The organism is Aggregatibacter sp. (assembly GCF_057314075.1).
Map to the genome: position 1 here is coordinate 169,879 of NZ_DBHLAR010000005.1, position 57,671 is coordinate 227,549.

Annotated in this window: 52 protein-coding genes (2 of these 52 only partly in view); 28 read left to right on the forward strand and 24 right to left on the reverse strand. The window is 42.4% G+C overall.

Annotated elements, in window-relative coordinates; translation table 11 throughout:
• Positions 1-603: the 5' portion of a metalloprotease TldD gene (gene tldD / locus ACO5E4_RS04280; RefSeq protein ID WP_485862182.1), read on the reverse strand. Its footprint begins 846 nt before the window's first position; only the first 603 of its 1,449 coding nucleotides appear in the window; it begins with the start codon at positions 601-603; its stop codon lies beyond the left edge, outside the window.
• Positions 604-814: 211 nt separating this feature from the next.
• Between tldD and ACO5E4_RS04285 the strand changes: the two genes are divergently transcribed.
• The gene (locus ACO5E4_RS04285) at positions 815-1,150 is read left to right on the forward strand and encodes a hypothetical protein (protein ID WP_314953402.1); all 336 of its coding nucleotides are present in this window, start codon (positions 815-817) and stop codon (positions 1,148-1,150) included.
• A 66-nt stretch (positions 1,151-1,216) separates the two neighbouring features.
• On the opposite strand, the gene modD is transcribed toward ACO5E4_RS04285, so the two are convergent.
• From modD to ACO5E4_RS04315, 6 genes are all read right to left on the reverse strand, one after another.
• Positions 1,217-2,065 carry a ModD protein gene (modD, locus tag ACO5E4_RS04290; RefSeq protein WP_485862183.1) on the reverse strand — a complete coding sequence of 283 codons (849 nt, stop codon included), beginning with the start codon at positions 2,063-2,065 and terminating at the stop codon, positions 1,217-1,219.
• Positions 2,066-2,158: 93 nt separating this feature from the next.
• Positions 2,159-4,210, reverse strand: a complete 2,052-nt coding sequence (locus ACO5E4_RS04295; RefSeq protein ID WP_485862184.1) for an AAA family ATPase — start codon at positions 4,208-4,210, stop codon at positions 2,159-2,161.
• A 77-nt stretch (positions 4,211-4,287) separates the two neighbouring features.
• Positions 4,288-5,997, reverse strand: coding sequence for a DUF262 domain-containing protein (locus ACO5E4_RS04300; protein ID WP_485862185.1), 1,710 nt, complete (start codon positions 5,995-5,997; stop codon positions 4,288-4,290).
• Between the two features lie 66 nt (positions 5,998-6,063).
• Positions 6,064-6,828 (reverse strand): PP2C family protein-serine/threonine phosphatase, encoded by a 765-nt coding sequence (locus ACO5E4_RS04305; protein ID WP_485862186.1) that lies wholly within the window; start codon positions 6,826-6,828, stop codon positions 6,064-6,066.
• Positions 6,829-6,838: 10 nt separating this feature from the next.
• Positions 6,839-7,672, reverse strand: coding sequence for an SIR2 family NAD-dependent protein deacylase (locus ACO5E4_RS04310; protein WP_485862187.1), 834 nt, complete (start codon positions 7,670-7,672; stop codon positions 6,839-6,841).
• Positions 7,669-7,869, reverse strand: coding sequence for a DNA translocase FtsK (locus ACO5E4_RS04315; protein ID WP_485862254.1), 201 nt, complete (start codon positions 7,867-7,869; stop codon positions 7,669-7,671). Before ACO5E4_RS04315 ends, ACO5E4_RS04310 begins: the two co-directional genes overlap by 4 nt.
• A gap of 232 nt (positions 7,870-8,101) precedes the next feature.
• Between ACO5E4_RS04315 and ACO5E4_RS04320 the strand changes: the two genes are divergently transcribed.
• Positions 8,102-9,097, forward strand: a complete 996-nt coding sequence (locus tag ACO5E4_RS04320; protein WP_485862188.1) for a virulence RhuM family protein/type II toxin-antitoxin system death-on-curing family toxin — start codon at positions 8,102-8,104, stop codon at positions 9,095-9,097.
• Positions 9,098-9,154: 57 nt separating this feature from the next.
• Here ACO5E4_RS04320 and ACO5E4_RS04325 read toward each other — a convergent pair whose 3' ends face one another.
• The 5 genes from ACO5E4_RS04325 to rng all read right to left on the reverse strand — a co-directional run bounded on the left by ACO5E4_RS04325 (position 9,155) and on the right by rng (position 13,948).
• The gene (locus ACO5E4_RS04325) at positions 9,155-9,871 is read right to left on the reverse strand and encodes a hypothetical protein (RefSeq protein ID WP_485862255.1); all 717 of its coding nucleotides are present in this window, start codon (positions 9,869-9,871) and stop codon (positions 9,155-9,157) included.
• Positions 9,872-9,881: 10 nt separating this feature from the next.
• Entirely contained in the window at positions 9,882-10,379 is a 498-nt protein-coding gene (locus ACO5E4_RS04330) for an opioid growth factor receptor-related protein (protein WP_485862189.1), read from the reverse strand.
• Between the two features lie 86 nt (positions 10,380-10,465).
• Entirely contained in the window at positions 10,466-11,176 is a 711-nt protein-coding gene (locus tag ACO5E4_RS04335; protein WP_454906116.1) for an SIR2 family NAD-dependent protein deacylase, read from the reverse strand.
• Between the two features lie 160 nt (positions 11,177-11,336).
• Positions 11,337-12,290 (reverse strand): helix-turn-helix transcriptional regulator, encoded by a 954-nt coding sequence (locus ACO5E4_RS04340; protein ID WP_485862190.1) that lies wholly within the window; start codon positions 12,288-12,290, stop codon positions 11,337-11,339.
• Positions 12,291-12,472: 182 nt separating this feature from the next.
• Entirely contained in the window at positions 12,473-13,948 is a 1,476-nt protein-coding gene (gene rng / locus ACO5E4_RS04345) for a ribonuclease G (RefSeq protein ID WP_485862191.1), read from the reverse strand.
• A 137-nt stretch (positions 13,949-14,085) separates the two neighbouring features.
• Here rng and putP point away from each other — a divergent pair, with 137 nt between their 5' ends.
• From putP to yedE, 5 genes are all read left to right on the forward strand, one after another.
• Positions 14,086-15,606 carry a sodium/proline symporter PutP gene (gene putP, locus ACO5E4_RS04350; RefSeq protein WP_485862192.1) on the forward strand — a complete coding sequence of 507 codons (1,521 nt, stop codon included), beginning with the start codon at positions 14,086-14,088 and terminating at the stop codon, positions 15,604-15,606.
• A gap of 23 nt (positions 15,607-15,629) precedes the next feature.
• Positions 15,630-16,595, forward strand: coding sequence for a tRNA 5-methoxyuridine(34)/uridine 5-oxyacetic acid(34) synthase CmoB (gene cmoB / locus ACO5E4_RS04355; protein ID WP_485862193.1), 966 nt, complete (start codon positions 15,630-15,632; stop codon positions 16,593-16,595).
• Positions 16,596-16,681: 86 nt separating this feature from the next.
• Complete coding sequence (purA, locus tag ACO5E4_RS04360) at positions 16,682-17,980, forward strand: adenylosuccinate synthase (protein WP_485862194.1); 1,299 nt, start codon at positions 16,682-16,684, stop codon at positions 17,978-17,980.
• 65 nt (positions 17,981-18,045) lie between these two features.
• Entirely contained in the window at positions 18,046-18,717 is a 672-nt protein-coding gene (locus ACO5E4_RS04365) for a DUF484 domain-containing protein (RefSeq protein ID WP_485862195.1), read from the forward strand.
• Between the two features lie 179 nt (positions 18,718-18,896).
• Positions 18,897-19,958, forward strand: coding sequence for a YedE family putative selenium transporter (gene yedE, locus ACO5E4_RS04370; RefSeq protein ID WP_485862196.1), 1,062 nt, complete (start codon positions 18,897-18,899; stop codon positions 19,956-19,958).
• Between the two features lie 107 nt (positions 19,959-20,065).
• On the opposite strand, the gene suhB is transcribed toward yedE, so the two are convergent.
• On the reverse strand, positions 20,066-20,866 hold the full coding sequence (suhB, locus tag ACO5E4_RS04375; RefSeq protein WP_485862197.1) for an inositol-1-monophosphatase: 801 nt from the start codon (positions 20,864-20,866) through the stop codon (positions 20,066-20,068).
• 153 nt (positions 20,867-21,019) lie between these two features.
• Between suhB and trmJ the strand changes: the two genes are divergently transcribed.
• The 11 genes from trmJ to iscX all read left to right on the forward strand — a co-directional run bounded on the left by trmJ (position 21,020) and on the right by iscX (position 28,333).
• On the forward strand, positions 21,020-21,745 hold the full coding sequence (trmJ, locus tag ACO5E4_RS04380) for a tRNA (cytosine(32)/uridine(32)-2'-O)-methyltransferase TrmJ (protein WP_485862256.1): 726 nt from the start codon (positions 21,020-21,022) through the stop codon (positions 21,743-21,745).
• Positions 21,746-21,827: 82 nt separating this feature from the next.
• Complete coding sequence (gene iscR, locus ACO5E4_RS04385; protein WP_314953367.1) at positions 21,828-22,310, forward strand: Fe-S cluster assembly transcriptional regulator IscR; 483 nt, start codon at positions 21,828-21,830, stop codon at positions 22,308-22,310.
• Between the two features lie 37 nt (positions 22,311-22,347).
• A complete protein-coding gene (locus ACO5E4_RS04390; protein WP_454900737.1) occupies positions 22,348-23,562 on the forward strand; it encodes an IscS subfamily cysteine desulfurase in 1,215 nt (404 codons plus the stop codon).
• A gap of 56 nt (positions 23,563-23,618) precedes the next feature.
• Positions 23,619-24,002 (forward strand): Fe-S cluster assembly scaffold IscU, encoded by a 384-nt coding sequence (gene iscU / locus ACO5E4_RS04395; RefSeq protein ID WP_021616852.1) that lies wholly within the window; start codon positions 23,619-23,621, stop codon positions 24,000-24,002.
• A gap of 87 nt (positions 24,003-24,089) precedes the next feature.
• Complete coding sequence (locus tag ACO5E4_RS04400) at positions 24,090-24,545, forward strand: hypothetical protein (protein WP_485862198.1); 456 nt, start codon at positions 24,090-24,092, stop codon at positions 24,543-24,545.
• A gap of 13 nt (positions 24,546-24,558) precedes the next feature.
• Positions 24,559-25,005 (forward strand): hypothetical protein, encoded by a 447-nt coding sequence (locus ACO5E4_RS04405; protein WP_485862199.1) that lies wholly within the window; start codon positions 24,559-24,561, stop codon positions 25,003-25,005.
• A 42-nt stretch (positions 25,006-25,047) separates the two neighbouring features.
• Positions 25,048-25,371 carry an iron-sulfur cluster assembly protein IscA gene (gene iscA / locus ACO5E4_RS04410; protein WP_032997792.1) on the forward strand — a complete coding sequence of 108 codons (324 nt, stop codon included), beginning with the start codon at positions 25,048-25,050 and terminating at the stop codon, positions 25,369-25,371.
• Between the two features lie 11 nt (positions 25,372-25,382).
• Positions 25,383-25,904, forward strand: a complete 522-nt coding sequence (gene hscB, locus ACO5E4_RS04415; protein ID WP_314953478.1) for a Fe-S protein assembly co-chaperone HscB — start codon at positions 25,383-25,385, stop codon at positions 25,902-25,904.
• Between the two features lie 23 nt (positions 25,905-25,927).
• Positions 25,928-27,787, forward strand: a complete 1,860-nt coding sequence (gene hscA / locus ACO5E4_RS04420) for a Fe-S protein assembly chaperone HscA (protein ID WP_485862200.1) — start codon at positions 25,928-25,930, stop codon at positions 27,785-27,787.
• Between the two features lie 10 nt (positions 27,788-27,797).
• Complete coding sequence (fdx, locus tag ACO5E4_RS04425) at positions 27,798-28,139, forward strand: ISC system 2Fe-2S type ferredoxin (RefSeq protein WP_021616856.1); 342 nt, start codon at positions 27,798-27,800, stop codon at positions 28,137-28,139.
• Entirely contained in the window at positions 28,139-28,333 is a 195-nt protein-coding gene (iscX, locus tag ACO5E4_RS04430; protein ID WP_485862201.1) for a Fe-S cluster assembly protein IscX, read from the forward strand. The genes fdx and iscX overlap by 1 nt, the downstream gene beginning before the upstream one ends.
• A gap of 145 nt (positions 28,334-28,478) precedes the next feature.
• Here the strand turns inward: iscX and metG are convergent, their stop codons facing one another.
• Positions 28,479-30,539: a methionine--tRNA ligase gene (metG, locus tag ACO5E4_RS04435; protein ID WP_485862202.1), complete on the reverse strand. Its 2,061-nt coding sequence runs from the start codon at positions 30,537-30,539 to the stop codon at positions 28,479-28,481.
• Between the two features lie 172 nt (positions 30,540-30,711).
• Between metG and apbC the strand changes: the two genes are divergently transcribed.
• Positions 30,712-31,824, forward strand: a complete 1,113-nt coding sequence (apbC, locus tag ACO5E4_RS04440) for an iron-sulfur cluster carrier protein ApbC (RefSeq protein ID WP_485862203.1) — start codon at positions 30,712-30,714, stop codon at positions 31,822-31,824.
• Between the two features lie 154 nt (positions 31,825-31,978).
• Here the strand turns inward: apbC and ndk are convergent, their stop codons facing one another.
• Positions 31,979-32,404, reverse strand: coding sequence for a nucleoside-diphosphate kinase (ndk, locus tag ACO5E4_RS04445; protein WP_485862204.1), 426 nt, complete (start codon positions 32,402-32,404; stop codon positions 31,979-31,981).
• A gap of 11 nt (positions 32,405-32,415) precedes the next feature.
• The gene (gene pepB, locus ACO5E4_RS04450) at positions 32,416-33,717 is read right to left on the reverse strand and encodes an aminopeptidase PepB (protein ID WP_485862257.1); all 1,302 of its coding nucleotides are present in this window, start codon (positions 33,715-33,717) and stop codon (positions 32,416-32,418) included.
• A gap of 222 nt (positions 33,718-33,939) precedes the next feature.
• On the opposite strand from pepB, the gene infA reads away from it, so the two are divergent.
• Entirely contained in the window at positions 33,940-34,158 is a 219-nt protein-coding gene (gene infA / locus ACO5E4_RS04455) for a translation initiation factor IF-1 (RefSeq protein WP_006717435.1), read from the forward strand.
• A 59-nt stretch (positions 34,159-34,217) separates the two neighbouring features.
• On the opposite strand, the gene lnt is transcribed toward infA, so the two are convergent.
• The 5 genes from lnt to galT all read right to left on the reverse strand — a co-directional run bounded on the left by lnt (position 34,218) and on the right by galT (position 40,387).
• Positions 34,218-35,762 carry an apolipoprotein N-acyltransferase gene (lnt, locus tag ACO5E4_RS04460; protein ID WP_485862258.1) on the reverse strand — a complete coding sequence of 515 codons (1,545 nt, stop codon included), beginning with the start codon at positions 35,760-35,762 and terminating at the stop codon, positions 34,218-34,220.
• Between the two features lie 112 nt (positions 35,763-35,874).
• A complete protein-coding gene (gene corC, locus ACO5E4_RS04465) occupies positions 35,875-36,771 on the reverse strand; it encodes a CNNM family magnesium/cobalt transport protein CorC (protein WP_032998092.1) in 897 nt (298 codons plus the stop codon).
• 224 nt (positions 36,772-36,995) lie between these two features.
• A complete protein-coding gene (gene galM, locus ACO5E4_RS04470) occupies positions 36,996-38,033 on the reverse strand; it encodes a galactose-1-epimerase (RefSeq protein ID WP_485862205.1) in 1,038 nt (345 codons plus the stop codon).
• A complete protein-coding gene (galK, locus tag ACO5E4_RS04475; protein ID WP_485862206.1) occupies positions 38,027-39,181 on the reverse strand; it encodes a galactokinase in 1,155 nt (384 codons plus the stop codon). Before galK ends, galM begins: the two co-directional genes overlap by 7 nt.
• 162 nt (positions 39,182-39,343) lie before the next feature.
• The gene (gene galT, locus ACO5E4_RS04480; RefSeq protein ID WP_485862207.1) at positions 39,344-40,387 is read right to left on the reverse strand and encodes a galactose-1-phosphate uridylyltransferase; all 1,044 of its coding nucleotides are present in this window, start codon (positions 40,385-40,387) and stop codon (positions 39,344-39,346) included.
• Between the two features lie 255 nt (positions 40,388-40,642).
• Here galT and ACO5E4_RS04485 point away from each other — a divergent pair, with 255 nt between their 5' ends.
• The 4 genes from ACO5E4_RS04485 (at position 40,643) to mglC (ending at position 45,506) form a co-directional block, all read left to right on the forward strand.
• Entirely contained in the window at positions 40,643-41,656 is a 1,014-nt protein-coding gene (locus tag ACO5E4_RS04485) for a substrate-binding domain-containing protein (protein WP_314953340.1), read from the forward strand.
• 222 nt (positions 41,657-41,878) lie between these two features.
• Complete coding sequence (mglB, locus tag ACO5E4_RS04490; RefSeq protein WP_021616310.1) at positions 41,879-42,871, forward strand: galactose/glucose ABC transporter substrate-binding protein MglB; 993 nt, start codon at positions 41,879-41,881, stop codon at positions 42,869-42,871.
• Between the two features lie 73 nt (positions 42,872-42,944).
• Positions 42,945-44,477 (forward strand): galactose/methyl galactoside ABC transporter ATP-binding protein MglA, encoded by a 1,533-nt coding sequence (gene mglA, locus ACO5E4_RS04495; protein ID WP_454906563.1) that lies wholly within the window; start codon positions 42,945-42,947, stop codon positions 44,475-44,477.
• 18 nt (positions 44,478-44,495) lie between these two features.
• Positions 44,496-45,506: a galactose/methyl galactoside ABC transporter permease MglC gene (gene mglC / locus ACO5E4_RS04500; protein ID WP_454901289.1), complete on the forward strand. Its 1,011-nt coding sequence runs from the start codon at positions 44,496-44,498 to the stop codon at positions 45,504-45,506.
• Positions 45,507-45,589: 83 nt separating this feature from the next.
• Here mglC and ACO5E4_RS04505 read toward each other — a convergent pair whose 3' ends face one another.
• Complete coding sequence (locus ACO5E4_RS04505; RefSeq protein WP_485862208.1) at positions 45,590-47,446, reverse strand: ATP-binding protein; 1,857 nt, start codon at positions 47,444-47,446, stop codon at positions 45,590-45,592.
• Positions 47,447-47,587: 141 nt separating this feature from the next.
• On the reverse strand, positions 47,588-48,808 hold the full coding sequence (gene fabB / locus ACO5E4_RS04510) for a beta-ketoacyl-ACP synthase I (protein WP_485862209.1): 1,221 nt from the start codon (positions 48,806-48,808) through the stop codon (positions 47,588-47,590).
• Between the two features lie 166 nt (positions 48,809-48,974).
• Here fabB and mnmC point away from each other — a divergent pair, with 166 nt between their 5' ends.
• Both mnmC and ACO5E4_RS04520 read left to right on the forward strand, forming a co-directional pair.
• Positions 48,975-50,993, forward strand: a complete 2,019-nt coding sequence (gene mnmC / locus ACO5E4_RS04515; RefSeq protein WP_485862210.1) for a bifunctional tRNA (5-methylaminomethyl-2-thiouridine)(34)-methyltransferase MnmC2/FAD-dependent 5-carboxymethylaminomethyl-2-thiouridine(34) oxidoreductase MnmC1 — start codon at positions 48,975-48,977, stop codon at positions 50,991-50,993.
• 196 nt (positions 50,994-51,189) lie between these two features.
• Entirely contained in the window at positions 51,190-54,339 is a 3,150-nt protein-coding gene (locus tag ACO5E4_RS04520) for a TonB-dependent hemoglobin/transferrin/lactoferrin family receptor (protein WP_212510497.1), read from the forward strand.
• Positions 54,340-54,445: 106 nt separating this feature from the next.
• Here ACO5E4_RS04520 and grpE read toward each other — a convergent pair whose 3' ends face one another.
• Positions 54,446-55,024: a nucleotide exchange factor GrpE gene (grpE, locus tag ACO5E4_RS04525; protein WP_485862211.1), complete on the reverse strand. Its 579-nt coding sequence runs from the start codon at positions 55,022-55,024 to the stop codon at positions 54,446-54,448.
• Positions 55,025-55,151: 127 nt separating this feature from the next.
• On the opposite strand from grpE, the gene ACO5E4_RS04530 reads away from it, so the two are divergent.
• Both ACO5E4_RS04530 and recN read left to right on the forward strand, forming a co-directional pair.
• On the forward strand, positions 55,152-56,069 hold the full coding sequence (locus tag ACO5E4_RS04530) for an NAD(+) kinase (RefSeq protein WP_376922637.1): 918 nt from the start codon (positions 55,152-55,154) through the stop codon (positions 56,067-56,069).
• Between the two features lie 73 nt (positions 56,070-56,142).
• Positions 56,143-57,671, forward strand: partial view of a DNA repair protein RecN gene (recN, locus tag ACO5E4_RS04535; RefSeq protein WP_485862212.1) — the 5' portion only. The gene runs 148 nt beyond the window's last position; 1,529 of the gene's 1,677 nt are visible here — the first part of the coding sequence; its start codon is at positions 56,143-56,145; its stop codon lies off the right edge, out of view.

Sequence of the window (57,671 nt, forward strand, 5' to 3'; positions counted from 1 at the left end):
GCCACGCTCACGCTTACCGTCTTGTTCTACCAACACGGAAACCGATAAACGAATGAGTGGGCGAATATCTGCTGCCAACGTGCCGTCAGTGGCTGCCACCAACATTTCTTCATACACCATGCTCAAGCCGGCATTCACCTGCACCACTCGTGGGTCTTCCGCGCGGGCAGTTCTGTCCACTAAGCGTAATAATTCAATTTTTTGCTCTTGGCTTAAGCTATATAACGGATTAATGGGTTGATAACGCAACGGTGCGTCCACCGGATTAAATCTAACAGGCAGAATAAAATTACACTGAGAAGGTTGCGCAATACCACGCACTGCCTGTGCGCATTGTTGCAAATTGGCTAAATTAATTTGGTCAGAATAGGCAAAACCGGTTTTCTCGCCACTGACTGCACGCACGCCTACGCCGCGATCAATATGAAATCCGCCTTCTTTAATAATCCCGTCTTCTAATACCCAATTTTCATCCTGACTCAGCTGAAAATATAAATCGCCATAATCTAAGTTGCGTTGCGCTAACGTATCAAATACGTTGGATAAATCGGATAACGCCAAATGACTGCGGGTTAATAAAGACTCGGTGACTTGTTTTAACATGAAATATTTACTTATATCGAAAAATAGATTGATAAAAAATATGCAAATTATAGCGAATTCGCGCTCTCTGGGAAAGGCTAATTACTTTTTGATCTGATTGGTGTCGTTCTATTTTTTCAGCCGAACAGTCGGATTACCAACTTTGTAGTATGGCTCATTTCTTGTAGGGGATTATACTAAACGCCTTATTTTTCCAATTAAGTAACCGGTTATGCAAAATCCATTTAAAGCCGAATGGACGGCAAAAGGGCATACGCTCTGCTTAGGACATTGGGATATTCGCTATAACGGCATACCTCTCGTCCTCCCCACTGAACGCCGTGATAAAGATATGGGCACCAGAAATATCTATAATTTTATTGATCCCGAAGATGAGCTTTATTTAGAAGGCTTGGATGAAAGCGACTGGATTTTAGCCAACATGGATTGGCTGTCGGATTTATTTATTCAATACAACATTCCCTTGGAAGAAGACTACATGCGCGCATTTTATCAAGCGGTGAATCCGGAAGACTGGCGTTGTGGCAGTTGCGGCGGTTGCATTTAACCGCCACAGCGTGAATACAGAATAGGACTTTTAATCGAAAAGTGCGGTCGTTTTTCGCCGTGTTTTTTAAGACTGCCGTTCAATCACCACTTTAATATCTTCCGGTGGGGCGTAATAAGGGGCGGAGGTGATAAATAAATGAATACCCAACTTGGCATAATCCGCCACATTATTTTTATTTACTCCGCCCGCAACAGACAGGATGATTTTTTTGCCACTTGCCGCTACCAAAGACAATGCGTGCTTCACGTCATCCACCGACCATTTATCCAACTGAATAATATCCGGTTCGGCATCTAACATTTGTTCAAATTGACTGAAATTATCCGCTTCCAAGGTAATTTTATTTTCCGGCGCTTCCCGTCTTAAACATTCCACAATTGCCGTCCAATTATCGGGTTCCGCAAGCAAGTTGCGATGATTGGTAAACACCAGCAACGTTTCACTCATGCCTTGGCGATGAATATGCCCGCCCGCCGCCAACACCGCATTGGTCGCTAACTTTCGGGTATTCGGAATGCTTTTGCGGGTGCAAGCCACTACTGCATGAGGATGAATGGCTTTGGCATTAGCGATCATGTCCGCCGTGTATTGCGCCACACCACAGGACCACTCCAACACCAACTGAACCACTTTCCATGCCTGATGTAATTTGTCGCCGGAAGCCACCGCACTTAACAGCACCGTTCCGGCGTCAACGGTTTCACCTTCTTGCACATAAACCTGCGGTTCAATATCCAATTTTCTCAGCAATTTTTCTGCCACGCGAATTCCTGCCACAGTACCGGCATTTTTACGCTTAAATAAAATCCTCGCCGGCACGTTGTCCAAACCGAGCGCGCGGGTCGTCAAATCGCCACGATAAATATCCTCCAATAAAAAATCGTCTAATTCTTTGTCTGAAAAATAAATCATGTGTTCTCCTTAAATAAATCGCCCTAAAGGTAATTGGGCAGCCCAATAACGGCTTTCAGCATATTGTCTATATAAATCAAAATATAGCAACGATTAAAAACCGACCTTTTTGCAGAAAAATTCCGGTTTCACAAGACATTCACTACGCAATGCATCTAACCACTCTTCTAGATTCTCAAAGTGTGAAAAATTGTGTCGTCTGGCAACAGCAGCAAAATCGCCCGGCGTGAGTAAATTCAGCTCAAGGATACGTTTTGAATGGGGTTCATCCCATGCGCCCAAATTCAATTTTTCCGCTTGTTGTTTAGCAAAATCTAACCGCTGCTGAGGCGTTAAATAATCAAATTTTAGCTTTAAATCAAAACGCCGTAATGCTGCCGGATCCAGCACATTCATTAAATTCGTTGAAACCACCATTATGCCTTCAAAACGCTCAATTTGCGTCAACATCTCATTGACTTGAGAACGTTCCCAACTACGTTCCGCACCGTCGCGTGAAAATAAGAACGTATCCACTTCGTCCAGCACCAACAAACAATTATCACGCTTCGCCGATTCAAATGCCTCCGCAATTTTTTGTTCTGTTCCGCCAACATAAGGATCGAGCAAATCAGATCCTTTGCACAGCAACAACGGCATATCTAACTGCTCGGCAAGCCAACCTGCCCAAGCGGTTTTCCCTGTGCCCGGTGGGCCATAACAACAAATTCGACCTTTCTTGGTTCTCACTAATCCCTCACTGATTTTATGAATATTTTCATTGCAGGAAACCCACTCAAGCTGATAACTCAGTTTACTTTCCACCAACGGCTCAATTTTCTTTTTACCTTGTGCCTGTAAGGCTTCATTAAATAGCGTCAGCAAGACCTCAGAAAAGGCTTTTTTGCCGTTATCAACCGCATTTGCCACATTGAATACACGCGTTAAAATAGCCGGTGAAAGTGACCGCACTTTGGCAAAATGCTGCACATATTCCGCCGTTAATTTACCGCCTGCCAGCTGCGAAATTAACGCCGATTTATTTTTTAACGGTAAATCCGGCATTTCAAACACAAAATCAAAGCGACGCAAAAAAGCCGCATCTATGCTGTGTACCGAATTGGATAACCAAATCATCGGCACGTTATTATTCTCCAACAACTGATTTGTCCACGCTTTATTTTTTTGTGCAACAGAACGCTCCATAAACGAGCCGTTAAACACATCTTCAATTTCATCAAAAATTAAAAGTGCCTGTTTGCCGTTCAATAACGTTTGAGCAAGACGACTGTAATTCAAACGTTGCTCTGCCTTCACAACATCACCGTCAGAATCCATGTAAGTAATGTTATACGCCGAAATCTCCAATGCCTGAGCAAGCAACCCGGCAAATTCAGTTTTACCGGTGCCAGGCACGCCATAAATTAAAAGATTCACGCCTTTCTGATGATGTTTTAGTGCTTGTTGCAAATAGGTCAACATCATCTCTTTCATGCCGGCAATATGGGCAAAATCATCCAGTTGCAAACTTGGCACTTGAGCGACTTCCGTACAAGATTTTAATAGGACATTTTCGTTTAATGGTTGTGTCACAAATTCATCAAAATCTAAGGTTTCGCCCCAATCTAAATAATCATGCACACTATCGGGGCGATAATCGCGATCAATCAGGCCATAAGCATCGAGTTTACTGCCTTTCTTTAAGGCAGATAGAATCTGATTTTTCGGCTGTTTAAGTAAATCCGCCATGATCGCAGCCGTTCTTTGTAAATCCGATTTCGGCAAGTAGCCAAACAAATCTCGCATAGCTCCTTCACTACGTAAATGCATGGCAAAGCGGAGAAGTTCCTGTTCAACGGGATTCAGTTGCAAAAATTCTGCCAACGTTGCCAAATTTTCATACGCCTGTTTCCATAACTCCGGTAAAAGTGCGGTGGATTTTTGGAGTGTTTTATACCGCTCCTTTAAAAGCCGACGAGCAACCGTGCGTAAATTTTTATCATTCTCTAATTCTTCAGGCAGCCCAAACGCACTGGCAATTTCATCACTTCGCCAGCTAGTCTCCCGAAACACTTCGGAAAAACCTTTATGCTCAAATAAAACTTTAAGCATCATATTTTCAGTATAAGAAGACACTGTCGGTGGGTTTAATTTATATTCGGACATAAAAAATACTCCTTACTAGGTTAGTAAGGAGTATTTTAGTGAGGAGTGCGACAAAAGGTGTCGCTAGGAATGAGTTTCTAAATTAATTCCCATACTTCATAAACTCTAGACAATAGATTTTCCTGTCTTTGCTCAACGATTTCTGGAGTCCATTTTTCAATGTCTAAAACTTGTGTAGTTAAAGCATAAGATGAAACATTATTATTTCCTTTAAAATATTTCTCTTTTTTATCCTTAAATTCCAAATTACTTGCTGAAGAATTACGTCTTCTATTTAGCGGCACTAAATTAGCTAGACGGTGTACCCACAATTTATGTTTTTCCTCATCCCACCAATAACTCCATTGGCTATCCTCTTTAATTGTTTGAGGTAATACATGTTCAATTGTCAAAGAGTCTTTCTGCAGATTATATGTTGCAGCGCCATCACTAATCATTGAATCCATTCGTAAAATTAAATAATTTCGTCTAGGTGCCACTAATTGATAAACATTTCCATCAAGTAATAATTTAAACTCTTGTTTTTCCTCATCTGTTAAATATAATTTATTTGGAATCTTTAATTCTTTAGAACAATCCAAATCATTCTCTAACTGTTTCAATATATCTCCAAAGCGATAAATCCGATCATTAACATTTTTAGCACTTAAATAAAAATAAGAAGTTAAACAATCTAGATATTTAAAAAAATCATAAGCAAGTTGTTCTGTAGGTTTAGCATGCAAAAATCTAATCGCCACAGGAATCCACTCAGAAAAATTAGCTTTGTTTAACCAAAATAAATATCTGTTAATTTTATTACCAAATTTTTCTGCTTTGTAATTCTGTGATTTTAATATATTAAAATTATCTGCATAACTTGTAAGTTCATTATCAATAAAATCACTTATACTACTAATTTTAGGAAAAACTTTTTCTTGAAGTTCGTCTAGTACACTTTCCTTTGCTTTTTCCTTTATATAAATCATGCGAATATGTCCAAATAATTCATTGAATCTAGATCGTCCTAAATCTTGTTCTAAACTTTCCCATTTATCTGTATATTCATCCTGTTTACTATTTAAACTCCCTATTAAATCTGATTTAAGAATATCACTAAGCAATAAATTCATCCCTCTGTTATTCATCACAGAAAAAATACGAAACGCCGATTTTTTATTAGGTGTTGAAACAATCACAACACAGCATTTTTCGACAAGAAATTGACAAAACTCAAAAATAGCGCTCTCATTATCATTAAATTTGTTTTTTACTCTTTTAATGAGTGCTGATGTATTGTTATAAATATTTCTTTGAGCATCTGTTTTACAAACAACATCAATATTACTACTTATTAAATCATCGAGTCTTACATCTTGAATATAATCTCTAAAAAAATAATAATCACGATCGCGTAAAATTAATCTAGCCTCCGCAGGGATATTTTTTAGTCTTACTTCCGGTTGTTTAATACATTCCTCAACGTCTTTTCGGTCCAGACTACCTTTGGTTAAAAAACTTGCTAAAACTGAAAATAAAATAGTTAAACTCGTAATACGTTGTTGTCCATCAATAATCTCTGATTTAGGGCTACCATCTTGTTTAATTACAACAATACTACCTAAAAAATAAGTTTCCTCTGTTTTTCTTTGAAAGAACTCATATAAATCATCAAATAATTGCTCAATATTTTCAATCCCCCAAGAATATGGACGTTGATAGTTTGGAATTAAATATTGAAAATCTGAACTAAATACTTTACTTAGCTTGAATGCCTCGCCTCTGATTGCATAATCTTGACTACTCATATTACCTCCGTTGGTTAAGTAGATAGGATAAAATCCAAAAATAAAAAAACACTTCAGTCTCTGCCTTTAGAAATTCCCCCAAAGGCGACATAGTATAACTGACAAATCATCCGAAAACGATTGCTTCTCAATCATCTTGCGGCAAACCGTGAGGCGATCTTTATCATCGGCATATTTCAGCCAAATTTTTTCGCGCATTTCATCTGAAAGTCCGTCGGTCAAGCCGTCAGAACAAAGTAATAGGCTTTCACCCTGTTTAATGTCAATTTCCTGATAAAAGATTTTATCTTGAAATTCAGAATAATCCGCGACTAAACAAGAAGAAACACCTCCATAAATTGTGGCGAAATCCTCTTCTTTTTGGTGAGGAGATAGTTCTAACAATTCGGACAAAATAGAATGATCTTTTGTAATTTGTCGCCATTTTCCTGATTCATCAATAAGATAAGCTCTGCTGTCGCCCACACTGAGAATTTTGGCTTTTTGATTGAGTTGATCAATTTCCGCGGCGACGAATGTGGTTGCCGAACCAAAATAGGTGTCTGCCAACTGTTCCGATAATTTATCTTGCAAATAAGGAATGGTGTTTCGACTTAATGTCTGAATCTTTTGCAACGCCGACATGACACACTTACTGGCTTTTTCCGCGTGATTGCTATTGGAAATACCATCGGCAATGCCAATAATAAAGTGCGGTCGATTTTCAACGCGTTTTTCTGCTGTTTTTAATTTAAACTGAAAAACCGTTTCACCATTAAATAACGCATCTTGATTATGCTTTTTATTTTTTCCAATTTGCTGACAAAAGGTGATTTGGCAGACATTTTGCATATTGGTTTCCTTATGTTGATTGATTCAATAAAACATCGATTGCTTTTAAGGCCTCAAGTGCGGTCATATCCAACCCTAAAAAATGATGTTTTGATACACCACCGTCTTGCGGATTAATGCGAATAAAACCGGCTTTCTTGGCTTTTGCCGTACGTTCGGAAAAATATCGAACCGTTGGAATCGCTTTGCCTGCACCAAGTTCAATCACCACTAAATTCGGCACGCCTTTAATCCATTGTTCTAAGGAGGTTCGTTTCAAATCTTGATAATTGCTATTGTAAAACCAGTCGTCAAACATTAAGACATTTTGTCTCGCTAAACCACCACAAAAAGGACAGCGTGGATAAGGGCTCGTTAAGCGCAAGTTAGCATTATCCACTTCCGGTTGAAAATCCTTCGCCGTCCAGCTTTGATGATGGCAATCATGAACACATTGCATACGTTCTAGCGTGCCATGCACTTCATAAACCCGTTTTTCTTCAAACCCAGCTTTTTGAAAATGACCATCTACGTTACTGGTAAACACAAAATAACCGTGCGGTTTTTCCGCCGCCCAGCGTTTTAAAATTTGGTAACCTTCATGTGGCGTAGTGTTACGATATTGCACTAGACGGTGTCCGTAAAACCAATAGATCAGCTCCGTATGCGTTTCAAAGGACATCGGTGTCGCAATATCCTGAAAATTCAAGTTATGTTCACGAAATGCCGGATAAGCATTCCAAAATCCTCCACTACTTCTAAAATCCGGTAAACCTGAATCCACACTCATACCCGCACCGGCAGTAATCAAAATGCCATCTGCTTTGCGGATAAGCTCCACGGCATAGTTCAAATCATTTTTCATAGTACTTTTCTCTGCCCATTTTTCATTGTTGAAATAACACCGGCTTCTTCTAATTGCTCTAAAATTTGCCCCGCTCGATTAAAACCCAACCTAAATTGCCGTTGAATCATAGAACAAGACGCAATTTTTTGTTGTTGCACATATTTTTTTACCTCTTCAAAAAGCGGATCTCGATTAAAAGTAACTTTCATTGGCATCATTTTTCTCCAGTGTTGTTTATATAGAAAGAACTCAAGAGTCTTGTAAAAAGTAAAACAATCTCTCTTTTATGGAAAAAATTATATGGAAGGAAGCGACAATTTGTGTCGCTAGGAAATTTAACGCGTAATTCTTTTGAGAAGATTCTTTGAAAATTAAGGTTATACAGTATTGCAATACATTTCTTTACCTGTTTATATATACATATGTTTTATTATTTAAAGGAAGAATATGAATAACCAAAACCCGATTGAAATTTACCAAGCGCAAGATGGCACGACACAAGTGGAAGTCAGATTTGAAAAGGATACGGTTTGGCTTAGTTTACAACAGATGTCTGATTTATTTGGGCGTGATAAATCTGTTATTTCACGCCACTTACGAAATATTTATAGTGATGGAGAGTTAGATAGAAAATCAACTGTTGCAAAAAATGCAACTGTTCAAATTGAAGGCAAAAGACAGATTAATCGAATAATCGAATACTATAATCTTGATGTGATTATATCTGTGGGTTATAGAGTCAATTCTATTTTAGGGACTAAATTTAGAATTTGGGCAACCGCTCGTTTAAAAGAGTACCTTACTCAAGGCTATACCATTAACCAACAGCGTTTAAAACAAAATACACATGAACTGGAACAAGCGCTTACACTTATTCAAAAAACGGCAAATTCCTCAGCATTAACACTAGAAAGCGGTCGTGGATTAGTGGATATTGTCAGCCGTTATACGCATACGTTTTTATGGCTACAACAATATGATGAAGGTTTACTTGCCGAACCAAAAACCCAGCAAGGCGGGATGTTGCCCACGTATTCCGAAGCCTGCTCTGCATTGGCCGAGTTAAAAGCACAGCTTATGGCAAAAGGCGAAGCAAGTGATCTGTTTGGACGTGAACGAGATGATGGCTTATCTGCTATTTTAGGCAATTTAGATCAAAGTGTGTTTGGTGAACCTGCCTACCCAAGCATTGAAGCAAAAGCCGCACATTTACTATATTTCGTCGTCAAAAACCATCCTTTTTCAGACGGTAATAAACGTAGCGGAGCGTTTTTATTTGTGGATTTCTTACATCGAAATGGGCGTTTATTTGATCATAATGGCCATCCGGTTATCAATGATACCGGGCTTGCTGCACTCACGTTATTAGTTGCCGAATCTGATCCGAAACAAAAAGAAACGCTCATTAGGCTTATTATGCATATGCTTAAGCAAGGGGAATAACGATAAATAGCGACCGAAGTCGCTATTTACCTACCAACGTTACACTTGGTAAAAACGTTATTTACATAATTCTTTTACCGAAGCAACTAATGTTTCCATTTTGTCATAAGAATTGATACCACTCGCGCCACCAAAAAATGGACAAACACAAATTAACGTATTCTTATACTTACGATAGAATATATTAAATTCTTCTAACTCTTTAGCTTCGTATACGGCTTCTCCAGTGAAAAACTTAAAGAAGTTATCTTTTTCTGTCACTCCCGTGCAAATAATCACTTTAGGATTACATTCATCTATAAGTTGACGGTAAAAAGCTCCTCGATTTTCAACACACCAATTTCTATATTCATCAAAAGTTTCAAATCCAGTCAGCTTAATGAATTGTTCATTCCACTTAATCGATGATCTATTTTTAAAATTGATTGGTAGCATATTTAATTTAAAACCAATACCTTGTGGGTAAAGCACATTATAGGTTTTAACAAAATGCTCCGCACTTTCTCCATTTTTCCACTCTAAATTGTAGTAGTACCACAAAAACCAACATATTTTTCTATTATATTGAGCAGTCCAACTACCATCAAAATCATCTTCTAACCAAGAGTGCGGTATTAATTTAGGGCTTAAACTAAACTTCTCATAAAAATCATCCGAAGAGCTTTCATCGCCAATTCCCCATTCTAACCCACAAAACCAAACATCTGAGTTAGGATTTCCGCCATCTCCTCCAGCGAAGGATACTGCCACTTTTTTAAAATCTTCTGTTACCATCATTTTGTCCTTATTGTTTAAGTAGATTTATCCAAATTTCCATTGTTTCTTCTTGAATTACGCCTTTTTCTTGACCTAATTTTATCGCCAGTTGTTGTAAACTTTTAGCCAACTCAGGATGACCACAATAATTTAAACTACGAATAATACGAGAAATCTTCTTACTTTCATGCCCAATATTGCGTAGCCAAACTTTACGTTCAGTTAATTCAGGTCTTGGGAATACTTGATTATCTTCACGATATAAACAGAAGTAATCCAGAATAAAATCAATAGAATGTAAATATTTATTTTGAATTGCTTCATCTCCAATAAAAAAAGCGCGATCTTCTTCCTTAAAAACTGGTACGGAACGATTCCATTTTGAACTCTCTGTTACGGGTAAAATCCAAGGAATATAAAAATAAGCATCACCAATCATTTTTTTTGGCATTGACCACATATCTTGCAAAGATAAATTATGTTGGCTTTTTCTTTGTTCTAAATAAAATTCGATTACTGGGTGCATATATTTCTCATTAATTTATCAACCGCAAAACCATGCAACATAGCGATACTAAACTCGATATTTACATGAAAAGTGCGGTCGTTTTTCTATGTGTTTTTCACGTTCTCCAATAACTCTGCCACTACTTTCGGCACGCCTGCCCCCGCTTTTTCTTTTATTGCAATCACTTGCTTGCGCACAAAGCCTGTATTGGGATTCGGATCGATTAAGTAAATCGGCGTATTGCGTGGGGCTTCATTGACCAAGCCATTCGCCGGATACACTTGCAAAGAAGTACCAATCACTAATACCACATCCGCTTGTTCTACAATCTCAATGGCTCGTTCTAGCATCGGCACCATTTCACCGAAAAAAACAATATATGGTCGCATTGGATGACCATTTGGATCTTTATCGTCTAATTTCTGATCGCCAAAACAATCCACGATATAACTTTCATCAACGCTACTGCGCGCTTTATTTAATTCGCCGTGTAAATGCAACACATTTGAGCTTCCTGCTCGCTCATGTAAATCATCCACATTTTGCGTGATAATTCTCACATCATAGGCTTTTTCTAATTCAACTAAGGCAAGATGCGCAGCGTTTGGCTTAGCTGCGGCGGCATTTTTACGGCGTTGATTATAGAAATCGAGCACTTTCGCACGGTTCTTTTGTAAGGCTTCCGGTGTACAAACTTCTTCGACTTTATGCCCTGCCCACAAACCGTCTTCCGCTCTGAAGGTAGGAATGCCACTTTCGGCACTAATCCCAGCACCGGTTAATACGACACAAATTGGTTTATTTTTCACTGTCATGTTTTTTCTCCCCTCTCATTTTTAGAATCTCATCAATCGCTCTATCTCTTCCCATCATGCCAAAAATATTCCTGCTTGATCAGGGGATTGATAAGGATTCATCTTAATGTCCTCTCTGTTGATGGCTTCATCATAAAACATAAAGCGACAATGTGTGTCGTTAGGAAATGTCCTCGAGATATATACGCTCAATTTCTTGATAATTTTCGCCAAAATGCGCAATCCACCAGTTCAACATTTCACTCTCAATGACCGTAGCGGAAATTTCGTATTCACTACCGCAATCTTTTACATTTTGATCAAACGATAAAGGCGTTTCTGTCAAAAATCCCCCAATCGCTTTATCCACTCTGAACGTTAAGTGAATTTTTCTGCCATAACTAAAACCGAACTTTTGGCTTTCAACATACGCTTTCAAATTAAAATTTGGGCGCTCAAATTGCATGGTACTCACAGTAACCTCAAGCAAACGATGCAAAGCAAGATGCAAAATATCGCCATGTTCATATTGCGCGACTAAATAACTACTCGGGCCTTGTTGCACCAAAGCAAGTGGCTTAACTTGTGCTTTGTGCTCTTTGCCGTGAATACTTCGGTAATTCACCTGTAAAAATCGATTTTGATAAAGTGCGGTGCTAATTTGAGCAAAAATGTCGGGCTCAATTTTAGCCGGCAATAACGGTTGGCTGGTTGGCGCAATCGCTACTTTGTTCAGCCATTCGGAACCGGATTTTTTATTGGCATCATAGACCAAGTTATATTCGGCTTGCTTAAAAAAGGATTCCATGGAATTCAGAATATTTGCAGGCAAAATGCCTTTCAAATATTGCTTCGCTAGCATTAACACCAAGGATTGTTGCTCATTTAAAATCGGCAAATCGAGCCCTTTAGCATTTTCTTTCCAGCGATAACTGTAAGGCTTGCTGAGGGTATTACATTCAATATCAAACTGTTCTGACAGGCTTTTTAATTGACGTTGAATGCTACGAATATCACGAGAAAATCCCATGTCCTCCAACTTTTGTTGAATTTCATGACTACTGATGTAACTGCGTTTTGGAATTAAACGTAAAATTTCTAATTGAAACTGCAATGCATTGGATTCTTTTGCCATATTATTTCTCAGCGTTGTTATGTAAAAATCCCCAACATATTGTCGGGGATAAGAATTAAATTGCGTTATCCCAATACAACGATACGTTGCTCAGGACAGTTATTGTAGTGAAGGAAAAAACAACATTCGATGACGCAAAAGCTAAAACGTTCAAAAAATAGATTGTTTTCCCACCGCACTTTTTACATCACCACCACATCAAACTGCTCTTGATTGTAAAACGGTTCAGTTTTTATTTGAACTTGTTTTCCGATAAAGACTTCCAATTCTGCCAGTAAGCCATGGGATTCTTCTTTAATTAAGTAGTCTGCAACCGCGTGGGAGGCATAAACCACAAATTGTTCGCTGGCAAATAAATGGTGTACACGAATAATTTCGCGCATGATTTCGTAGCATACGGTTTCGACAGTTTTTACTCGCCCACGACCTTGACAAGCCGGGCATTCGCAACAAAGAATATGCTCCAAACTTTCCCGCGTACGTTTACGGGTCATTTCCACCAAACCTAGTTGCGTAAAGCCATTCACATTGGTTTTCACCGGATCACGCGATAAGGCATCTTGCAAGGATTCCAACACGCGATTACGGTGTTCTTCACTTTGCATATCAATGAAATCAATAATGATGATGCCGCCGAGATTGCGCAGTTGAAGTTGTTGCGCGATGGTTTTGGTGGCTTCAATATTGGTGTTGAAAATGGTTTCTTCCAAATTACGATGCCCCACGAATGCACCGGTATTGATGTCGATCGTGGTCATGGCTTCTGTTTGCTCAATGATCAAATAACCACCGGATTTGAGATTCACTCGTCTATCTAAAGCGTGATGGATCCCCTTTTCCACACTGTACACATCAAAGAGCGGTTGATTTCCCGTGTATAAAATCAGTTTGTCGGTGAGGTTTGGGATGAATTCTTCGGTGAATTGTTTCACTTCATTGAAACAAAGTCGGGAGTCAATGTGAATTCGATCCAACTTGCCACCGATAAAATCGCGCAAAATGCGCTGGGTCAGCGCCAATTCGCCGTAAAGCATGGAGCGGGTTGTGTATTTCGCACGGCGCTCCAGCACTTTTCGCCACAAGCGTTTTAAGAAATCGGCATCTTGTTGTAAATCCAGTTCAGTCGCCCCTTCGGCCGCAGTACGGATAATAAAACCGCCCAATTCATCACATAAAGGCAAGGTGAGTTCTTTCAATCGATTACGTTCTTCCTCGCTTTCAATGCGTTGTGACACGCCCACATGACTGTTTTCCGGCATGAATACTAAATAACGGGAAGGCAAGGTAATATCGGTGGTGAGTCGCGCACCTTTCGTGCCAAGCGGATCTTTTACCACTTGCACCACAATATCCTGCCCTTCATGTACCAGTTGGGCAATGTCTTTCACCACAAATTGCTTTTGTTCACTTTCTTCCACACATTCGGTGTGCGATACAATATCTGACGCGTGTAAGAAGGCGGCTTTTTCCAGCCCGATGTCCACAAATGCCGATTGCATCCCCGGTAATACACGGGTGACGCGGCCTTTATAAATATTTCCGACAATACCGCGTTTGCCTTGGCGTTCAATATGCACTTCTTTGAGCAAACCGGTTTCCACTAAGGCAATGCGCGTTTCATTTGGTGTCACATTGACCAATAATTCAACAGAATCCATAAAATATCTTATCCAAAATGTCGTTGTCATTGATTTTGCCAATTAGTCTAACGAAAAGGGAAATAGAATAACAGGGGCAAATCAGGTAAAATGCTCCCCTTTTTTTGAATATAAGAACTATTTTTAGGGTTAATAGGATGTTTGGTTTAGATCCAACAATTGTTACATTTACTATTTATATTTTCGGCATGATTAGCATTGGGGTTGCCGCCTATTATTACACCAAAGATTTATCTGACTACATTTTGGGTGGCCGCCGCTTAGGCAGCTTCGTCACGGCAATGTCTGCCGGTGCTTCGGATATGTCCGGTTGGTTGTTAATGGGCTTGCCGGGTGCCGTGTATTTATCCGGTTTGGTCGAGGGCTGGATTGCCATTGGCTTAACCTTAGGAGCGTATTTAAACTGGCTCTTCGTTGCCGGGCGTTTACGGGTTTACACAGAATTTAATAATAATGCGTTAACCCTGCCTGAATATTTTCATCATCGTTTTGGCACAAGCCACAACGCCTTAAAAATCGTATCTGCCTCCATTATTTTGGTGTTTTTCACCATTTATTGCGCTTCGGGCGTGGTTGCCGGTGCGAAATTATTCCAAAACCTCTTTTCAATCGATTATTCCACCGCACTTTGGTACGGCGCACTCGCTACCATCGCCTACACCTTTATCGGCGGTTTCCTTGCGGTGAGTTGGACAGATACCATTCAAGCCACACTGATGATTTTCGCCTTATTGCTCACCCCTGTCTTTGTGGTGATCTCTATCGGTGGTGTTGACGACTTGCAAAATATCGTACAACAAGCGGAAATAAGCGCACAAAAAGAATTTGCCGACTTATTCCGCGGCACCACCATGATGGGCTTGTTAAGCCTTGCGGCGTGGGGCTTAGGTTATTTCGGACAACCGCATATTCTCGCTCGTTTCATGGCGGCAGATTCCGTGCGTTCCCTCAATAAAGCCCGCAAAATCAGCATGACATGGATGATCCTCTGCTTAGCCGGGGCTATTGCCATCGGTTTCTTTGGCATGGCGTATTTCTATGCAAATGCAAACACCGCTTCTGCTGCCTTGGTAAACCATGAACCTGAGCAAGTTTTTATTGAATTATCCCGACTATTATTTAATCCATGGATTGCCGGTATTTTGCTTTCCGCGATTCTTGCTGCGGTGATGAGTACCTTAAGTTGCCAGCTATTAATTTCTTCCAGTGCCATTACGGAAGACTTTTACAAAGGCTTTATCCGCCCGAACGCCTCAGAAAAAGAATTGGTTTGGTTAGGTCGCGCCATGGTATTGGTGATTGCCGCCGTTGCCATTTGGATTGCTCAAGATCAAAACAGTAAGGTGTTGAAACTCGTGGAATTTGCTTGGGCAGGCTTCGGTAGCGCTTTTGGTCCGGTGGTTTTACTTTCCTTATTTTGGAAACGCATGACGTCCTCCGGCGCCATGGCAGGCATGCTCACCGGTGCCATCACGGTATTTGCTTGGAAAGCGTGTTTACCGCAAGAAAGTGAATGGGCGCAAGTCTATGAAATGATTCCGGGCTTTGTATTCGCCGCCATCGCCATTATTATTGTGTCGCTCTTGTCTGCGAAACCCGACGAAGCCATTACCGACACCTTTGAAAAAGCCCAAAAAGCGTATCATGATGCGCTGTAACCTTGATTAACCGAGATAACGATATGATCGATTTTCGCCCTTTTTATCAACAAATTGCCACGACCCCTCTTTCCCCTTGGTTGGAAACCTTGCCATTACAAATGAAACAATGGCAACAGCAAACCCACGGGGAATATGCCAAATGGGCAAAAGTCGTGGAATTTCTACCGCACTTGCCGGCTTCCCGTATTGATCTAAAAAGTGCGGTCAAATCTGAGTGTGATTCGGCGCTTTCCGATGGTGAACGCCAGCGCATTATTCACCATTTAAAACAACTCATGCCATGGCGCAAAGGGCCTTATCATTTGCTTGGTATTCATGTGGATTGCGAATGGCGCTCCGATTTCAAATGGGATCGCGTGCTACCACATTTAGCAGCGTTGCAAGATCGCACAATTTTAGATGTGGGTTGCGGCAGTGGCTATCATATGTGGCGCATGGTGGGCGAAGGAGCAAAAATGGTGGTGGGCATCGACCCGACGGAATTGTTCTTATGTCAATTTGAAGCGGTTCGCAAACTCTTAAATGACGATCGCCGTGCCAATTTGATTCCGCTCGGCATTGAGCAAATGCAACCGCTCGCGGCGTTTGACACGGTGTTTTCGATGGGAGTGTTATATCACCGCAAATCACCGTTGGATCACCTTTCCCAACTTCGTGCCCAATTGGTAAACGGTGGTGAATTAGTGCTCGAAACCTTAGTGGTGGACGGCGATGAAAATACCGTATTAGTTCCAATGGATCGTTACGCCAAAATGAAAAACGTGTATTTCATTCCGTCCGTTGCCGCATTGATTCATTGGCTGCAAAAAAGCGGCTTTAAAAATGTGCGTTGCGTAGATGTCGCCGTCACCTCATTAGAGGAACAGCGCAAAACCGATTGGTTAGAAAATGAATCCTTAATTGATTTTCTCGATCCAAATGATCATAGCAAAACCATCGAAGGCTATCCTGCCCCGAAAAGAGCGGTCATTTTAGCGAATAAATAAAGGAATAACATTGAGATTCAACGTTGAAAATAGTAAAGTAAGCAACCGTTGATTTTTATAAACTAGCTTAAAAAAGGCGGAAAATTATGGGTAAAAGTGTTGTTGTTCTCGGCGCGCAATGGGGCGATGAAGGAAAAGGAAAAATCGTTGATTTGCTCACCGACCGCGTCAAATATGTGGTTCGTTATCAAGGCGGTCATAATGCCGGTCACACCTTAATCATCAACGGTGAAAAAACCGTTTTACGTTTAATTCCATCAGGCATCCTGCGCGATAACGTCACCTGTTTAATCGGTAATGGCGTTGTACTTTCCCCGTCTGCCCTCATGCAAGAAATGGGAGAATTAGAAAGCCGTGGCGTGAACGTACGTGACCGTTTATTAATCTCCGAAGCTTGCCCATTAATTCTGCCTTACCACGTTGCGATGGACCATGCCCGTGAAGCGGCGCTCGGTAAAAAAGCTATCGGTACCACCGGTCGTGGTATCGGCCCGGCTTATGAAGACAAAGTCGCGCGTCGCGGTTTACGTGTAGGCGATTTATTTAATCGCGAAGCCTTTGCTGAAAAACTCAAAAATATTCTTGATTACTACAACTTCCAATTGGTGAACTACTACAAAGTTGAGCCGGTTGACTATCAAAAAACCTTAGATGACGTGTTCGCTGTTGCCGATATTATCACCGGCATGGTCGCCGACATCACCACCATTTTAGATACCGCGCGCAAAAACGGCAACAACATTTTATTTGAAGGCGCACAAGGCACCATGTTGGACATCGACCACGGTACCTATCCGTATGTGACCAGCTCCAATACCACTGCCGGCGGCGTTGCTACCGGTTCCGGTTTCGGCCCGCGCAATTTAGATTATGTGTTGGGAATCATCAAAGCCTATTGCACCCGCGTGGGTGGTGGCCCGTTCACCACGGAATTATTCGATGAAGTCGGTGCAGAAATTGCCCGTAAAGGGAACGAATTCGGCGCGGTTACCGGTCGTCCACGTCGTTGCGGTTGGTTTGACGCGGTCGCCATTCGTCGCGCGATTCAATTGAACTCCATTTCCGGTTTCTGCATGACGAAATTAGACGTGTTAGACGGTTTCGATGAAGTGAAAATCTGCGTGGGGTACAAAATGCCAAACGGCGACATTGTAGAATACGCACCACTTGCCGCGAAAGACTGGGAAGGGGTTGAGCCGATTTATGAAACCATGCCGGGTTGGAAAGAAAATACCTTTGGTGTCACTGATGTGAATCAATTACCGCAAACTTGCCGTAATTACATCAAACGTATCGAAGAAGTTACCGGCGTACCGATTGCCATCCTTTCTACTGGGCCGGATCGCGTACAAACAATGATTTTACAAGATCCGTTTGCTGCGTAAAAACGCATAGAAAAACGACCGCACTTTTGAAGTATCAAAGTGCGGTTCTTTTTTGGAGAGTTTTTATGAATGAGCAGGAAAAAAACGTCGTCGAATACCTAACCGAACACCCCGATTTTTTCACTACCCACCCCGATTTGCTTGCCAAACTGTCTGTGGTTCACCCACAAAAAGGCACGCTATCTTTAGTAGAAGCACAGCTAGAACAGCAACGCCAACAAATCAAAACCCTTACGGCGTTATTAGAAAAATTTCATCAGCTTACCTATCAAGAGGCAGATATTTTCTATGCGCTTATACCCTTACAAAAGAAATTGTTTCAAGCGAAAGATTTCCAACAGGGTGAAGAAAAACTGAAACAGTGGGCGCAATCCTATGAACTGGACGGTGCAAAAATATTGCTTTTTCGAGATGCGTGGCAAAAAAATGAAACCATTCCCGAACAATATTGGATTGATCGCAAGGCGTTTGAACTGATTCGCTTGGAACGTCTCGGCTTGCGCCAGTTTTACTTGGGTGATTTAAGCAACAAAGAAAAACACCTGATGTTTCTGCCGGAGGAATTTCCCATTGGCTCCGTGGCAATTTGTCTGCTTGGCACAAAAACAAGCCACAAACCCACCGCACTTTTATTATTCACCTCGAGAGACACTGCCCGTTTCCATAACGGACAAGATACTACCTTCTTAAAACACATCGTAGATATTGTGGAATTGCATTTAACACGTTGGCTGTGAATCCATTTAGACTAGAAAGTGCGGTGCACTTTCGCCTTGTTTTTGCAAATTCTTGATCCGGCTCACGATCTGATAAAAAGTCGGTTTATTTATATTGGCGACTTTTCTACAATGAGTGTGTTTTTAATCATTAAAAACACACAATTCAATTTAACTTCAGATATCACAAAGGTCTCATTATGAAAATTTTAACTTGGCCTGTGGTTGCAGGTGCTGCACTTGGTATCGTTGCTCCACTTCTAACCTACAATGGCAATCCCGGCAATATGGGTTTCTGTGCGGCGTGTTTCTTACGCGATACCGCCGGTGCATTAGGGCTCCATCGCGCTGCTCCTCTACAATATATTCGTCCCGAACTTATCGGCTTAGTTTTAGGTGCGCTTGCCAGTGCCTATTTCTCTAAGGAATTCCGACCTCGTGGCGGCTCCGCACCGTTGGCTCGTATCATCCTTGGGTTCTTTGCCATGATCGGTGCGCTCATTTTCTTAGGCTGTCCGTGGCGTGCCTATTTGCGTCTAGGCGGTGGCGATCTCACTGCCATTGCAGGAATCGTTGGATTATTCGCCGGCATATTGGGCGGCATTTTCTTTGCGAATCGCGGTTTTTCCTTAGGAAAATCAAGTGAACAAAGCAAATCGTCAGGGCTCATTGGTGTGCTATTTACCTTAGCACTGCTCATCTTGCTTTTAACTCAATTTAAATTTGGCGAAAATCTGGCGATTTACTTCTCCGAGAAAGGCCCGGGCGCACAACACCCTGCCGTTTGGATGTCCCTTGCCGGCGGTGCATTGCTTGGTGTATTAATGCAAAAATCCCGCTTCTGTACGATTGGCGCATTCCGTAATTTCGTATTATTCCGCGATACACAGCTATTAAATGGAGTCATCGCCCTGGTTGTCTTCGCTGCAATCACTAACAGCTTGCTCGGACAATTCCATGTGGGGTTTGAACAACAACCTATCGCACATAACCAATACATTTGGAACTTCTTTGCCATGGCGTTATGCGGATTGTGTTTCTCCCTCGGCGGCGGTTGCCCGGGTAAACAATTGGTGAATGTCGGGGAAGGAAACAATGACGCCGCATTATTTATATTAGGTATGCTATTAGGTGCGGCTGCGGCACATAACTTCGGTTTAGCAGCTTCACCTACCGGTGTTACCGCTTATACGCCGCATGTTTTAGTGTTTGGCTTTGTAGCCTGCGTTTACATCGGCATTACCAATAAATTAAAAGCTTAATGCGTTATTTGATTCAATAAAAAACGCCCGTCAATAAACGGGCGTTTTCTGTTTCTGAAGTTCGACAACATTTGAAACACAATGCAAAAGTGCGGTCGATTTTCGTCTTATTTTAAATCTTCGGCTAAGCAAGGCTGAATTTTATTCAACATATCTTTCAGCACGCGCGGTGCGGCGGCAACAATATGACCGGCTTTTAAATAACCATGACCGGCATGATAATCAGTCACAATACCGCCGGCTTCACGCACGATTAAATCGCCTGCCGCCACATCCCAAGCTTTGATGCCGTATTCAAAATACCCGTCTAAACGACCGGATGCCACATAGCAAAGATCCAACGCAGCAGAACCGGTGCGACGGAAATCAGCCGCCTCTTCAATCAAGCTTTGCATCATATTGAATTGCATTGGCATGTATTTCGGTTGTTTGAATGGGAAACCGGTAGCAAGTACTGCGCCGGATAAATCGCGTTTGTTTTCAACACGTAAACGCATTTCATTTAATTTTGCGCCTTCGCCACGTACAGCAGTAAATAATTCGTTACGGATAGGATCATAAACCACGCCCACTTCGGTGCGGCCTTTAACACGAATAGCAATAGAAACGGAGAAATGAGGCAAACCTTTCACAAAGTTTGTGGTGCCATCCAGTGGATCAATCACCCATTGAACATCGTTATCACTGCCTTCTAATGCACCGCTTTCTTCGGTGATGATCGTGTGGTCAGGGTAAGATTTTTTAATGACTTCGATAATCGCTTCTTCTGACGCTTTATCTACGTTGGTTACATAGTCATTTTTGCTTTTTTCCATAGTGACGATGTCGTCACGACGTTCGTAGTTTTTTGCAATAATATTGCCTGCTTTTCGTGCTGCACGAATCGCGATATTTAACATAGGATTCATAAATTCCACCGGATTTTAAAGAACAATTTAGGTGCGCGATTATAAGAGATTTAAAAGAAAATAGCTATCAGAAAAATTTTTAGAATTGTTGACTAAAAACAAGGGGTATTTATGGTAGAATACGCCCCGCTATTGAATAAGATAAAAATGATCATGTTGGAAAATATTCGAATTGTTTTAATTGAAACCTCGCACAGTGGCAACATCGGTTCCACGGCACGAGCAATGAAAACAATGGGATTAACTGATTTAGTGTTAGTGGCACCAAAACAAGGCGTAGATGATCAAGCGATTGCCCTTGCTGCCGGTGCGGAAGATGTGGTGAAAAGTGCGGTTATAGTCAACACCTTTTCCGAAGCGGTTGCCGATTGCTCTTTAGTAATTGGTACCAGCGCAAGATTACGTCATTTGCAAAACTCGCTGATTGAGCCGCGCGAATGTGGCGAAAAAGCCATTCATCATGCAATAAGAGGAAAAGTCGCGATTGTCTTTGGGCGTGAGCGTGTGGGGTTAACTAATGAAGAATTGCTCAAATGCCACTATCATGTGACGATTCCTGCGAATCCGGATTATGCCTCGTTAAATTTAGCCATGGCGGTACAATTAATCACTTACGAAATCCGCATGGCTTACTTGGCAACACAGCGCGAAGAAAATCAGAAAATGAAACAAACGCAGCCTGATGTGTATCCCAAAATGCAAGAATTGGATTATTTTTTTACGCGTACCAAGCAGCTTTATCAATCCCTTGGCTTTATTCAAAATCAAGGTGTCATGCAAAAACTCCGACGCTTATATGGTCGTGCAGAAATCGAAAAAACAGAACTTCACATTTTACTCGGCATGTTAAGTGCGGTTGAAAAAAAACTTAAATCGTAAAAGAATAATAGTTGACTGTAAGAGTCAACAATGTAAGATTTCTTCGTTTAATTTGTTATTTTTTCATTTAGGAACATAAAAGATGAAATTAACCTCGAAAGGTCGTTATGCAGTCACCGCAATCTTAGATATTGCTATTCATGCCGATAATGGTCCCGTAAGTTTGTCCGATATTTCCGAGCGACAACACATTTCCCTTTCTTATTTAGAACAACTGTTTGCAAAACTGCGCCGCAATAATTTAGTTAAAAGCGTACGTGGTCCGGGCGGTGGCTATAAATTAGGTCACACACCGGAAAATATTTCTATCGGTATGATCATTGCTGCTGTTAATGAGAATATTGATACGACAAAATGTTTGGGAAAAGGTAATTGCCAAAATGGAAGCGAATGTCTTACACACAAATTATGGGACAAACTTAGCCAACGCATTGCCGATTTCCTCAATGAAATTACTTTGGCGGAATTGGTTTCTCAACATAAAGAGAAACAAAATGTTCGTCATCATAAACACGAGGATTTTGAAAATCTACTCGTGATTACAAATGCCCCACAACATAGCTAGAAGTGCGGTTTAAAATAAAATTATTTAGGAGTGAATAATGAAATTACCTATTTATTTGGATTATGCAGCGACTTGTCCGGTGGACGAACGCGTTGCAAAAAAAATGATGGAATATTTAACCATTGACGGTGTTTTCGGCAACCCGGCATCGCGTTCCCATAAATTCGGCTGGCAAGCAGAAGAAGCCGTTGATATTGCACGTAATCAAATTGCCGACCTCATTGGTGCGGATTCCCGTGAAATTGTGTTCACTTCCGGTGCAACAGAATCAGACAACTTGGCGATCAAAGGTGCGGCGCATTTTTATCAAACCAAAGGCAAGCACATTATCACTTGCAAAACCGAGCACAAAGCGGTATTGGACACTTGCCGCCAATTAGAACGTGAAGGCTTTGAAGTCACCTATTTAGAACCGGAATCCGATGGCTTAATCGATTTAGAAAAATTTAAAGCGGCATTGCGTCCGGACACTATTTTGGTGTCTATCATGCACGTGAATAACGAAATCGGCGTGATTCAGGATATTCAAGCTATCGGCGAATTATGTCGTGCGAATAAAACCATTTTCCATGTGGACGCCACCCAAAGTGTAGGCAAAGTGGAGATCAACCTTGCCGAATTACCGGTGGATTTAATGTCGATGTCCAGCCACAAATTATACGGACCAAAAGGGATCGGTGCGTTATATGTTCGCCGTAAACCACGTATCCGCTTAGAAGCCATCATTCACGGTGGCGGTCATGAGCGCGGTATGCGTTCCGGGACATTGCCTGTTCATCAAATTGTTGGGATGGGTGAAGCTTATCGCATCGCAAAAGAAGAAATGGCAACAGAAATTCCACGCATTAAAGCCCTTCGCGATCGTTTATACAACGGTTTAAAAGATATCGAAGAAACCTACGTTAACGGCTCCATGGAACACCGTGTCGCCAACAACCTCAACATCAGTTTCAATTATGTAGAAGGTGAGTCTTTAATGATGGCATTACGCGACATTGCGGTATCCTCAGGATCCGCTTGTACGTCTGCGAGCCTTGAACCGTCTTATGTGTTACGTGCGTTAGGCCGCAATGATGAATTAGCGCACAGCTCGATTCGTTTCACCTTAGGTCGCTTCACCACCGAAGAAGAAATCGACTACACCATCAGCTTAATGAAAGGTGCGGTGGAAAAATTACGCGCATTATCTCCGCTTTGGGACATGTTCAAAGAAGGCATCGACTTAAACACCATTGAGTGGTCAGCCCACTAATTTGACGGGCGGAGCAAACCGCCCAATAAAAACAATATTTTAGGAAGGAACAAAAAATGGCATATAGCGAAAAAGTGATCGATCATTATGAAAATCCACGTAACGTGGGTTCTATGGACAAAAAAGACAGCGCCGTCGGTACCGGCATGGTCGGCGCACCGGCATGCGGTGACGTAATGCAATTACAAATTCGTGTAAATGACGAAGGCATCATTGAAGACGCCAAATTCAAAACCTACGGCTGCGGCTCCGCCATTGCCTCCAGCTCGTTAATCACCGAATGGGTGAAAGGTAAATCCTTAGAAGAAGCAGGCGCGATCAAAAACAGCCAAATTGCTGAAGAACTCGAATTACCGCCAGTGAAAGTACACTGCTCTATTTTGGCAGAAGATGCCATCAAAGCCGCCATCGCCGACTACAAAGCGAAAAAAGGGTCTTAATCGGCAAAAAAGTGCGGTCGTTTTTTGGCGCGTTTTTAAAAACGGGTAAAAAAGTCACCGCACTTTGTACTTTATAACAACGTAAAAATGACGACTGAAAAGAAAATTGCCCTTGCCGTGTTGTGTATCGGCATCTTATTTCCGCTAGCTTATGAACATTTTTACGGTTCATATCTCAGATACACGTTCGGCAAAGCCGATTTCATTAGCGGCGGCACACTTTTTTATTGGATCACCCTGTTTCTGCCGACCGTGCTTTATAGCCGCCTTCGCCCCGCCGCGTTTATCGGCGCCCAGTTGGCAACCATGAGCCTTTTTCTGTTGGTCGATTTAGGCATGAGCGGCGATCCGAAAAGCGATACGATATTTTGGACGCTTTATTTCGCGTGGAGTGTGTTTGCGGGATTGCTCTCCCTCTACCCGGCGCGAAAAAAGCCAAAATTATTTACCCGCTCTTGGTTAAGCGCGTTAATTTCGTCCGCAGGATATACTTATTTAAGTGTTGTGTTGGCGATATTAATTCTAAAATTAACCACACTTTAAGCCGAGGAAACACATGACCACAGAAAAGAAATTGGCTATCGCGGCAATACTCGTCGGTGTTTTGGTGCCGGTGATATATACCGCCTATATTACACCGACGTTTTTTGACGAATTGACCCTGTTAAATTTAGCTTATTATTGGGGCTGTTTGTTTGCCGCGACGATTTTCTATACGCGGGTACGCGCAGCAGCAGTCACCGGTTCGGCGTTGGCAATTACTTCGCTGTTTGCGCTTTTCGCTTATTTATCAATCACCAGCGGCGATCCTAAAGGCGGGGCGGCGATGTGGGTAATTTATCTTATATGGAGTCTTGCCGCCGGTTTCGTGTCTATTTTTCCGGCGCTCTTTAAGCCGCAATTTATGCAAAAATCTTGGCTTCGTGCGGCGATTTGCAGTGTATTATTGACTTATTTATCTTTTATCGTTGGTCTTGTAGGGTTTAAGGTATTTGATCAGTAAAAACGACTGTACGTTTATTTAGCAAAAATCAGAGGAATGATTATGTCAGTCACATTAACCGAAAGCGCGGCAGATCGCGTGAGAACATTTTTAGCAAAACGTGGGAAAGGGATCGGGCTTCGTTTGGGCATTAAAACCTCCGGCTGTTCCGGATTGTCTTATATGCTTGAATTTGTGGACGCGTTAAATGCAGACGATCACGTGTTTGAACAATACGGCGTGAAAGTCATCGTGGACACCAAAAGTCTAGTTTATTTAGACGGCACCCAGCTGGATTTTGCCAAAGAAGGCTTAAACGAAGGGTTCAAATTCACCAATCCGAATGTCAAAGACGAATGCGGTTGTGGTGAAAGTTTTAACGTGTAATTGAGACGATGATGAACAATCCCTTTGCTTTATTTGATTTACCCGTTGCTTTTCAAGTGGACAGCGCGTTATTAAATGAACGTTATTTAGCCCTGCAGAAGTCCCTTCATCCGGATAATTTTTCTGCAGCCTCTGCGCAAGAACAACGTCTTGCCATGCAAAAATCAGCGGAAATTAATGATGCGTTGCGCATTCTAAAAGATCCGATTACGCGTGCTGACAGCATTATTGCGATAAATACCGGCGAAACAGAAAATCCGGAAGAAAAAAGCAATAACGACATTGATTTTCTGATGCAGCAAATGGAATGGCGTGAAACCTTAGAAAATATCGAAAACCGTCAAGACACGGATGAATTAACCGCATTTACCCAAGAAATTAACCAAATCCGTCATGCCATTTTAAGTGAATTATCCACCGCACTTGATGCGCAACAATGGAACATCGCACGGGCAATCACAGACAAATTACGTTTTATCAAAAAACTTCAAACAGAAATTGAGCGAGTTGAAGAGACTCTTTTAGATTTTTAATGTAAAGCATATCGAGAAACAACATGTCGTTACTTCAAATTGCAGAGCCGGGACAAAGTGCCGCACCCCATCAACAAAAACTTGCCGTGGGCATCGATCTCGGCACCACAAACTCCCTGATTGCCACCGTACGCAACGGCCACAGTGATGTTTTATTGGACGAACAAAATCGTCCGTTATTGCCCTCTGTTGTGCATTTTGGCAAAGATGACAACGTGATTGTCGGCTATGAAGCGGCTGAACTTGCCACGCAAGATCCGCAAAACACGGTGATTTCCGTCAAACGCTTAATCGGTCGCAGTCTTGCGGATATTCAACAACGTTATCCGAATCTGCCTTATCAATTTGTCGCCAGTGAAAACGGTTTGCCTTTGTTAACAACACCCCAAGGTGTACGTAGTCCGATTGAAATTTCCGCAGAAATCCTGAAAAAATTGACCGCGCTTGGTGAGCAACGCTTAGGCGGAAACCTTGTCGGTGCAGTGATCACCGTACCTGCCTATTTTGATGATGCACAACGCCAAAGCACCAAAGACGCCGCAAAATTAGCAGGCCTTAATGTTCTCCGTTTATTAAATGAACCGACAGCGGCCGCCATTGCATACGGCTTGGATAGCGAACAAGAAGGCGTGATTGCCGTGTATGATTTAGGCGGTGGCACTTTTGACATTTCCATTTTGCGCCTCTCCCGTGGCGTATTTGAAGTGTTGGCGACCGGTGGCGACACGGCGCTAGGTGGTGATGATTTTGATTTGGTCTTAGCCGATTGGATTATCGAACAATCTTCAGTAAAACCGGAAAATGACAGCCAATATCGTGAACTGATCGAATTAGCCAATCGCCTCAAACAAGAACTTTCAAATTCAATGGAAGTTCAAATTCATTACGGTAACTGGCTTGGCTGTATCACCCGAGAACAATTTAACGAACTGATTCAACCGTTGGTTAAACGTTCTTTACTTGCTTGTCGCCGCGCTTTAAAAGATGCCGGCGTAGAAGCGGAAGATGTGCGTGAAGTGGTGATGGTGGGTGGATCTACCCGAGTGCCTTATGTGCGCGAACAAGTAGGTGAATTTTTCCAAAAACAACCACTGACCTCTATCGATCCTGATAAAGTGGTCGCCCTTGGCGCGGCGATTCAAGCCGATATTCTCGCCGGCAACAAACCGGATTCCGAGCTATTGTTATTGGACGTTATTCCGCTTTCCCTTGGCATCGAAACCATGGGCGGTTTAGTGGAAAAAATCATTCCGCGCAACACCACCATTCCTGTCGCACGTGCGCAAGAATTCACCACCTTCAAAGACGGACAAACCGCAATGTCGGTGCATATCGTACAAGGCGAACGGGAACTGGTTAACGATTGCCGCTCTCTCGCCCGCTTCACGCTGCGCGGCATTCCACCGATGGCGGCGGGTGCTGCACATATTCGCGTCACCTACCAAGTAGATGCCGACGGGTTACTCAGCGTCACCGCCATGGAAAAAACCACCGGCGTGCACTCCTCAATTCAGGTGAAGCCGTCTTACGGTTTAACGGATGATGAAATTGCCAACATGCTGAAAGCCTCCATGGAAAATGCCAAAGAGGATATTCAAGCGCGTTTATTGGCAGAACAACGCGTAGAGGCGGAACGTGTACTGGAAAGTGTGCGCTCTGCTCTGGCGCAGGATTATGATTTATTAGATGACGACGAATTAAGTGCGGTCAAAAATGCGATTATTTCGTTGGAACAATTAAAACAGCAGGATGATTCCCTTGCCATCAAACAAGGCATCAAAGCGCTGGATTTAGCAACGCAGGAATTTGCTGCCCGTCGTATGGATAAATCCATTCGCACCGCGTTAGCAGGCCACTCCGTTGATGATATTGTAGGAAAGTAAGGATGTTAAAATGCCAAAAGTGATTTTTTTGCCCAATGAAGAATTTTGCCCGGAAGGCATGGTAGTTGATGCGGCAGCCGGCGACAATTTGCTTGAAGTGGCCCACAATGCCGGCGTAGAAATTCACCACGCTTGCGATGGCTCTTGCGCTTGCACCACATGCCATGTGGTAGTGCGTGAAGGCGGCGATTCTTTAAATGAACCAAGCGATCAAGAAGAAGATATGTTAGATAAAGCCTGGGGCTTAGAAATGGATAGCCGACTGTCTTGCCAATGTATTATTGGTGATGAAGACTTAGTCGTCGAAATCCCGAAATACAATATTAACCACGCAAATGAGGCGGCGCACTAATGAAATGGACGGACGCCCAATGCATTGCCGAAGCCTTGTATGACAACCATCCGGATCTTGATCCGAAAACCGTGCGTTTTACCGATTTGCACCGCTGGATTTGTGAGCTAGACGGTTTTGACGATGATCCGCAAAAATCAAACGAAACAATTTTAGAAGCGATTTTGCTGAAATGGTTGGAAGAGTACGAGTAGAAATTCTCTCAGAAAAACAACCGCACTTTCATCGCAAACTTTAACCCAAACTTTAACCGTAGGGGACAGGCTTTATGCCTGTCCTATTCGTATCATCAGATTGTCGGATAGACATAAAGTCTGTCCCTACAATGTGGAATGATGCTTACTTCACCTGCATTCCCGCTTTCACGCCGGCATCAGCAGACAACAGGAATAAATCGGCACCGCCGGTGCCCGCACTTAAAATCATGCCTTCGGACACACCAAATTTCATTTTGCGTGGTGCAAGGTTTGCCACCATAATCACAAAGCGTCCTTCCAGCTCTTCCGGCTTATCGTAAGCCGCCTTGATACCGGAGAAAACTTGGCGTTTGTGATCGCCCAAATCTAGTTCAAAGCGCAATAATTTATTGGATTCCGGCACGGCTTCGCATTTCAACACTTTCGCCACACGCATATCAAGCTTCGCAAAATCATCAATCGTGATGATCTCTGCAATTGGCTCGATAGCTCCTGCAGATTCATTGGCATTTTGAACCGCACTTTTCGCGACAGGCGTAGCGTTCGCTTGTGCGTTTTCCGCTTTAGATGCCTCAATCATCGCTTCAATTTGCTTACCCTCTAAACGGGAGAACAAGGCTTTAAATGGTGCTATTTGATGATTTAACAATGGTTGCGCTAAATTTGCCCAGGTTAACTCCGCCTGCAAGAAGGCTTCTGCACGTTCCGCCAGTTTCGGCAACACCGGTTTCAAATAGCCCATAAGCACACGGAATAATTGAATCCCCATGGAACATACCGCTTGCAACTCCGCGTCTTTGCCCTCTTCTTTCGCAATTACCCAAGGGGCTTTATCGTCGATATATTTGTTGGCTTTATCGGTTAATGCCATGATTTCACGAATGGCTTTGCCAAATTCGCGATTTTCGTAATACGTGGCGATTTGCTCAGATTGCGCAATAAATTCATCAAATAAAGCCTGATCATCTAATGTTGCCGCTAACTTGCCATCAAAACGTTTTTGGATAAAACCGGCGTTACGGGAAGCCAAATTCACTAATTTATTCACCAAATCCGTATTCACACGCTGAACGAAATCTTCTAAGTTCAAATCCAAATCATCAATGCGGTTACTTAATTTCGCCGCGTAGTAATAACGCAAGCATTCCGGATCCAAGTGTTTCAAATAGGTCGCAGCTTGAATGAATGTACCGCGGGATTTTGACATTTTCTCGCCGTTCACCGTCACATAGCCGTGCACAAAAATATTGCTCGGTTTACGGAAACCGGCACCCTCTAACATGGCAGGCCAGAACAGGCTGTGGAAATACATGATGTCTTTGCCGATAAAGTGATAAAGCTCGGCATTGCTGTCTTTGCGCCAGAAACTGTCGAAATCAATGTGGCTCTCACGTTTACACAGATTTTTGAAAGATGCCATGTAACCGATAGGCGCATCTAGCCAAACATAGAAATATTTGCCTTCTGCATTCGGAATTTGGAAACCAAAATATGGCGCGTCGCGGGAAATATCCCATTGTTGAAGACCTGCTTCAAACCATTCCTGCATTTTATTCACCACTTCCGACTGCAAAGATCCGGAACCTAACCAGTTTTTCAACATGGCCTCAAAACTTGGCAAATCAAAGAAGAAGTGCTCGGAATCTTTCATGACCGGCGTCGCACCGGATACCACGGAGCGTGGATTGATGAGTTCTGTCGGGCTGTAAGTTGCCGCGCACACTTCGCAGTTGTCGCCATATTGATCCGGCGATTTACATTTCGGGCAGGTGCCTTTCACAAAACGATCAGGCAAGAACATCCCTTTTTCCGGATCATAGAGTTGGGAAATCGTGCGGCTTTTAATAAAACCATTGGCTTTTAGTTTGTTGTAAATGGCTTCTGATAATTCACGATTTTCTTCGCTATGGGTGGAATGATAGTTATCAAAACTGATATTAAAACCGGCAAAATCCGCCATATGTTTGTGGCGTACATCGTCAATAAGTTGTTCCGGCGTAATGCCCATTTGGTCGGCTTTTAACATGATCGGCGTACCGTGTGCGTCATCGGCGCATACAAAATAAATTTCATTGCCACGCATCCGTTGAAAACGCACCCAAATGTCCGCCTGAATATGTTCCAACATATGACCTAAATGAATAGGACCATTTGCATAAGGTAAGGCACAAGTGACTAAAATTTTACGCTTGGAATTCGACATAATATTGACCTTCAGAATCCTTAAAAATACAGAAAAAAATTGGCGTTTATGTTACCTTATTGAGGGTATTTTTTCTAGTTTAATCATGATTTAGACATTTTTAACTTAACAGATAAAGGCGCTCATGATTAAATAGCGCCCGACGAATTTATGACATAAAAAAGGAAGCATTATGGCGACATTATTTTCCGACAATTTAACGGAACAGCAAAAGGAACACCTTGTTCATCTATTTAAACACTTTCAACATCCTACTCTGCAAAAAGATCTTGTTTCACTCAACACCTTGAAAAAAGTCGAAAAAGGCGGAAATACGCTACGCGTCGAATTGTCCATGCCTTTCGCTTGGAACACGGCGTTTGCCGAATTAAAAAATGCCTTAACCGAACCGTTAAAAGCGGCGGCAGACGTAGAAAATGTCAAATGGCAGCTTAACTACCAAATCGCCACCCTTAAACGCGCCAACAACCATCCTGCAGTGAAAGGCGTAAAAAATATTATTGCGGTGAGCTCCGGTAAAGGTGGCGTGGGTAAATCCACTGTTTCCGTTAACCTTGCCATTGCATTACAACAACAAGGTGCGCGCGTAGGGATTTTAGATGCAGATATTTACGGTCCTTCCATTCCACACATGCTCGGTGCACCGCATCAACGACCAACCTCACCGGATAACCAACACATCACGCCAATCGAAGCACACGGCTTGTATGCTAACTCTATCGGTTTCCTCATGGATGAAGACAACGCCACCATTTGGCGTGGTCCAATGGCAAGCAGCGCATTAAGCCAACTCTTACAAGAAACCCTATGGACTGACTTGGATTATCTTGTGATCGATATGCCTCCGGGCACCGGTGATATTCAACTTACCCTGTCCCAACAAATTCCGGTAACCGGCGCTATTGTCGTGACAACGCCTCAAGACATCGCTTTGTTGGATGCAGTAAAAGGTATTGCCATGTTTGAACGGGTTTCCGTGCCGGTATTAGGCATTGTAGAAAATATGTCCATGCACATTTGCAGCAATTGTGGTCATCAAGAAGCCATTTTCGGCACCGGCGGTGCAGAACGCATTGCGGATAAATACAATATTAAAGTATTAGGACAACAACCGTTACACATCCGTCTTCGTCAAGATTTGGATCGCGGTGAACCGACGGTTATCGCTGCACCTGAAGATGACATTGCAAAATCCTTCATGCAGTTGGCCGAAAAAGTGGCAAGCGAACTTTACTGGCAAGGGTCTGTGATTCCGGGAGAAATTATGTTCCGCGAAGTAAAGTAACTACATTGCATTAAATTATCTTATCTAAAACAGAAGTGCGGTAAATTTCCGAGGTGTTTTGAAATATCTGAAAAATCCACCGCACTTTTTTTGTTTATAGCCACAAAAAAGCCACTTTGCTTTGACAAAATGGCTTTTTATTTAAAGTGCCAGCTTAATAATCGCAAATCTCGTCATTAACGAAGAAATAAGCAATCTCACGTGCTGCGCTTTCCGGGCTATCGGAACCGTGCACGGAGTTTTCCCGTTGGTTTAAGGCAAAATCACGACGAATTGTGCCTTCTGCCGCCGTTTCAGGATTGGTCGTTCCCATTAACGTGCGGTAGTCTTGCACGGCATTTTCTTTTTCTAACACGCTCACGAATACCGGTGCCGAAGTCATGTATTCCACTAATGGCTCAAAAAAAGGTTTGCCTTGGTGTTCGGCGTAAAAGCCTTCTGCTTGCTCTTGAGTAAAATGTACCATTTTAGCGGCAATCACTTTAAAACCTTGTTGCTCAAAGCGTGCCAAAATCGCGCCGATTAAATGACGCTTTACGGCATCTGGTTTAATAATAGATAACGTTCGTTGTAAGCTCATTTCACATCCTCTTACTGTTGTTTTGCTTTAGCTAATAATAAATTGGCAAGGGTTTGCACACCGATACCGGTCGCACCGGTCGCCCATAAGTCGCTTGGGGTTTTACGATAAGTGGCGGAACAATCAATGTGTAACCAATGTTGTTGATAATTTTTGACGAAATAAGATAAAAACGCTGTTGCGGTGCTCGCACCTGCGCCCACCGGAACTGTGCCGGTATTGGCAATGTCAGCGAACGCTGTTTTAATTTGTCCGCGATGTAATTCCGCGAAAGGCAAGCGCCAAAATGGCTCTTGTTCTTGCTCAGCAGAACGGAATAAATCGGCGACTAACTGATCATCCATGGATAACACACTGTGATAATCATTGCCCACCGCCACTTTTGCCGCACCGGTTAACGTAGCACAATCCACGATAAATTGAGGTTGTTGCGCATCCGCATCAATTAAGCCATCAGCCAATACCAAGCGCCCTTCGGCATCGGTATTAAGAATTTCGACACTCACGCCATTACGATATTGAATGATATCGCCCAATTTGAAGGCACGACTACTCACCAAGTTTTCTGCGCAGCAAAGGAATAATTTAACCCGTTGATTTAAACCACGCAAAATCGCCAAGCCTAACGCCCCCGTCAATAACGCGGCGCCGCCCATATCCGTACGCATGGTGCTCATACCATCACTCGGTTTAATGCTGTAGCCACCACTGTCAAAGGTAATGCCTTTGCCCACCAAACAGGCCAACACTGGGGCTTCCGGATTGCCTGTCGGGTTGAAATCCAACTGCAACATGGCCGGCAGATTTTGCGATCCTTTCCCCACCTGCCATAAACCGTGGTAACCACGTTCTAGCAATGCTTCACGAGAAACGATGGAAAAACTGACCGCACTTTGCTTCGCAGCTTGCTCTGCCGTCTGCCCGATAAACTTCGCCGCGCGTTGGGCAAGCTCTTCCGGCGTTAAAATGGCTGCCGGCAAATTAATGATTTCCCGCACGAAATCGCCGCATTGAATGCGATAATTTAGCTCTCGTTGTTGCTCGGAAGATAGCGTCGGAAACTGGAGTTTAAACTGCTTTTTCGCATTGTAAAAACCTTGATAAAACGCCCAACAACTTTCCAATTGCCAGCCTTCCCCGCTTAACGCAACATCAGAAATCCCCTGATTTTGTAACTTCCGCGCGGCTTTTTGTATAGAAGTGCGGTCAGAAAAATCGGTTAAATGAAGAGTCGCTTTATCTTCATTAAAACTGATGAGTGCCTTTTCACCCCAAACTGCCGAAGCCGGTTGGTTTGAAAGCAAAACCTGCATAGACATAATTTCTCCTTCAATATTGAGAATAACGGCTTGTAATATATCAGTTTTATTGGGTTTTCTCATCATGAATCCAATAAAAAAGCGCTTCCTACGGGCATCTGCGTTAAAAAACTTTCTTGCCACCAACAAAAACGGTATAATCCGCACCGACTTTTTGTATGAGATTCCGCCCAAAGTAGCCGGCGGAAAAACCGATTAATTATTTTAGAGGATCAAATGGCAAAAGAAGATTCCATTGAAATGCAAGGCACTATCTTAGAAACCTTGCCAAACACCATGTTTCGCGTTGAGTTGGAAAACGGCCACGTGGTAATTGCACACATTTCCGGCAAAATGCGTAAAAACTACATTCGTATTTTAACCGGCGACAAAGTGACCGTAGAAATGACACCATACGATTTAAGTAAAGGCCGCATCGTATTCCGTAGCCGTTAATTTCGCTTTATGACATAAACAAAAACACCGGATAATCTCCGGTGTTTTTGTTTTTCGCATCAAGCTTTTCTTACCCGTTTCAAGAGCAGGCGCTGAAGCCACATACCTAACAAATGCAACAGGAAAAAGGTCGCACTTAAGACATATAATGGCATATCACCAAAGACGCTGTAAGGGGTTTTACCTTGTGTCGGCGCAATACGATGCGTCAACACCGTTTCCACAAATTGCGGGGCTTGCGCCACAATGTTGCCTTGGGCATCAATAAATGCCGTCACGCCTGTATTTGTTGCGCGAATCACCGGTTTCCCGAGTTCCAACGCACGCATTTGTGCCATTTGTAAATGTTGCCACGGGCCAATGGAATTACCAAACCAAGCATCATTAGAAACTGTGAGAATAAAATCACTGTTTGCCGTGAGATTTTTCTGTAATTGCGCACCGAGAATAATTTCATAACAAATTGCCGCGGTAAAATTCAGGTTCTTTGCCAGCAAGGCTTGCTGCACAGGGGCGCCACTTTCGAAAGCCGACATGGGTAAATTAAACACAGAACCGAGCGGGCGCAAAATACTTTCTAACGGAACATATTCACCAAACGGTACCAAATGATGTTTGTTATAACGGTTTGCCGTTTGCATCTGATAAGGTGCCATTTGATTCCCGACCACCACAATAGAATTAAATAATTTGCCAAGGGTTTCATCTTGATAAATCGTGCCGACCATCACTTCCGTACTAGTTTTTTCCGCCAAAGATTGCAACATTTGGAAAAACGGTTGAATACTGTTTTCATAGGTTGGAAATGCGGCTTCCGGCAAAATAATCAAATCCGTTTTTCCCAAATTATCGCCAATTAATCGCCCATAATTTTCCATGGTTTGATACAGATAATTCGGATCCCATTTCAAATTTTGTTCGATATTGCCTTGCACTAAAGAAACATTCAGCGCCTTTTCAGGGTTTTCTTTTACATAATTAATCTTTGATGTGTAACTTGCCGTCCCACCAATAGCCACTAAAATAAGACTATTTGCCAAAACAACATTCCATTTTTTCGGTGAATTCCATAACGCAGAAACGATGTTAAAAGCGACCGCACTTAAGAACATAGCCAAGAAGGTTAAACCGGTAACACCCCAAATCGGTGCAATCCCCGCAAACGGACTATCAATTTGCGTATAACCGAATTGCAACCAAGGAAAGCCGGTGAAAACCCAACCGCGCAAAAATTCAGTTAACGTCCATAATACAGGATACATCACTGCTCGTTGCACCTGTAAGCGGCGCACCAAATACGCAAATAAGAGCGGATACAACGACAAATATGCGGCTAACAGCACCACCAAGAAATAACTCACTGCTAAAGGGGCATCTCCAAATTGATGGATACTGACATGCAGCCAGTTCACCCCAAAAGTAAAGAAGCTCAAGCCCCATAAAAAAGCAGATAAAAGTGCGGTGGATTTTTGTGGTGTTTTGATAACCCAAATCAAACCGAACAAAGACGCATAGGACAAGGCCCAGTAATGAAAAGGCGCAAAAGCAAATACACCGATGGCACCTGAAATAAGCGCAATAAGGTAAGTGAGATATTTCTTCATCATAAAATAGTGAAGCAGGCAAAATGCCTGCTTTTTATCCTTTCAATATGTTGGTATGCCATTTCGCTCTTTGTAAAGAACGGGCTGATTGGCTGCTTACAAACGGAGAAAACTACTCCGCTAGGTTCTCGACATTCTCCATTTCCGGCAAATATTCGTCCGGTACGGTAACGCGAAGTTGAATAATGCGACGACTGTCTGCAGAAGTTACTTTAAAATGCAGATTTTCCAGCGTAATTTCTTCACCACGTTTTGGTAAATAACCGAATGCCTGCATAATCAAGCCACCAACGGTATCCACTTCTTCGTCATTAAATTGGGTGTTAAATTGTTGATTAAAATCTTCAATGTCCGTTAAGGCACGCACCGCGTAAGCATGGCGGGAAAGTTGGCGAATATCAGCCACATCCTCTTCATCAAATTCGTCTTCAATGTCTCCGACGATTTGCTCCAACACATCTTCAATGGTCACCAAACCTGACACCGCACCAAATTCATCCACTACAATCGCCATATGGAAACGTTCGGAACGGAAATCTTTTAGCATTCTGTCCACACGTTTACTTTCCGGTACGATCATGGTCGGGCGGATCATATGCAACAAATTAAATTCCTCGGCATTAGCACGCAGGTATTTCAGCAAATCTTTGGCATGTAAAATTCCTACGATATTGTCGCGATCATCCGCATCGGCAATTACCGGGAAACGGGAGTGGGCAGATTCAATGATGGTGTCCAAACAAGAATCTAAATCCTGATCGGTTTCAATGAAAACGATTTGAGAACGCGGAATCATAATATCGCGTACGCGTAACTCGGCGATTTCCATCACGCCTTCAATCATTTCTCGGGTATTTTGATCAATGAGATCATTTTGTTCAGAATCTCGGATCACTTCCACTAACTCATCGCGATTTTTAAGTTCGCCTTGAAAGAAACGTCCGAAAAGGGATTGGAAAAAAGATTTTTTAGTAACTTCAGATTGGTTGGTCGAGTGTTCTTCGTTCATAAAAATTAAAAAAGTTGCCGTCGGATTGACAGGAGAGAAAGTACCATATTTGCCATGAAAGCGCAAAAGGAAGAACGAAAGTGCGGTCTGTTTTTCTCTTAAATTTTGTGGCATATCACAAAATAGGCAATCATCAACACAGGCGCGTTAATCGCTTAAACTACGGCTATAAGAGACAAACGACAGAAAGAAAAAATGCGGCAAATGTTAGCCGCACTTTTAGTTTAATCATTTCCTTTAAAGCGATATTCCGTCCATTGGTAATATGCTTCAGCGGCTTTCACAATGCCGCCATAATTTTGCCATTCGGGATGGTTTGGCGTGTCGGGAAGACATTGGGTTTCCAACGCAACGCCACTGTAATCGGCGTATTGTGCACCATGTCGAGTAGGTGTGCCGGAGAGGTAATTGCCGGTGTAAACCTGTAATGCTGCTTGTGAAGTCAATACTTCCAAATGCAAATCGTCATTTGGTGAACTCAGTAAAACACAAGGTTTTTGCCAGGCTTTGTTGACGATAAAAGAATGATCGTAGCCTTTGGTGGCAAGCTGTTCGCCTTGCATAAAATCCTGTTGAATCGGCTTGGCAACACGAAAATCAAAACTGGTGCCGACAACGTGTTTTAACGGTGAGTTTGGTATGCCTTCGCTATCTACCGGCAAATAGAAATCCGCATTCAGACGCAAGCGGTGATGACGAACATCTGTCCCCTGCTCAGCGTTTTCTAAATTGAAATAAGCGTGGTTAGTTAAATTCAATGCCGTATCCTGATCGCTTTTCCCTGCATACTCAATTTTGACTGAATTTTCTTCCGTTAAGGTGTAAGTGACTGTCACATCCACATTGCCGGGAAAGCCTTGATCGCCATCGGCAGAATGCAAGGAAAAACACACGAAATTTTCACCGCACTTTCCTAATGCCCAACGGCGTTTATCAAAGCCGTTGACGCCGCCGTGAAGTTGATGTTTTCCTTGGTTGGCGGTTAAGGTCACAATTTTATCATTAAGTGGAAATTGCGCGTTGGCAATGCGGTTGGCATAACGCCCCACACTCGTCCCCAAATAGGCTTGTTGAACCGGATACGCTTCCAACTTGCAACCCAGCAAGACTTCACGCAATTCTCCATTGACCGGCACGCGACAAGACGTCCACGTTGCGCCCCAATCGGTAAATTGCACACGCATTCCCTGTGCATTTTGCAACGTGAAAAGCTGAAACGGCAAGCCGTCCGACGCAGTGCCTTGGGCGTGTTGTTCTAGCATACACGCACTCCTTGAGAAGCCGTGCAAACATAGAAGTCTTCTTTCAAGCCTGTTTGTTTTTCATAATTGTCTGCCACGATTTTGCGTACGGCTTCTACTTTATCGAGTGGCGCAAGAGCAACGATACAACCGCCGAAACCACCTCCGGTCATGCGTGCACCGCCCTGTTTACCAATGACTAACTGTGCCAATTCCACTAAATAATCAATCTGTGGCACGGTGATTTCAAAATCGTCGCGCATGGAATCATGCGACTGCCTCATTAATTCGCCAAGACGGGTTAAGTCATTATGTTTCAAGGCATCTACCGCATCTAACACCCGTTGATTTTCCGTGACCACATGGCGGGCGCGTTTTGCGACCAGCGGATCAAGTGCGGTCAATTCTGCTTCTTTTTCTTTAAATTGTGTCACAGACACATCTCGCAAGGCTTTCACGCCGAAAAACGCCGCTGCACGTTCACATTGCTGACGGCGGGTGTTGTATTCACCTGTGACCAAATCATGCGGCACGTTAGAATTCACGATAATCACCGCCACATCCTGCGGCACGGGCGTTGGTTGGGTCTCAAGGCTACGGCAGTCAATCATCAATAAATGATCTTGTTGTCCGAGTGCAGAAATCAACTGATCCATATTGCCACAGTTAGCACCAACAAATTTGTTTTCCGCTTTTTGTCCGATAAGCGCAATATCTGTATGGCTTAAAGGCAAATCGCTCAGCTGCTGACAAAATTTTCCCGTTGCCACTTCCAACGCCGCAGAAGAACTTAAGCCCGAAGAATGCGGCACGTTGCCGGAAATCACCAAATCCGCGCCTTGTTTAAAATCAGGGCAACGTTCCTGAATGAATTTCACCACGCCACGCACATAGTTCGCCCATTTTTGTTCACTTTGTGGGATGTCTTTATCTAGCGAAAACTCATCAGACAAATCCAAATCAGCGGCATACACATTCCAAATATGATCACTGCGTTTCGCGCCGGCAATCGCCGTACCATAGTTAATGGCGCATGGCATCACAAAGCCATCGTTGTAGTCGGTATGTTCGCCGATGATATTAACGCGACCGGGCGCATACACGGTCAACTCAGGTTGTTTGTTATATTTTTGGGTGAAAATGTGTTGGGATTTTTGGATTGGGGTCATGTTATTTCCTTTCTCTTTATCATATCTCTCAAACCACTCCCCTCTTTTATAAAGAGGGGCAGGGGGAGATTTAATTGTGATATTTAAATTTCGTATGAGGTTGGTATAGCTTCTGCCAAATCTCCCCTAACCCCTCTTTGCTAAAGAGGGGAATTGGGCGCATTATTTCAGTTTATAGTGAATTTCACTCAACGCACGCAGTCTTTCTGCTGCTTGTTCTGCCGTTAAATCACGTTGGCTCTCGCCAAGCATTTCGTAACCCACCATAAACTTACGCACGGTAGCGGAGCGTAAAAGCGGCGGGTAAAAATGAGCATGCAATTGCCAATGGTTGTTTTCTTCGCCGTTAAACGGTGCGGTGTGGAAACCCATGGAATACGGGAAAGAGGTTTCAAATAAGTTGTCGTATTTGGTCGTGAGTTTTTTCAATATCACGGCTAAATCTTTCGCTTGCGCGTCAGTTAATTCCGTTAAGCGTTTAACCTGTGCTTTTGGCAACAACAAGGTTTCAAACGGCCAAACTGCCCAATACGGTACCACGGCAACCCAATGTTCTGTCTCCACGACGATACGTTCTTTGCGTGCCAGTTCTTGTTGGACGTAATCCACTAACAGCACGGAACCGTATTTTTCATAGTATTCCCGTTGTGCTTTATCTTCTCTCGCCACTTCATTCGGTAAAAAGCTATTTGCCCAAATTTGTCCGTGTGGATGTGGGTTAGAACAGCCCATCGCTGCGCCTTTATTTTCAAAGATTTGTACCCATTGGTATTTTTGACCAAGCTCACGGAGTTGTTCTTGCCAGACTTTAATGACTTCTTCGATCTCAAGTGCGGTCAATAATGGCAACGTTTTACTGTGGTCGGGTGAAAAACAAATCACGCGACTTTCCCCGCGCGCTTGCGAGCTTTGGAATAACGGATTGTCATTATGTTGCGGTGCAGGCGTGTCTTCTAACAGCGCGGAGAAGTCGTTTTTAAACACATAAGGTTTGTGATAATCGGGATTCGGCTCACCGGTAATGCGTTTATTGCGTGGACAAAGGTAACAATTCGGGTCATGGCTTGGCTTTTGTTCTTCATTGACTTTCTCTTGTTGCCCTTGCCATGGACGTTTAGCGCGATGAGGAGAAACTAAAACCCATTGGTCGGTTAAGGGGTTATATCTGCGATGCGGGTGATCGGTAGGTTCAAAAACAGTTGTCATAATACGCCTCTATATCTGCTTCTATGCATGTCTTCTTTATTTATGAAAACGATTACAAAAATATGACATAAAATAGCATATTTCACAAATTAAACTGTTATCAAGATCACAAAAATGCATTTCTTTTTATTTAAGCAATAAGGCTATTAGAAAAACTGTGACAGAGACGACACTTTTAAAAGTAAACGTTTCCAAAAAATCTTTTTTCTGATTATGATTTCCGTTGTTTTCATTTTTATCTAGAAAGGGGTCTGCATGGTTACGATTCGTGATGTGGCAAAACAAGCCGGTGTTTCTGTCGCAACGGTCTCTAGGGTATTAAATAACCATCCTTGTGCAAAAGAACACACCCGTGCCGCTGTACTGAATGCGATTGAGCAATTAGGCTACCGTCCGAATGCCAATGCGCAAGCGTTGGCTTCGCAGAGTTCGGATACATTAGGGGTTGTGGTGACCGATGTAACGGATGCTTTTTTTGCGATTTTAGTAAAAGCGGTCGATCACGTTGCCATGGAACATGGCAAAAATATTTTGATTGGTATGGGCTACCACCAAGCGGAGAAAGAAAAAGAGGCCATTGATACCCTGCTGCGTAAACGTTGTCATTGTTTGGTCGTGCATTCCAAGGCGCTAGATGATCAAACATTAGCAGATTATTTAGAAAGCGTACCGGGCATGGTCATTATCAACCGTTGCATTAAAGGCTATGAATCCCGCTGTGTCGGATTGGATAACCAAAAAGGCACCTATATCGCGACTAATACGCTGATTAACGCAGGGCATCGCCATATCGGTTATATTGGTTCGAACCATAGAATTAATGACGAAGCAGAGCGTAAACAAGGTTATTTGAATGCGCTTACAGAACAGGGGCTCCCCATTGTTGAAAATGCCATCGTGCATAGCACACCGGATTTTGAGGGCGGGGAGGAAGCTATGATTAACTTATTGAGTTATAACGATAATTTAACAGCAGTGGTGGCCTACAACGATTCTATGGCAGCAGGTGCGCTATCCGTCCTCAATGAAAACAATATTAACGTGCCGAAACAATTCTCTATTATTGGTTTTGACGATATGCCTATCGCTCGTTATTTAGTGCCGAAACTTACAACCATTCGTTATCCCATTGATCTTATGGCGAATTATGCTGCAAAACTGGCATTAAGCTTAGTGGATAAAACCTTATCTATGCCCATTAATCCGCAATTTAATCCAACATTAGTAAAGCGTTTCTCGGTAACAAATAGAGAGGCAAGGGAAAAATAGAATTAGAACTGCATTATTTTTAAGCGAAAGATGTAATCGTTTTCATAAATGTGAATATGATCACATTCTTTCCACAAAAAACAAGGTATCCTTACCGCCAATTACCCGAGTAGCGATTGCAGTGTAAAAAGGTAAGATGATTGATAATAATGCTTTAATGAATTATCACTGAAACAAAGCCCTCTTATTATTTATACCCACAATGAATGGAGAACATGCATTATGAAAAAAACCGTATTAAGTGCAGTTGCTTTAGCAGTAGCTTTTGGTGCCGGCATCAGTGCAGCACAAGCAGAAACCCGTATCGGTGTAACTATTTATAAATATGATGACAACTTCATGTCTTTAATGCGCAAAGAAATTCAAAAAGACGCAGATCAATTAAAAGACGTGAAATTATTAATGAATGACTCTCAAAACGCACAGTCAATTCAAAACGACCAAGTTGACGTCTTACTGTCCAAAGGTGTAAAAGCATTAGCCATCAACTTAGTTGACCCATCTGCGGCACCAACCATTATTGGTAAAGCAAAACCGGACAATATTCCTGTTGTATTCTTCAATAAAGACCCGGGTGCAAAAGCGATTGCTTCTTATGATAACGCTTACTTTGTTGGTACTGATCCAAAAGAATCAGGCATTATCCAAGGTGACTTAATTGCTAAACAATGGAAAGCTATGCCGGCATTAGACTTAAACAAAGACGGTAAAATCCAATACGTTTTATTGAAAGGCGAACCAGGCCACCCAGATGCGGAAGCTCGTACTAAATATGTAATTGAGCAATTAAATGCGCAAGGTATCCAAACTGAACAACTCTTCATTGATACCGGTATGTGGGATGCGGCATTGGCGAAAGATAAAGTGGATGCCTGGTTGTCCAGCTCTAAAGCAAATGACATTGAAGTGATCATTTCTAACAACGACGGTATGGCATTAGGCGCATTAGAAGCGACTAAAGCACATGGTAAAAAACTACCAATCTTCGGTGTTGACGCACTACCTGAAGCATTACAACTGATCAAGAAAGGTGAGCTTGCCGGTACGGTGTTAAATGACGGTGTAAACCAAGGTAAAGCAGTTGTTGAGTTATCGAATAACTTAGCGAACGGCAAACCGGCAACCGAAGGCACAAAATGGGAACTTAAAGATCGTGTGGTACGTGTTCCTTATGTGGGCGTAGATAAAGATAACTTATCTGAATTCTTAAAATAAATTTGTTTTATTAATGTAAGGGGAAGCGTAGGACAACACTTATGTCCCTTCCCCTTTATTTATGAGGTTGGATATGACAGAACAAATTCACAGTCAAAGCGGAAGCCAAAATGGCGAAGTTCTGCTTACCATGACTAATGTCAGCAAGTCCTTTCCGGGCGTAAAAGCCTTAGATCACGCAAACTTAAGCGTCCGTTCGCATTCTGTACACGCATTGATGGGGGAAAACGGTGCGGGTAAATCCACGTTGTTAAAATGCTTGTTCGGCATTTACGCTAAAGACGAAGGTGAAATCTTGTTTTTAGGCAAACCCGTGAATTTTAAAACCTCAAAAGAAGCTTTAGAAAACGGCATTTCCATGGTGCACCAAGAACTTAACCTTGTGCGTCAAACCAGCGTTATGGATAACCTATGGTTAGGTCGTTACCCGCTGAAAGGGCCTTTTGTGGATCACGCGAAAATGTACCGTGATACCAAAGCGATTTTTGATGAATTGGACATTGATGTTGATCCAAGGGAAAAAGTCGCCAAACTCTCCGTTTCACAAATGCAGATGATCGAAATTGCGAAAGCGTTTTCTTACAACGCAAAAATTGTGATTATGGATGAACCGACATCCTCACTTTCTGAAAAAGAAGTAGAACATCTGTTTAAAATTATTCAAAAATTAAAAGATCGCGGCTGCGGTATTATTTACATTTCTCACAAAATGGACGAAATCTTCAAAATTTGTGATGAAATCACCATTTTACGCGATGGCAAATGGATTAACACCATTCCGGTAAAAGGCACAACCATGGATCAAATTGTGTCCATGATGGTAGGCCGTGAACTGACTCAACGTTTCCCGGAAAAAACTAACGTTCCAAAAGAAATCACCTTAGAAGTGGAAAACCTGACAGCGTTAAACCAACCTTCTATTCAAAATGTGTCTTTCAATTTACGTAAAGGCGAAATTTTAGGGATTGCCGGCCTTGTCGGTGCGAAACGTACGGATATCGTGGAAGCCATTTTTGGTGTGCGTGAACTGAAAAGCGGCACGATTAAACTCAACGGAAAAACAGTAAAAAATCACACCGCACTTGAGGCAATCAATAATGGTTTTGCGCTCGTGACCGAAGAACGTCGTTCAACGGGGATTTACTCTAACTTAAGCATTGAGTTCAACTCGTTGATTTCCAACATGAAATCTTATTTAACCCCTTGGAAACTGCTCAGTAACAAGAAAATGAACAGTGATACGCAATGGGTCATTGATTCCATGAATGTGAAGACACCATCACACAAAACAACGATTGGCTCACTTTCCGGTGGTAACCAACAAAAAGTCATTATCGGTCGTTGGTTATTAACCCAACCGGAGATTCTGATGTTAGACGAACCAACCCGTGGGATTGATATCGGTGCAAAATTTGAAATTTACCAATTAATTCAGGAACTGGCGAAAAAGGATAAAGGTATCATCATGATTTCTTCCGAAATGCCTGAACTCCTTGGGGTAACCGACCGTATTCTCGTGATGAGTAATGGCAAAGTTGCCGGTATCGTTGAAACGGCAAAAACCTCTCAAGAAGAAATTTTGCAACTTGCCGCAAAATATTTATAAATTACAAAGGAACAAATTATGAGTGCCTTAGAAAAAAATAAATCATTCGATTTCTTAAAGCAAAATGCGATTTATTTTGTGTTGTTGATTTTACTTGGCATCATCATCGCACAAGATCCGACATTTCTTAACTTGGTTAACTTCAGTAACATTCTGACCCAATCCTCCGTGCGTCTCATTATCGCGCTTGGGGTTGCCGGTTTATTGGTCACACAAGGTACCGACTTATCCGCCGGTCGTCAGGTTGGTCTCGCTGCGGTTATCTCCGCAACCCTGTTGCAATCCATGGAAAACATGAACCGCGTATTCCCTGACCTTGGTGAAATTCCAATTCCGGTGGTTATCCTTGCTGTTTGTGCTGTGGGTGCAGTCATCGGTTTAGTAAATGGTTTGGTGATCGCTTACTTAAACGTAACCCCGTTTATCGCGACAATGGGTACCATGATTATCGTTTACGGTTTCAATTCCCTTTATTACGATGCCGTAGGCGGCTCCCCGATTGCCGGTTTCAGCGAAAATTTCTCCACCTTTGCGCAAGGTTTTATTCGCTTAGGTTCATTTAAGCTCTCCTACATCACCATTTATGCGGCCATTTGTGCTTTCGGTGTGTGGGTGATGTGGAACAAAACACGCTTTGGTAAAAACATTTTTGCTATCGGTGGTAACCCAGAAGCGGCCAAAGTCTCCGGTGTCAACGTGGCGCGCAACCTTGTTGTCATCTACATGATTGCCGGTATGTTCTACGCTTTCGGTGGTATGTTAGAGGCCGGTCGTATCGGTTCCGCCACCAATAACCTCGGTTTCATGTATGAATTGGATGCTATCGCAGCCTGCGTAGTAGGCGGTGTGTCTTTCGCCGGTGGCGTAGGGACGGTTATCGGTGTGATTACCGGGGTAATCATCTTCACCGTGATCAACTATGGTTTAACGTATATCGGTGTAAACCCTTACTGGCAATATATCATCAAAGGTAGCATTATCATCCTTGCAGTGGCTATCGACTCCTTGAAATACGCGAAGAAAAAATAATCTTCCCATTCATGAAACGTTAAAAACGCCATAAAAAACGACCGCACTTTACCAAAGTGCGGTCGTTATTTTTTGTATTTTAACTACATATCACCGAGCCACTGGCGTAATTTATTCACATCTAACTGCCATTCTTGCACCAAAATATCCACCCAATACGCAATATTCTCCTGCCAATTTTCTGCACAACCGTTCTGTGCTAATCCAGCAATTTTTTGCAAGCGTTTTAACCCCAACGACGCCAAAGCACCTTTTATTTTATGCGCTGTAGAAAGCAGTTCAGCTTGCTGTTCCGGCGCTTTCTCATACGCTTGGTAAGCCTGTTGCAATTCTATAACATAACCGCTCATAGCCTGTTCAAATAAAGTGAGATTATCCTGCACAAACTTCACACCCAGCATCTCAATTAACTCACCGAGCATTTTTGTGTCAAAATCTGTAGATTCCTGTAACGGTTTCTTTTCCATCACATCAAAATATTTGATCTCTTCACCAAAATAATCCAACAAACATTGATTTAATTCATCGAGCGATAACGGCTTATGAATAACATCATCCATACCTTGTTCCAAATAAGCCTCTTTCTTTTGCACCACATTCGCTGTCAACGCAATCAATGGCGGAAGGAAATCATAAGTGCCATTTTCATAGTTTTTACGCAAATGATGGGCAATATCAAAACCTGACATATCCGGTAACTGAATATCTAAGAAAATCAGATCGTAATAATTTTCTTCAAATTTTTGAATCGCTTCCGCTCCAGTCATGGCAACATCAATTTGGTAACCGAGTTTTTGCAACATGGATTTTGCGACAACAATATTCACTTCAATGTCTTCCACCAACAAAATACAGAGTTTTAACGGCACTTTATTGCTACTTTCTACCGGCGGTTGTGCTTCTTTGGCTTTAAAAGTCAGTAAGAAGGTTGCCCCCTTTCCTAATTCGCTACTTACCGTCAAATCGCCGTCCATTAACTGTGCAATAGTCTTAGAAATTGACAAGCCAATCCCACTACCCAGAGATTTGTAGTGATGAGAATCCACTTGATAATACAGTTCAAAGACTTTCTCTAAATCATCTTCCGCAATCCCAATACCGGTATCCGTCACACGAATGGCAAATTCATCTTCTGCCATTTGCTCAATAGATAAGGTCACGCTTCCCTTCGGAGTAAATTTCACCGCATTCGTAATCAAATTCCATAAAATTTGGCTTAATCGCACACCATCCAACATTAACCAATTCGGTAATGTCGGCGGACAAATTAAACGAAATTCTAAGTGTTTTTCTCCTGCAATAAGTACTGCAAAATTACTGATATCATTAAGCAACGCATATAAATCCGTTTCTTTACGATTTAACTCAATACGATGCGCATCGATTTTTTCTAAATCAAGAATGTCACTGAAAATATGAGAAAGGGAAACTGCGCTGCTGTTAATAGTCCTTAAATAACTGCTCTGGCGCGCTGTCGGCTGCTCTTCCAATAAAATACGGCTCAACCCAATAATGCCATTTAACGGCGTGCGTAATTCATGGCTAATCGTAGTCATTAATATGGTTTTATCTCGGCTAATTTTTTCCACTTTATCCAACGCGGCCGACAAGCGTTTTTCCGCCAAAAGACGCACTTCCACTTCATTTTGTAGTTTCTCCACCGAATGGGACAGCGCTTGACGAGAACGTTCTAATTTCTCTACCAATAACGTAAAGAAATAAATCACAAAAGGCGCAGAAATCATGCCGAATACAATAGAACGTAGAAGATCCTGCCAATAGATTGTGCCAACAAAAATTAGGCTTAATACCATTTGTGTACATAATGCCAAGATGGCCAAAATTAACACACCTAAAATAGAAAAACGGGTTTTCCCCAGGCGGACAACCCAATCCACATAGCGATGAGCAAAACTACCGAACTGTTTGATATTCTTCATAGGATTCCATGGAAACAGAGAAATAATAAATATTGTACCTTAACTGTACAAAGGATGCTGAGGCGTTTTAAAGACAAAAAAAGTGCGGTCGAAAAACACATTGAATTTCGACCGCACTTTTCAGAGAAATAACTCGACAAATTAACCGTTATAACGTTTAAACACGAGTGTGGCATTCGTGCCACCAAAACCGAAACTGTTAGACATCACGGTTTGTAAACCGGCATTTTCTTTTGTTTCAGTCACAATGTTGCAACCCACGACTTGTTCGTCCAAAGTTTCAATGTTAATGCTTGGGGCGATGAAATCGTTATCTAACATTAACAAGGTATAAATCGCCTCGTGCGCACCGGCAGCCCCTAAAGAGTGACCTGTCATGGATTTGGTAGAAGAAATTGCCGGGATTTTATCGCCAAATACGTTTTTAATCGCACCCAGCTCTTTCACATCGCCTACCGGCGTTGATGTACCGTGCACGTTGATGTAATCAATCGGCGTATCCACGGTTGCCATGGCTTGTTTCATGCAACGTTCTGCGCCTTCACCACTTGGCGCCACCATGTCATAACCATCGGAAGTCGCACCATAACCGACGATTTCCGCATAAATTTTCGCACCACGCGCCAATGCGTGCTCTAATTCTTCTACAACCACTACTGCGCCGCCGCCGGCAATCACGAAACCGTCACGGTTTGCATCATACGCACGAGACGCTTTGGTTGGGGTTTCATTATATTTGGTGGACACTGCGCCCATTGCGTCAAATTCAGTCGCACATTCCCAAGATAATTCTTCTGCACCACCGGCGAAAACGATGTCTTGTTTACCTAATTGAATAAGTTCTAATGCGTTACCAATACAGTGTGCTGAAGTGGCACAAGCGGAACTGATACTGTAACTCACACCCTTGATTTTGTATGGAGTCGCTAAGCAAGCGGATACGCTGGATGCCATAGTTTTAGTGACGGCATAAGGGCCGATGGCTTTCACGCCGCGCGGACCACGCACAGCATCACAAGCCACCAACTGGTTGTGGGCAGAGCCTGTGCCAGCGCCGATCACCAAGCCGGTACGTTCGTTAGACACTTGCTCTTCGGTTAAACCCGCATCTTCAATCGCTTCTTTCATAGAAAGATAAGCGTATGCCGCCGCATCGCCCATGAAGCGATACACTTTACGATCGATTAACTCGCTCGGGTCCAATTTAATGGTACCGGCCACATGGCTGCGCATTTTCATTTCAATAAATTCAGGTACGATTTCAATACCGGATTTACCGGCTTTTAATGAAGCCAATACTTCTTCTTTGTTGTTACCAATACTGGAAATAATACCAAATCCGGTGATTACTGCTCTTTTCATTCGTTCTTCCTTATGAGTTGGGAAAATCATTTCGACTTACATTTGTTAGCTGAGCGCAATTTACTATGAAACCAAAATATTGCAAGCATTAATTATAACGTTCGACCAGTTAGGCCAAATCAGCGTATGATATAGCCCAAACGAAATTAGCCAAGGAATGAAATCAATGCGCGTTATTAGCCATGTCGACATCAGTTTTAACCAAGAAAACACGCCTGTTTCCAATCAATTTGACGATGTTTATTTTTCTAACCAAGACGGTTTGGAAGAAAGTCGTTACGTTTTTCAACAAGGCAATCAACTGTGGCAACGTTGGCAACAACACCAACAAAGGCACTTCGTCATTGCAGAAACAGGCTTCGGCACAGGGTTGAATTTTTTCGCCGTCACCACACTTTTTCGTGATTTTCGCCAACAATTTCCACAGGCAACATTACAACGCCTATTTTTTATTTCCTTTGAAAAATATCCGCTAACCGTAGAAGCCCTATCGCGTGCTCATCAACATTATCCGCAATTTGCCTCTCTCTCCGCACAATTACAACAGCATTGGTTAGATCCCATTGAAGGTTGCTATCGTTTTCATTTTGAGGAAACCACGCTCGATCTTTGGTTTGGTGATATTCACGACAATTTGCCACAGCTCGGCGATTATATGCACAACAAAATCGATGCGTGGTTTTTAGATGGATTTGCCCCCAGCAAAAATCCTGATATGTGGAATGACGCGCTTTATACGCAAATGTACCGTTACACCAAACCGCAAGGCACGTTCGCCACCTTCACTGCCGCAAGCGCGGTGCGTAAAGGTTTAGAAAATGCCGGTTTCAGCGTGCAAAAGCGCAAAGGTTACGGTAAAAAACGTGAATGCTTGGCGGGTGAAAAAACACTTGAAAAACCCACCGCACTTTTCACCCCATGGTACCTGCCACAACCCGCCCAGTTTGAGAGTGTGGCGGATGTTGCCATTGTGGGTGGCGGCATCGCCTCCTTATTTACCGCATTCGCCTTAATGCAACGAGGCGCGAACGTCACCCTTTATTGCGTGGATCCACAGCCGGCGATGAACGCCTCCGGTAACAAACAAGGCGCATTTTATCCGCAACTGAGTGACGATGACGAACGCAACATTCGCTTTTACATACAGGCTTTCGCTTACGGCTTACAACAATTACGTAACGCCGAAAACCTCATTAAATTTGAACATGAATTTTGTGGTGTGGCACTGTGCGGCTATAACGAAAAAAGTGCGGTCAAATTACAGAAAGTTTCGCAACTTCAGCTGCCTGAAAGCCTTTATCAAAGCCTAAGCCAAGCAGAATTAAGCGCTAAAGTCGGTCTCCCATTGCCTTGTGACGGCGGATTTATTCCACTGGGTGGATGGCTTGCGCCACAGCAATTTGTGCAGAATCTGTTTGCTTATTTGCAACAGCGTGGGCTCAGCATAAAAACATCGCAAAAAATGACCGCACTTTCCCCACAAAGAAACGGCTGGCTGGTGACGAATGCTGAAAACGACAGGTTCCATCATCAAATTGTCGTTCTCGCCAACGGGCATCAACTGCATGAATTTCCTCAAACGCAGTCGCTACCGCTTTATGCCGTGCGTGGGCAAGTCAGCCAAATTCCCATGTCAGAGCATCTGCTGAAACTGAAATCCGTGCTCTGTTATGACGGCTACATCACGCCTGCCGATCAGGCTAAAACCAGCCATTGCATTGGCGCCAGCCATGTGCGTGATTGCGCTGACCGCACTTTTAGCGAGCAGGAACAGCGGGAAAATCAGGAAAAAATCCAAAAGAACTTAGAGGGTATGCCTTGGGTGAAAGAGGTGGATACCTCTGCCAATCTGGCGCGAATCGGCGTGCGTTGCGCCATGCGGGATCGTATCCCAATGGTCGGCAATGTGCCGAATTTTGAGCAACAATGTATAGATTATAAAAATCTGTTTAACTTGCTTCGCCGTAAACAGGCCGTTTCACCTGCTACCGTACACCCTAATTTATATCTCATCGGCGCCCTCGGCTCACGCGGTTTAACCTCAGCCCCGATATTGGGCGAAATACTCGCTTCGTTAATCTACAACGAACCACTTCCGCTCAGCGAAGACCTTATACACCATTTATCAGCAAACCGTAGTTGGATAAGAAAATTGTTGAAAGGCACTTCTGTCGCAGATCTTTAAGCCCACCTTCCCAAGACCTATTTGAAAAAATAGGTCTTTTTTTCGTCATTCCATAAAATGAAATGTGATGTATATCAAAAAAATTAAAAACATATTGTTTTTAATGCTTTGCACAAAATAAAAGTCCACATAAAATAATGCGAACCATTATTATTTACATGATAATTATTTTTGATTTACTAGGAGCCATAAATTTATGCGTAAATTTAAACCAAGCTATCTTTCCCTTTCCATTCTTACAGCACTAAGTATTTCTTCTGTGACTTCTGCAGAGACAAGCAATCAACCGACAGAACAACTCAATGAAATCGTAGTGTCGGGCGATTCAAATGGTAACGGAAATGCTGCAGACAAAACCCCACCTAAAATTGCGGAAACCGTTAAAACAGCAAAAAAATTAGAAAAAGAACAAGCCCAAGATGTGAAAGATCTTGTACGTTATGACACTGGTATCACCGTTGTTGAAGCTGGTCGATTTGGGAACAGTGGCTTTGCCGTTCGTGGTGTAGAAGAAAACCGAGTTGCCATTCAAATTGATGGATTAGCACAGGCACAAACAATTTCCTCACAGGGGTTTAAAGAACTGTTTGAAGGCTATGGCAATTTTAATAACACACGTAACAGCGCAGAAATAGAAACGCTTAAACAAGCAACGATTCGTAAAGGTGCAGATTCTCTTAAATCCGGTAGCGGTGCATTGGGTGGCTCAGTCAGTTTTGAAACCAAAGACGCGCGCGATTATTTAATCGAGAAAAATTACTACGCCTCTTACAAGCGCGGTTACAACACTGCGGATAATCAAAATCTAAACACGTTAACATTGGCAGGACGCTATAAATGGTTTGATGCCATTGTTGTGGCAACGTCTCGTAAAGGGAATGAACTCGAAAACTTTGGCTATAAAGACTTTAAAGACAATATCCAAGGTAAAGAAAGAGAAAAAGCAGACCCTTATCGTCGTACGCTAGACAGTACATTAATGAAATTCGCTTTCCAACCGACAGACAATCATCGTTTCTCGGTAATGGCCGATTTATATAAACAAACCTCTAAAGGCCACGACTTCTCTTATACGTTGAAAGCAAATACGCAGTATCAAAGTTATGATGAAGCCGAGTTACGTCATACAGACGATAAAGTCGAACGTAAAAATGTTGCCTTTACGTATGAAAACTTTTCCTCAACACCGTTTTGGGACACATTAAAAATTACCTACTCCCAACAAAAAATCACCACTCGTGCGAGAACCGATGACTATTGTGATGGAAATGACAAATGTGCCTTGGCCGGTAACCCACTTGGGATGAAATATAACGACGAAAACAAACTTGTCGGCAAAGATGGTAAATTAGCGTCTTATTACAATAAACCGGCGATGTCTCAACCTGATTCAGATACAACAGTTGATCTGCCAGTAGAACCATATAATGGAAAAACCAAAAAATACAAATGGCAACGAGTTAACTGGGATAAACTTCCTAGTGGCTATGAAGATTATTATGTAAAACCAGGCAATAAGTCTTGTGATAATGATTTCAGCTCTTGGGACTCACCAAAAGTGGGAGATGTATCAACCTGTAAAGCTACACTATCCAAAAAAGGAAGCACTACCCCAGCAGAAAGCAAGTTAAATATAAATGGCAAAAGCTATGATCTCTTGGGTGCCGATAAAGGTTTAATCGGCGATGAACAGCTTGTTCCAACCAATGTTTCTCATATCTTTAGCTGTGAGGCATTTAATTGTAATAAACCAAACATTACCGGCTTTCAAAAAGACGGAACACCAGTCGATATTCCTATTGAAGTGTTCGAAAAAGATGGCAAAAAATATGCCAAAACAGCCATCATGAGTAATAACCAATTGAGCGGGCCGATGTTTTTCATGCCAAATAAAAAAGGCTATCAAGACAATTTATGGTCACAACGCGATCTAGTCAGCAAAACCAAACAAGTTAATCTCGATCTGACCAAACATATCGAATTAGGTAAGACTCAACACGAGCTATCCTATGGTGCATTGTGGGCAGAGATGGAAAAATCCATGGTAAATACGTCAGGAGCCAGCCCGCGTAACCTGAAATGGTGGGCAGAATATCCTGCAAACTGCGATACCTTCTTAAGTCCGACAGAATTAAATCCGGACAGATCACATACTCTCTGTAACAAACAAAATGTATTTTCTTTCTTAATTCCGGTTAAAACCAAAAGCGGCGCATTGTATTTTATTGATGACTTCCGTGTGAACGATTATTTTGCCTTCAATGCGGGCTATCGTTATGACCGCGTAAAATATCAACCTGAATACATTCCGGGTGTCACACCGAAAATCCCTGATGATATGGTGACAAACCTCTATATCACAGAACCTAAGTTTGATCCAAATCGCGCCGATACGGATATGACGGAATTAGCTAAGAAAGAAGCCAACGCAATTGCCAATATTAAAGAAATTGCGCAACCTAAAAAATTCTCAGCGAGTTCTTATTCCTTTGGCACAACAATTGATCCGTTAGACTGGTTACGCCTACAAGTTAAATACAGTAAGGCATTCCGTGCACCGACAAGTGATGAAATTTATTTCACCTTTAAACATCCGGATTTTTCTATTTTACCAAATAAAAATCTTCAACCGGAAACAGCAAAAACAAAAGAACTCTCTTTAACTTTCCATAATGACATGGGGTACATCACAGGGTCTGTTTTTGATACCAGATATCATAACTTTATTGATTTATCCTATAAAGGAAATTACAACTTTAAAGGGCATTCTAAATTATTGCCATTTAGCGTTTATCAAAATATAAATCGCCCAAATGCGAAAGTAACCGGTTTTGAAATCTCATCTCATCTGGAATTAAGCTATCTTACTAAATTCCTCAATGGATTTAGCCTAAGTTATAAATATAGTCAGCAAAAAGGAAGAATGGATGGCAATATTCCAATGAATCCAATTCAACCGAAAACAGCAATCTATGGAATTAGCTATGCTCATCCTGATGAAAAATTTGGATTAGATTTATATGTTTCTCACGTATCCGCCAAAAATGCGGAAGATACTTATAATATGTATCACAAAGAAGAAGGTAAGAAAGAAACAACGCTTAAATGGAGAAGTGATTCTTACACAACCCTCGATTTATTGGGCTATGTTAAACCAATTAAAAATCTCACATTAAGAGCGGGTGTCTATAACCTAACCAATCGTAAATACATCACTTGGGATTCGGCGAGATCAATACGTCCATTTGGAACAAGTAATATGATCAATCAAAATACCGGATTAGGTATTAACCGCTTCTATGCACCGGGTAGAAACTATCGACTCTCTATGCAATTAGAATTTTAACCAACAAAAAAGGAGAAGTTTGAAACTTCTCCTTTTTCTTTATTCTAAAGTGCGGCCGGATTTCAAAAGTTTTTAAAAAATGACCGCTCTTTTATCTGTAATTAACTTACGCTGCTACCATCACCATTGCCGGGCGAATCACGCGGCCGTTAAGCAAGTAACCTTTTTGCAATACGGTGGTGATTTGGTTGGTTTCAAAGCCTTCCATCGGTTGCATAGAAATGGCTTGGTGGAGATCCGGATTGAAAACCTCTCCGACAACGCCTACAGGTTCAACGCCGAAACGGGCAACCGTCGCCAATAATTCTTTTAATGTTAGCTCTACACCGTCAAACAAAGCTTTAACGGTTTCATCTTCAGTGTTTGCCGGGGTGGCTAAAGCACGTTCTAAGTTATCAATGGTGTTTAAAATGTCTTTGGCAAATTTTTCTAACGCAAATTTATGCGCTTTTTCAACATCTTGTTCTGTACGACGACGAATATTGTCGATTTCAGCACGGGTACGCAACAATAAATCTTGTTCTTTTTTTGCGGTTTCCGCTAATTGTGCTTCTAATTCTTGTACGCGTGCGATAGCTTCTTCCAAAGGATCTTCCATGTTTTTTTGTTCTTCAACATCCACTTCTTGCGATTGAAGATCTTGTTCTAATTCTTCGTTTTTTTCTTGTTTTTGTTCGTCTGCCATAGTCATTCTCCAATTAATAAAAGTTAGGCGATTATAACAAAAAATGCCGCATTTACCACTTGAGTAAAAGGCTTTCTGTTGTAATATAATGCCCAATTTATTGAATTCAAGTTAATGTAAAAACAATATGGATACGTTAAATTCGGCAAAACCGCAAACGTTGCATACCTCATTTCAAACCATTGCATTGGTTGGTAAACCGAGAAATGATATCAACCTACAAATGCATAAAAACCTGTTTTTTTGGTTAATTGAACGCGGTTATCAGGTGTTAGTTGAACAAGATATCGGTAAAAAAATTGAGCTTCCCCCAAAACATTTAGCTACCTTAGAAGAAATCGGCCAATCTGCTCAACTTGCAATTGTTATTGGTGGCGATGGCAATATGTTGGGACGTGCCCGCATTTTAGCCGAATATCATATTCCGCTTATCGGTATCAACCGTGGCAATTTAGGTTTTTTAACGGATATTGACCCCAAAAACGCCTATTCCCAATTACAAGCCTGCTTGGAAAACGGCGAATTTTTTGTAGAAGAACGCTTCCTATTAAAAGCCTGTGTGGAACGCGACAATGAAATCATTGCCAGTAGTATTGCCGTCAACGAGGCGGTGATTCACCCGGCCAAAATTGCGCATATGATTGATTTTCACGTGCATATCAATGATCAGTTTGCGTTTTCACAACGTTCCGATGGTTTAATCATTTCAACGCCAACCGGCTCAACCGCTTATTCTCTTTCTGCCGGTGGCCCAATTTTAACCCCACAACTCAACGCCATCGCGCTGGTGCCGATGTTTCCACACACCTTGTCTTCACGCCCGCTCGTGGTGGACGGCAATAGCAAAATTTCTATTCGCTTTGCAGAATACAACACTTCTCAATTAGAGTTAGGTTGCGACAGTCAAGTTGCCCTCCAATTCGGGCCTGATGATATTATCCACATTCAAAAATGTGACTATCCTCTCCGTTTACTGCATCTTAAAAGCTACAATTATTACAAAGTATTAAGCTCCAAATTAGGTTGGTTGCGTAACTTTTCTTAAAGATCAACAACCCTCTTTACTGTATATTAAAACAGCAGTATACTGATAAACATACAGTAAAGAGGATTTGCTTATGTTGACCCAACTCACCATTAATAATTTTGCTATTGTTCGTCAGTTAAATATTGAATTATTGCAAGGAATGTCCGTCATCACCGGTGAAACCGGCGCGGGAAAATCTATTGCTATTGATGCCCTAAGTGTCTGCCTCGGACAACGGACAGACGCCTCAATGTTACGAGAAGGTCAAGAGCGCGCGGATATTTGTGCGACATTTCATCTAAACAGTAACAACCCGGCTTTCCAATTTTTACAAGAAAACGAATTGCAGGATCCTGACAATCCTGAAGACTGCATTTTACGCCGCATTATTAATCATGACGGACGCTCTAAAGCGTTCATTAATGGCATTCCGGTGTCTGCAGCCCAATTAAAAGAGATTGGGCAACATCTCATTCAAATTAATGGCCAACACGCGTCGCAACGTTTACTGAAAAACGACTACCAACTGCAGTTAGTCGATAATTTCTGTCAACATACCGCACTTTTACAACAAATGAGCCTTGATTATCAAACATGGCGCAATTTGCAACATCAAGTCAAAACCTTCCAACAAAAATGTGCGGAAAACGAAGCGAGAAAACAGCTTTTACAGTATCAAGTAAGTGAACTGGATGAGTTTAATTTAAAAGAAAATGAATACGAGGAATTAGAAGCGGATCATCTTCGTCTTTCCAATAGTGAAGAATTAACGCAGCTTTCCCAGTCAGTTTTGCAATTATTAAGCGAAAATGAAACGGTCAGCGCAGATTCGCTACTTTATCGCGCGGTGCAACATTTAAGTGAACTCTGCGAGTTAGATAATCGTTATACCGACGTGCAAAATCTATTAAATGAAGCCTTAATTCAAGTGCAAGAAGCCACCAATGAAATTCAGTCGTTAAGCAGCAATATTGAGCAAGATCCAACGTTATTGGCAGACATTGAACAACGCCTGGGGCAAGCCGTGCAATTAGCGCGCAAGCACAATGTAAAACCACAAGATTTAGTGGCATTACACCGTCGTCTCAAAGCGGAATTGAATGAATTGGAAGATTTTTCCGGTAGTGAAGAAATGCTCATTCAACAAGAACAAGCGGCTCACGAAAAAATGCTTGCCACAGCGACTGCACTTCATCAAAGCCGTCAATTGGGTGCACAAAAGCTGGCACAGCAAGTAACCAAATCCATCAAACAATTAGCGATGGAACACGCAGAATTCTTTATTGAGTTGCATAGTGACTATGACAAGATAAGTGCAAATGGTGCAGATAATGCGATTTTTACCCTACAAAGTAACTTAGGTCAAAGCGCTCAACCGCTCGCCAAAATTGCTTCCGGCGGTGAGCTTTCTCGCATTGCCTTAGCCATTCAGGTACAGGCATCTAACCAAACCGCCATCCCAACATTAATTTTTGATGAAATTGATGTCGGTATCAGCGGCGCTACAGCAAATGTGGTCGGCAAATTATTAAGAAAACTCAGCGAAAAATGCCAAGTCATTTGTGTTACCCACTTGCCGCAAGTTGCCTGCCATGGAACACATCATTTCTCGGTTGAAAA

Excerpts from the sequence above, each read along its gene's own strand:
- hscA (WP_485862200.1), top strand. The coding sequence starts at position 25,928 with ATGTCGTTACTTCAAATTGCAGAGCCGGGACAAAGTGCCGCACCCCAT.
- ACO5E4_RS04305 (WP_485862186.1), bottom strand. The coding sequence starts at position 6,828 with ATGCAAAATGTCTGCCAAATCACCTTTTGTCAGCAAATTGGAAAAAAT.
- infA (WP_006717435.1), top strand. The coding sequence starts at position 33,940 with ATGGCAAAAGAAGATTCCATTGAAATGCAAGGCACTATCTTAGAAACC.
- galK (WP_485862206.1), bottom strand. The coding sequence starts at position 39,181 with ATGACCCCAATCCAAAAATCCCAACACATTTTCACCCAAAAATATAAC.
- ACO5E4_RS04320 (WP_485862188.1), top strand. The coding sequence starts at position 8,102 with ATGAATAACCAAAACCCGATTGAAATTTACCAAGCGCAAGATGGCACG.
- modD (WP_485862183.1), bottom strand. The coding sequence starts at position 2,065 with ATGATTTATTTTTCAGACAAAGAATTAGACGATTTTTTATTGGAGGAT.
- fabB (WP_485862209.1), bottom strand. The coding sequence starts at position 48,808 with ATGAAAAGAGCAGTAATCACCGGATTTGGTATTATTTCCAGTATTGGT.
- putP (WP_485862192.1), top strand. The coding sequence starts at position 14,086 with ATGTTTGGTTTAGATCCAACAATTGTTACATTTACTATTTATATTTTC.
- ACO5E4_RS04285 (WP_314953402.1), top strand. The coding sequence starts at position 815 with ATGCAAAATCCATTTAAAGCCGAATGGACGGCAAAAGGGCATACGCTC.
- ACO5E4_RS04325 (WP_485862255.1), bottom strand. The coding sequence starts at position 9,871 with ATGGTAACAGAAGATTTTAAAAAAGTGGCAGTATCCTTCGCTGGAGGA.
- mglC (WP_454901289.1), top strand. The coding sequence starts at position 44,496 with ATGAGTGCCTTAGAAAAAAATAAATCATTCGATTTCTTAAAGCAAAAT.
- ACO5E4_RS04520 (WP_212510497.1), top strand. The coding sequence starts at position 51,190 with ATGCGTAAATTTAAACCAAGCTATCTTTCCCTTTCCATTCTTACAGCA.
- trmJ (WP_485862256.1), top strand. The coding sequence starts at position 21,020 with ATGTTGGAAAATATTCGAATTGTTTTAATTGAAACCTCGCACAGTGGC.
- galM (WP_485862205.1), bottom strand. The coding sequence starts at position 38,033 with ATGCTAGAACAACACGCCCAAGGCACTGCGTCGGACGGCTTGCCGTTT.
- iscR (WP_314953367.1), top strand. The coding sequence starts at position 21,828 with ATGAAATTAACCTCGAAAGGTCGTTATGCAGTCACCGCAATCTTAGAT.
- mglA (WP_454906563.1), top strand. The coding sequence starts at position 42,945 with ATGACAGAACAAATTCACAGTCAAAGCGGAAGCCAAAATGGCGAAGTT.
- purA (WP_485862194.1), top strand. The coding sequence starts at position 16,682 with ATGGGTAAAAGTGTTGTTGTTCTCGGCGCGCAATGGGGCGATGAAGGA.
- hscB (WP_314953478.1), top strand. The coding sequence starts at position 25,383 with ATGAACAATCCCTTTGCTTTATTTGATTTACCCGTTGCTTTTCAAGTG.
- ACO5E4_RS04330 (WP_485862189.1), bottom strand. The coding sequence starts at position 10,379 with ATGCACCCAGTAATCGAATTTTATTTAGAACAAAGAAAAAGCCAACAT.
- fdx (WP_021616856.1), top strand. The coding sequence starts at position 27,798 with ATGCCAAAAGTGATTTTTTTGCCCAATGAAGAATTTTGCCCGGAAGGC.
- metG (WP_485862202.1), bottom strand. The coding sequence starts at position 30,539 with ATGTCGAATTCCAAGCGTAAAATTTTAGTCACTTGTGCCTTACCTTAT.
- suhB (WP_485862197.1), bottom strand. The coding sequence starts at position 20,866 with ATGAATCCTATGTTAAATATCGCGATTCGTGCAGCACGAAAAGCAGGC.
- iscA (WP_032997792.1), top strand. The coding sequence starts at position 25,048 with ATGTCAGTCACATTAACCGAAAGCGCGGCAGATCGCGTGAGAACATTT.
- ACO5E4_RS04505 (WP_485862208.1), bottom strand. The coding sequence starts at position 47,446 with ATGAAGAATATCAAACAGTTCGGTAGTTTTGCTCATCGCTATGTGGAT.
- grpE (WP_485862211.1), bottom strand. The coding sequence starts at position 55,024 with ATGGCAGACGAACAAAAACAAGAAAAAAACGAAGAATTAGAACAAGAT.
- rng (WP_485862191.1), bottom strand. The coding sequence starts at position 13,948 with ATGGATTCTGTTGAATTATTGGTCAATGTGACACCAAATGAAACGCGC.
- ACO5E4_RS04310 (WP_485862187.1), bottom strand. The coding sequence starts at position 7,672 with ATGAAAAATGATTTGAACTATGCCGTGGAGCTTATCCGCAAAGCAGAT.
- ACO5E4_RS04365 (WP_485862195.1), top strand. The coding sequence starts at position 18,046 with ATGAATGAGCAGGAAAAAAACGTCGTCGAATACCTAACCGAACACCCC.
- ACO5E4_RS04340 (WP_485862190.1), bottom strand. The coding sequence starts at position 12,290 with ATGGCAAAAGAATCCAATGCATTGCAGTTTCAATTAGAAATTTTACGT.
- ACO5E4_RS04390 (WP_454900737.1), top strand. The coding sequence starts at position 22,348 with ATGAAATTACCTATTTATTTGGATTATGCAGCGACTTGTCCGGTGGAC.
- lnt (WP_485862258.1), bottom strand. The coding sequence starts at position 35,762 with ATGAAGAAATATCTCACTTACCTTATTGCGCTTATTTCAGGTGCCATC.
- ACO5E4_RS04335 (WP_454906116.1), bottom strand. The coding sequence starts at position 11,176 with ATGACAGTGAAAAATAAACCAATTTGTGTCGTATTAACCGGTGCTGGG.
- iscX (WP_485862201.1), top strand. The coding sequence starts at position 28,139 with ATGAAATGGACGGACGCCCAATGCATTGCCGAAGCCTTGTATGACAAC.
- iscU (WP_021616852.1), top strand. The coding sequence starts at position 23,619 with ATGGCATATAGCGAAAAAGTGATCGATCATTATGAAAATCCACGTAAC.
- corC (WP_032998092.1), bottom strand. The coding sequence starts at position 36,771 with ATGAACGAAGAACACTCGACCAACCAATCTGAAGTTACTAAAAAATCT.
- ACO5E4_RS04405 (WP_485862199.1), top strand. The coding sequence starts at position 24,559 with ATGACCACAGAAAAGAAATTGGCTATCGCGGCAATACTCGTCGGTGTT.
- pepB (WP_485862257.1), bottom strand. The coding sequence starts at position 33,717 with ATGCAGGTTTTGCTTTCAAACCAACCGGCTTCGGCAGTTTGGGGTGAA.
- galT (WP_485862207.1), bottom strand. The coding sequence starts at position 40,387 with ATGACAACTGTTTTTGAACCTACCGATCACCCGCATCGCAGATATAAC.
- yedE (WP_485862196.1), top strand. The coding sequence starts at position 18,897 with ATGAAAATTTTAACTTGGCCTGTGGTTGCAGGTGCTGCACTTGGTATC.
- ACO5E4_RS04300 (WP_485862185.1), bottom strand. The coding sequence starts at position 5,997 with ATGAGTAGTCAAGATTATGCAATCAGAGGCGAGGCATTCAAGCTAAGT.
- apbC (WP_485862203.1), top strand. The coding sequence starts at position 30,712 with ATGGCGACATTATTTTCCGACAATTTAACGGAACAGCAAAAGGAACAC.
- mglB (WP_021616310.1), top strand. The coding sequence starts at position 41,879 with ATGAAAAAAACCGTATTAAGTGCAGTTGCTTTAGCAGTAGCTTTTGGT.
- ACO5E4_RS04485 (WP_314953340.1), top strand. The coding sequence starts at position 40,643 with ATGGTTACGATTCGTGATGTGGCAAAACAAGCCGGTGTTTCTGTCGCA.
- ndk (WP_485862204.1), bottom strand. The coding sequence starts at position 32,404 with ATGAGCTTACAACGAACGTTATCTATTATTAAACCAGATGCCGTAAAG.
- ACO5E4_RS04295 (WP_485862184.1), bottom strand. The coding sequence starts at position 4,210 with ATGTCCGAATATAAATTAAACCCACCGACAGTGTCTTCTTATACTGAA.
- cmoB (WP_485862193.1), top strand. The coding sequence starts at position 15,630 with ATGATCGATTTTCGCCCTTTTTATCAACAAATTGCCACGACCCCTCTT.
- ACO5E4_RS04315 (WP_485862254.1), bottom strand. The coding sequence starts at position 7,869 with ATGCCAATGAAAGTTACTTTTAATCGAGATCCGCTTTTTGAAGAGGTA.
- ACO5E4_RS04400 (WP_485862198.1), top strand. The coding sequence starts at position 24,090 with ATGACGACTGAAAAGAAAATTGCCCTTGCCGTGTTGTGTATCGGCATC.
- ACO5E4_RS04530 (WP_376922637.1), top strand. The coding sequence starts at position 55,152 with ATGGATACGTTAAATTCGGCAAAACCGCAAACGTTGCATACCTCATTT.
- mnmC (WP_485862210.1), top strand. The coding sequence starts at position 48,975 with ATGCGCGTTATTAGCCATGTCGACATCAGTTTTAACCAAGAAAACACG.